At 38.4% G+C, this 47,714-nt stretch carries 42 protein-coding genes; 29 read left to right on the top strand and 13 right to left on the bottom strand.

Annotated features, from left to right (window positions below):
* Nucleotides 1-614 (top strand): transposase (locus LMC10_RS06015; RefSeq protein WP_229269204.1); only part of this gene is annotated, 614 nt, incomplete at its 5' end.
* Here the strand turns inward: LMC10_RS06015 and LMC10_RS06010 are convergent.
* Both LMC10_RS06010 and LMC10_RS06005 read right to left on the bottom strand, forming a co-directional pair.
* Nucleotides 576-1,331, bottom strand: a complete 756-nt coding sequence (locus LMC10_RS06010; RefSeq protein ID WP_019253259.1) for a glucose 1-dehydrogenase — start codon at nucleotides 1,329-1,331, stop codon at nucleotides 576-578. The genes LMC10_RS06015 and LMC10_RS06010 overlap by 39 nt on opposite strands.
* Nucleotides 1,332-1,614: 283 nt before the next feature.
* Nucleotides 1,615-2,577: a nucleoside hydrolase gene (locus LMC10_RS06005; RefSeq protein ID WP_003664874.1), complete on the bottom strand. Its 963-nt coding sequence runs from the start codon at nucleotides 2,575-2,577 to the stop codon at nucleotides 1,615-1,617.
* Between the two features lie 164 nt (nucleotides 2,578-2,741).
* Here LMC10_RS06005 and LMC10_RS06000 point away from each other — a divergent pair, with 164 nt between their 5' ends.
* Together LMC10_RS06000 and LMC10_RS05995 are read left to right on the top strand one after the other, a co-directional pair.
* Nucleotides 2,742-3,740: an NAD(P)/FAD-dependent oxidoreductase gene (locus tag LMC10_RS06000; protein WP_229269203.1), complete on the top strand. Its 999-nt coding sequence runs from the start codon at nucleotides 2,742-2,744 to the stop codon at nucleotides 3,738-3,740.
* Nucleotides 3,737-4,462 carry a zinc ribbon domain-containing protein gene (locus LMC10_RS05995; RefSeq protein WP_229269202.1) on the top strand — a complete coding sequence of 242 codons (726 nt, stop codon included), beginning with the start codon at nucleotides 3,737-3,739 and terminating at the stop codon, nucleotides 4,460-4,462. The genes LMC10_RS06000 and LMC10_RS05995 overlap by 4 nt, the downstream gene beginning before the upstream one ends.
* Before the next feature lie 55 nt (nucleotides 4,463-4,517).
* Here LMC10_RS05995 and LMC10_RS05990 read toward each other — a convergent pair whose 3' ends face one another.
* Nucleotides 4,518-5,870, bottom strand: coding sequence for a GHKL domain-containing protein (locus LMC10_RS05990; protein WP_216578427.1), 1,353 nt, complete (start codon nucleotides 5,868-5,870; stop codon nucleotides 4,518-4,520).
* Between the two features lie 94 nt (nucleotides 5,871-5,964).
* Nucleotides 5,965-6,696, bottom strand: coding sequence for a LytR/AlgR family response regulator transcription factor (locus LMC10_RS05985; RefSeq protein ID WP_216578426.1), 732 nt, complete (start codon nucleotides 6,694-6,696; stop codon nucleotides 5,965-5,967).
* 233 nt (nucleotides 6,697-6,929) lie between these two features.
* Between LMC10_RS05985 and LMC10_RS10550 the strand changes: the two genes are divergently transcribed.
* The 10 genes from LMC10_RS10550 to LMC10_RS05935 all read left to right on the top strand — a co-directional run bounded on the left by LMC10_RS10550 (nucleotide 6,930) and on the right by LMC10_RS05935 (nucleotide 20,289).
* Nucleotides 6,930-9,923, top strand: a complete 2,994-nt coding sequence (locus LMC10_RS10550) for a DUF4767 domain-containing protein (protein ID WP_229269201.1) — start codon at nucleotides 6,930-6,932, stop codon at nucleotides 9,921-9,923.
* A 230-nt stretch (nucleotides 9,924-10,153) separates the two neighbouring features.
* A complete protein-coding gene (locus LMC10_RS05975) occupies nucleotides 10,154-12,370 on the top strand; it encodes an LPXTG cell wall anchor domain-containing protein (RefSeq protein WP_229269200.1) in 2,217 nt (738 codons plus the stop codon).
* A 17-nt stretch (nucleotides 12,371-12,387) separates the two neighbouring features.
* On the top strand, nucleotides 12,388-15,054 hold the full coding sequence (locus tag LMC10_RS05970) for an SEC10/PgrA surface exclusion domain-containing protein (RefSeq protein WP_229269199.1): 2,667 nt from the start codon (nucleotides 12,388-12,390) through the stop codon (nucleotides 15,052-15,054).
* Between the two features lie 67 nt (nucleotides 15,055-15,121).
* Complete coding sequence (locus tag LMC10_RS05965; protein WP_229269198.1) at nucleotides 15,122-15,712, top strand: hypothetical protein; 591 nt, start codon at nucleotides 15,122-15,124, stop codon at nucleotides 15,710-15,712.
* 17 nt (nucleotides 15,713-15,729) lie between these two features.
* The gene (locus LMC10_RS05960) at nucleotides 15,730-16,200 is read left to right on the top strand and encodes a hypothetical protein (protein ID WP_229269197.1); all 471 of its coding nucleotides are present in this window, start codon (nucleotides 15,730-15,732) and stop codon (nucleotides 16,198-16,200) included.
* A gap of 78 nt (nucleotides 16,201-16,278) precedes the next feature.
* Nucleotides 16,279-16,863 (top strand): Lreu_0056 family protein, encoded by a 585-nt coding sequence (locus LMC10_RS05955; protein ID WP_229269196.1) that lies wholly within the window; start codon nucleotides 16,279-16,281, stop codon nucleotides 16,861-16,863.
* A 110-nt stretch (nucleotides 16,864-16,973) separates the two neighbouring features.
* Complete coding sequence (locus tag LMC10_RS05950) at nucleotides 16,974-17,834, top strand: Rpn family recombination-promoting nuclease/putative transposase (RefSeq protein ID WP_229269195.1); 861 nt, start codon at nucleotides 16,974-16,976, stop codon at nucleotides 17,832-17,834.
* Nucleotides 17,835-17,853: 19 nt separating this feature from the next.
* A complete protein-coding gene (locus LMC10_RS05945; protein ID WP_229269194.1) occupies nucleotides 17,854-18,255 on the top strand; it encodes a hypothetical protein in 402 nt (133 codons plus the stop codon).
* Between the two features lie 108 nt (nucleotides 18,256-18,363).
* On the top strand, nucleotides 18,364-19,236 hold the full coding sequence (locus tag LMC10_RS05940) for an Rpn family recombination-promoting nuclease/putative transposase (RefSeq protein ID WP_229269193.1): 873 nt from the start codon (nucleotides 18,364-18,366) through the stop codon (nucleotides 19,234-19,236).
* A gap of 126 nt (nucleotides 19,237-19,362) precedes the next feature.
* On the top strand, nucleotides 19,363-20,289 hold the full coding sequence (locus LMC10_RS05935) for an Rpn family recombination-promoting nuclease/putative transposase (RefSeq protein ID WP_229269192.1): 927 nt from the start codon (nucleotides 19,363-19,365) through the stop codon (nucleotides 20,287-20,289).
* Nucleotides 20,290-20,346: 57 nt separating this feature from the next.
* Here the strand turns inward: LMC10_RS05935 and LMC10_RS05930 are convergent, their stop codons facing one another.
* Nucleotides 20,347-21,003, bottom strand: a complete 657-nt coding sequence (locus LMC10_RS05930) for an HAD family hydrolase (protein WP_153703496.1) — start codon at nucleotides 21,001-21,003, stop codon at nucleotides 20,347-20,349.
* 131 nt (nucleotides 21,004-21,134) lie between these two features.
* On the opposite strand from LMC10_RS05930, the gene LMC10_RS05925 reads away from it, so the two are divergent.
* Nucleotides 21,135-22,553, top strand: a complete 1,419-nt coding sequence (locus LMC10_RS05925; RefSeq protein WP_229269191.1) for an APC family permease — start codon at nucleotides 21,135-21,137, stop codon at nucleotides 22,551-22,553.
* A 63-nt stretch (nucleotides 22,554-22,616) separates the two neighbouring features.
* On the opposite strand, the gene LMC10_RS05920 is transcribed toward LMC10_RS05925, so the two are convergent.
* The 4 genes from LMC10_RS05920 to LMC10_RS05905 form a co-directional block, all read right to left on the bottom strand.
* Complete coding sequence (locus LMC10_RS05920) at nucleotides 22,617-23,084, bottom strand: Dps family protein (RefSeq protein ID WP_003664851.1); 468 nt, start codon at nucleotides 23,082-23,084, stop codon at nucleotides 22,617-22,619.
* 144 nt (nucleotides 23,085-23,228) lie between these two features.
* Nucleotides 23,229-25,892, bottom strand: coding sequence for an HAD-IC family P-type ATPase (locus tag LMC10_RS05915; RefSeq protein WP_229269190.1), 2,664 nt, complete (start codon nucleotides 25,890-25,892; stop codon nucleotides 23,229-23,231).
* Nucleotides 25,893-26,127: 235 nt separating this feature from the next.
* Nucleotides 26,128-27,039, bottom strand: a complete 912-nt coding sequence (locus tag LMC10_RS05910; RefSeq protein ID WP_094503851.1) for a proline-specific peptidase family protein — start codon at nucleotides 27,037-27,039, stop codon at nucleotides 26,128-26,130.
* Between the two features lie 100 nt (nucleotides 27,040-27,139).
* The gene (locus tag LMC10_RS05905; protein WP_229269189.1) at nucleotides 27,140-29,542 is read right to left on the bottom strand and encodes a Xaa-Pro dipeptidyl-peptidase; all 2,403 of its coding nucleotides are present in this window, start codon (nucleotides 29,540-29,542) and stop codon (nucleotides 27,140-27,142) included.
* Between the two features lie 139 nt (nucleotides 29,543-29,681).
* Between LMC10_RS05905 and LMC10_RS05900 the strand changes: the two genes are divergently transcribed.
* The 5 genes from LMC10_RS05900 (at nucleotide 29,682) to LMC10_RS05880 (ending at nucleotide 34,878) form a co-directional block, all read left to right on the top strand.
* Entirely contained in the window at nucleotides 29,682-30,773 is a 1,092-nt protein-coding gene (locus LMC10_RS05900) for an ABC transporter ATP-binding protein (protein ID WP_003664847.1), read from the top strand.
* A complete protein-coding gene (locus tag LMC10_RS05895; RefSeq protein ID WP_003669044.1) occupies nucleotides 30,773-31,579 on the top strand; it encodes an ABC transporter permease in 807 nt (268 codons plus the stop codon). Before LMC10_RS05900 ends, LMC10_RS05895 begins: the two co-directional genes overlap by 1 nt.
* Nucleotides 31,579-32,397 carry an ABC transporter permease gene (locus tag LMC10_RS05890; protein WP_003669043.1) on the top strand — a complete coding sequence of 273 codons (819 nt, stop codon included), beginning with the start codon at nucleotides 31,579-31,581 and terminating at the stop codon, nucleotides 32,395-32,397. The genes LMC10_RS05895 and LMC10_RS05890 overlap by 1 nt, the downstream gene beginning before the upstream one ends.
* Nucleotides 32,394-33,467, top strand: a complete 1,074-nt coding sequence (locus LMC10_RS05885; RefSeq protein WP_003675047.1) for an ABC transporter substrate-binding protein — start codon at nucleotides 32,394-32,396, stop codon at nucleotides 33,465-33,467. The genes LMC10_RS05890 and LMC10_RS05885 overlap by 4 nt, the downstream gene beginning before the upstream one ends.
* 118 nt (nucleotides 33,468-33,585) lie before the next feature.
* The gene (locus LMC10_RS05880; protein ID WP_229269188.1) at nucleotides 33,586-34,878 is read left to right on the top strand and encodes a hypothetical protein; all 1,293 of its coding nucleotides are present in this window, start codon (nucleotides 33,586-33,588) and stop codon (nucleotides 34,876-34,878) included.
* A gap of 80 nt (nucleotides 34,879-34,958) precedes the next feature.
* On the opposite strand, the gene LMC10_RS05875 is transcribed toward LMC10_RS05880, so the two are convergent.
* Nucleotides 34,959-36,263 carry an MFS transporter gene (locus LMC10_RS05875; RefSeq protein ID WP_019254197.1) on the bottom strand — a complete coding sequence of 435 codons (1,305 nt, stop codon included), beginning with the start codon at nucleotides 36,261-36,263 and terminating at the stop codon, nucleotides 34,959-34,961.
* Between the two features lie 174 nt (nucleotides 36,264-36,437).
* The gene (locus LMC10_RS05870) at nucleotides 36,438-37,829 is read right to left on the bottom strand and encodes an APC family permease (protein WP_229269187.1); all 1,392 of its coding nucleotides are present in this window, start codon (nucleotides 37,827-37,829) and stop codon (nucleotides 36,438-36,440) included.
* Nucleotides 37,830-37,957: 128 nt separating this feature from the next.
* Between LMC10_RS05870 and LMC10_RS05865 the strand changes: the two genes are divergently transcribed.
* Genes LMC10_RS05865 through LMC10_RS05845 form a run of 5 tightly spaced genes read left to right on the top strand, consistent with a single transcriptional unit; the run spans nucleotide 37,958 to nucleotide 40,822 of the window.
* Nucleotides 37,958-38,368 carry a bis(5'-nucleosyl)-tetraphosphatase gene (locus LMC10_RS05865; RefSeq protein ID WP_229269186.1) on the top strand — a complete coding sequence of 137 codons (411 nt, stop codon included), beginning with the start codon at nucleotides 37,958-37,960 and terminating at the stop codon, nucleotides 38,366-38,368.
* 6 nt (nucleotides 38,369-38,374) lie between these two features.
* Complete coding sequence (locus tag LMC10_RS05860) at nucleotides 38,375-38,947, top strand: guanylate kinase (protein WP_229269185.1); 573 nt, start codon at nucleotides 38,375-38,377, stop codon at nucleotides 38,945-38,947.
* A 40-nt stretch (nucleotides 38,948-38,987) separates the two neighbouring features.
* Nucleotides 38,988-39,425: a Fur family transcriptional regulator gene (locus tag LMC10_RS05855; protein ID WP_003669033.1), complete on the top strand. Its 438-nt coding sequence runs from the start codon at nucleotides 38,988-38,990 to the stop codon at nucleotides 39,423-39,425.
* Between the two features lie 59 nt (nucleotides 39,426-39,484).
* Nucleotides 39,485-39,964 (top strand): hypothetical protein, encoded by a 480-nt coding sequence (locus tag LMC10_RS05850; RefSeq protein WP_229269184.1) that lies wholly within the window; start codon nucleotides 39,485-39,487, stop codon nucleotides 39,962-39,964.
* Nucleotides 39,965-39,982: 18 nt separating this feature from the next.
* Nucleotides 39,983-40,822, top strand: coding sequence for a DUF6681 family protein (locus tag LMC10_RS05845; RefSeq protein WP_229269183.1), 840 nt, complete (start codon nucleotides 39,983-39,985; stop codon nucleotides 40,820-40,822).
* 55 nt (nucleotides 40,823-40,877) lie between these two features.
* Here the strand turns inward: LMC10_RS05845 and LMC10_RS05840 are convergent, their stop codons facing one another.
* On the bottom strand, nucleotides 40,878-41,129 hold the full coding sequence (locus LMC10_RS05840) for a PspC domain-containing protein (RefSeq protein ID WP_003669028.1): 252 nt from the start codon (nucleotides 41,127-41,129) through the stop codon (nucleotides 40,878-40,880).
* 317 nt (nucleotides 41,130-41,446) lie between these two features.
* Between LMC10_RS05840 and LMC10_RS05835 the strand changes: the two genes are divergently transcribed.
* Nucleotides 41,447-41,983: a TetR/AcrR family transcriptional regulator gene (locus LMC10_RS05835; protein WP_003664827.1), complete on the top strand. Its 537-nt coding sequence runs from the start codon at nucleotides 41,447-41,449 to the stop codon at nucleotides 41,981-41,983.
* A 36-nt stretch (nucleotides 41,984-42,019) separates the two neighbouring features.
* A complete protein-coding gene (locus LMC10_RS05830; RefSeq protein WP_229269182.1) occupies nucleotides 42,020-44,908 on the top strand; it encodes a YhgE/Pip domain-containing protein in 2,889 nt (962 codons plus the stop codon).
* An 88-nt stretch (nucleotides 44,909-44,996) separates the two neighbouring features.
* On the opposite strand, the gene LMC10_RS05825 is transcribed toward LMC10_RS05830, so the two are convergent.
* On the bottom strand, nucleotides 44,997-45,590 hold the full coding sequence (locus tag LMC10_RS05825) for a sugar O-acetyltransferase (RefSeq protein ID WP_229269181.1): 594 nt from the start codon (nucleotides 45,588-45,590) through the stop codon (nucleotides 44,997-44,999).
* A 222-nt stretch (nucleotides 45,591-45,812) separates the two neighbouring features.
* Between LMC10_RS05825 and LMC10_RS05820 the strand changes: the two genes are divergently transcribed.
* The 3 genes from LMC10_RS05820 to LMC10_RS05810 all read left to right on the top strand — a co-directional run bounded on the left by LMC10_RS05820 (nucleotide 45,813) and on the right by LMC10_RS05810 (nucleotide 47,463).
* Nucleotides 45,813-46,805 carry a D-2-hydroxyacid dehydrogenase gene (locus LMC10_RS05820; RefSeq protein WP_267866723.1) on the top strand — a complete coding sequence of 331 codons (993 nt, stop codon included), beginning with the start codon at nucleotides 45,813-45,815 and terminating at the stop codon, nucleotides 46,803-46,805.
* Between the two features lie 221 nt (nucleotides 46,806-47,026).
* Complete coding sequence (locus LMC10_RS05815; protein ID WP_229269179.1) at nucleotides 47,027-47,209, top strand: CsbD family protein; 183 nt, start codon at nucleotides 47,027-47,029, stop codon at nucleotides 47,207-47,209.
* A 2-nt stretch (nucleotides 47,210-47,211) separates the two neighbouring features.
* Nucleotides 47,212-47,463 carry a GlsB/YeaQ/YmgE family stress response membrane protein gene (locus LMC10_RS05810; protein WP_229269178.1) on the top strand — a complete coding sequence of 84 codons (252 nt, stop codon included), beginning with the start codon at nucleotides 47,212-47,214 and terminating at the stop codon, nucleotides 47,461-47,463.
* Nucleotides 47,464-47,714 lie beyond the last annotated feature (251 nt).

The raw sequence follows: 47,714 nt of genomic DNA, 5'->3' as shown, positions 1-47,714 counted from the left end.
GGTCACAGAATTGGGAATATAACGCTAATGACGACTACTACATTGATCATCAAGGAGTTCGTTTTAGTTTTTATCGCTATAGTAAATCCACTGATAAGTATGGCTTTAAGCGTGACTTTAAAATCTATCGTGCTGATAAACATCAACTATCAGTTAAATTAGATGAACTAGCGAAGACACCGAGTGGTCGGCAACGCTATATGAAGGTTAACCCAACCTGGAATTATTATAAAGCTAAAGTTAAAGATACCCTCTCAAGTGACGAAGGCAAGGCAATTTATCGTCGACGGAAGTTCGACGTTGAGCCAGTCTTTGGTCATATGAAGAGGGATTTTGGCATACGCCGAACTCATCTCCGTGGCCAACGGGCTGTGGAAAATGACATTGGGCTAGCCCTGATGGCATTAAATCTAACGAAATTTGGCCAATCAATTAGTCGATTGGAGACTAATTTCATAAATAATTTAAAATCCGGACTACGATTTTTGAACCGATCAAAAATCATAGTCCGGATTTTACTGTTTGAGAGCCAAAAATTAATAGTTAATTCCCGGCCTCTCCTACTCGATTGTTTTTTATTGAGCCGTATAGCCACCATCAGCGACAAATTCTGAACCAGTACTAAAGCTTGATTCATCTGAAGCGAGGTATAAAGCGAGGTTAGCAATCTCTTCTGGCTTTCCAAGACGGCCAAGGGGATGAAGGCTTTCTAGGTGTCCTTCTGCTTTTGGATCATCCTTGACCAAATTATCAACTAGTGGAGTTGAGATATAACCAGGATGAATTGTATTTACACGGATGTCATAGCCTTTCCGGGCACAATCAAGCGCAGCGGACTTAGTTAAGAGGCGGACACCACCTTTAGAAGCATTGTATGCAAAGAGGTCAGGATCACCAATTAGTCCTTCAATGGATGACATATTGATGATTGAATTCTTTTCCCCGTTGTTCTTCATTGCTTCAATACCGAGCTTAGTTCCCCACATCGTACCAGTGAGGTTAACGGCAATTGTTTTATCCCAAATTTCAGCGTCCGTCTTTTCAACATCGGCGTATTCGGCGATTCCCGCGTTGTTAACCACAATATTGAGTTTCCCGAAGACTTGGACAGTTTGACGAATTACCCGGTCCCAGTCTCCTTTCCGAGCAACGTCTTGTTGGATAAAGATCGCATTGTCACCTAGTTGGTCAGCGACTTTTTGTCCTTCATCCATCTTACGAGCGGTTAAAACAACCTTTGCGCCTTCTTCGATAAACTTTTTTGCGACAGCAGCTCCAATTCCTTTAGAACCACCAGTAACAATTGCAACTTTATTATCTAAACGACCCATTGATAAGACACTTCCTTAGTAAAATCAAAAACAATCCTTTACAAATTTTATTATAACAACTATCGAAGAAAAACAGGAGAATAACGCCTTGTGAAATGAAAAGAGACTGGAGAATTATTTTCAACAGCCTCTTAATGCGAATATTTGTTAAGATATCGTGGAACTAGCTTCGCGTCGCCACAAGGCTCGAGGCTAAGTCCGAACGATAATCAGCCCGTGCCGTGCTAATCACCGTTCTATCCTTAGCCCACCGCCTTGTCGAGGAGGTTAATTCCCACTTACTTTAATTTTCTTTGAAAAGCTTGTTTAAGCGGTCCATGAAGGCCTTGAGGTAACGTTCTTTGTCAACGTTAACGGCAACCTTAACATTAGGGTTAGGATCGTTTAATTTAGCGTTGTCACCGATTGTCCGACCATAGTAAGGTCCTTCTTGGTAAACAACCTTCATGAATAAGCTAATAGTTGAAACAAATGATGGGTCAATACCAACACCAACAGCTAATGGATCGTGGAGGGCACAACCACGCTTATCAATATCAAGGTTGTAGTAAGCGTCGATGTAGAAGTCGGTAATATCAGCAAAAGCCTTACCGGAAGCAGTGCCTAATTCACGCCATTGCTTTGTTTCGTTCTTAGTAAGAAGAGTCCGAAGAGTAACATCAAGACCAACCATCGTAAGTGGCAAGTTGGACTTCATTACTTCATCGGCAGCCTTTGGATCTTGGTTAATGTTAGCTTCTGCGACAGGAGTAACATTACCTTCAACAGTTAAGGCACCACCCATGAATGTGACATTACCAATCAAGTCAGCAATTTCAGGATCCTTCTTCAAGGCAGCAGCTAAGTTAGTCATTGGACCAGTAGGGATGATGATTAAGTCCTTGCCATACTTGTGAGCGGCTTCGATGTAGAAATCAACACCGGATTGTTCTTCAAGAGCCCGACTTGGCGCAGGTAACTCAACATCACCGATACCGTTATCACCGTGGATGTCCTTTGAAACTTGCATTACATCAAAGTGGTCAGTAGTGCATGAATGTGGAAGACCCTTAAATACTGGAATATCAGTGTGACCTAATAATTCCAATAACTTAAGGCTGTTTTCGGCACAAACATCTAATAGGTTGTTACCGTATGAACTTACAATTCCGATTAGATCAACTTCTGGGTCAGCGAGCGCATAGGCAATAGCTAAAGCGTCATCAACACCAGTATCTAAATCAAGAATCATTTTACGTTTTGCCATAGTATTTATTCCTCCAATTTTAAGCAAAATCAATCTCTGTATATAATATGTTAATTTAAATTTTGAATAATTACAATTAAAATTTGAGACCGCTTACGAAATTTTAGAAAAAATAAAGATGATATAATACTTCTAGAGATGAAAATGAAAGGATCAGAGGAGAAATGGCAGAGAAAATTTATGATGTGACAATTATTGGTGGAGGTCCAGCGGGGATGTTTGCTTCATTTTATTGCGGCCTTCATGAATTAGATGCCCAGCTAATTGAAAGCCTTCCACAACTTGGGGGACAAGTAGGGGCACTCTATCCTGAAAAACAAGTTTGGGATGTAGCGGGAATGCCAGGTGTAACTGGGCATGACTTGATCGCTAAGCTAGAAGAGCAAATGGCAGTGGCACCGATTGACCAATTCCTCGGTGAAACTGTTGAGGACGTCATTAAAGAAGATGATGGAACCTTTACCATCAAATCAGCTAAGCGGGTATCCCGGTCACGAGCAGTAATCATTGCTCTTGGTAACGGAGCGTTTACTCCCCGTAAGCTCGCTTTAGAAGGGGCAGCCGAGATTGAAGGCAATCAGCTTTCCTACTTTGTTAATCATAAAGCTGATTATGCGGACAAGCGGGTTGCTATTCTTGGTGGGGGCGACTCTGCCATTGATATTGCCTTGATGCTTGAACCGGTTGCCAAGGAAGTTCACCTTGTCCATCGGCGGGACCAGTTCCGCGGTCTGGAGCATACTGTAACTCAGCTTAAACAGTCATCTGTGCAATTGGATACCCCATTCTTGCCACGTGCATTAACGGTGGAAGATGATGAAACGGTAACGCTCGATCTTAAGAAGATGCGTAGTGACGACGAAGCACAATTGAATGTGGATAAGATTGTGGTTAACTATGGCTTTACCTCTAATAATGCGGCCTTGAATCAATGGTCTCTTGACTTAGCAGCAGAGCGCAACTTGATCAAGGTTGATTCAATGATGGAAACTAGTATTGAAGGGGTATACGCGATCGGGGATGGTGTGACCTATTCGGGGAAAGTAGCATTGATTGCGGCCGGCTTTGGTGAAGCACCGACAGCGGTAACCGCCCTAGCTAAAAAACTCTATCCCGATAAGCGAATGGCAATGCATAGCTCTTCAATGGGGATTACTAAATGAAAAAATGTCCCTACTGTAACACATTAAATCCAGACGATGCCGAAATCTGTGAGAATTGTGGGAAACCACTTAAAGGGCGGATGCTTGCCTTGGTCTGTCCTAATTGTGGAAAAGTTAATGCATTAGGGTCACGAGAATGTTCGGTATGTCATACGAAGCTAAGTCAAAGTAATCATCAGCTAGTTTCACGCGAAATTACACCCAGAAAAAATAATAAGCGGTGGGGATATATCGCCCTCATCGCTTTTGGCCTTTTAATTGCTTTATTTACTTATTTAGGAACAAAAAACGCCAGTAATTCATTGACTCCAAATAAGACTGAAGCACTAGAATTAAGATACTTCGATAAAAATAAAAAAGTACTTTATAATGACTATTATATTTTAAATAACACAAACAATTTATTGCACCCACATTTCAGTATTGCATATATCGGAAGAGACTCGCAAGGAGCCCGACCACTTAAAGTAGTAAGCTTAAAGAAAGCCAAAAAATTATATCGTCAAAACAAACATTACTCGCTTTATGTTAGAAAAAGGGATGTAATAGTAAGTGGCCCGCAAAAGGTAACTATAAATGATGGTGCTAAGATGCTTTCTGTGAATCCTGGTAGACATGATAAGATTTACCAACGAGAAGGGAACTCTTGTGTGGTCAAAGGTAATAAACAAGTAAAATTCATCAAAATTCAGACGTTAATTTTGATTGATGACTATAATTGACGACTATTAAAAAGACTTAAGATTAAGCTCTCATAACTTAATCTTAAGTCTTTTCTTAATGAATAATTATTTCTTGTGTAACAGAATGATTTGCCGACTGGCTATTATGCTGAATGAAGGGATAGCTGGCGAGGATAATCCGTAAATTACGAAGGCCTAAAGAATGTTTTCCAGATGAAATCCCCTTGAAATTGCCATCAAGCATATGAAGGTCAACTTTTTCTTCAGTGGTTGAATTACGGATAACAATGTACTGTGCGTTTCCTTTAGTAAAGAGACTAAAGTTAATTTCCTTTGTCGGTGCCTTTTTAGCAGCATTAATAGCATTATCAAAGAGGATAGCGATGATCCGCACTACATCTGTTATCTTAACCTTAGGCGAAATCTTGAATGGCTCAACTACTTCAATCGAGACGTCAATGTGGTCGTTAATTGCTGTCATGACCTTGTTATAAACTAAGCTCTTGATTTCAATGTTCTCAATATTTTCAAGATGACTGAGGACCGCAGTTTGATCATCAAGGTTAGTATTAGTTGGTTTAACAACACGTTGGAAAATATCTTGAACTTCTTTAATGTCACCGCTAGAAACGGCTCCCTCAAGACTTAGTAACACATTTTTGTAATCATGGCGGAAACGACGAAGGTCATCATACATTGTTTCGATATGGCTAGTGTAGGATTGAAGGTTTGTTAGTTCTGCGCTTTGTGAAATCGTTAAATTCTTATAACGGTAAAATTTGGCGGTAACCTGAGTAAACAAGACGATAATGATGACATAAAGAAGGCCACTTAACATATGAACAGGGGCAGGAACCTTGATGATTGGATTTACATAGTTAATGCCGAAAAAAATGCGGAAAAAGAGGAAAAGATTAAATAACCATACTAGTACTGGGGCTTGGACCAGGACAGTTTTGGAATAGTAGTTTAACGCAGGCTGTATTTTTTTGATGATTGGCATTGTAATAATGATTTCAATCAGATAGGTGATTGGTTCGCCGTAATTTAAAATGGGGGTGGCGTAGGTTGGAGTAATAGATTGGACAGAAGCAACAATAATTAAACCAAGGACAGCTGTAACAGAATAAAAGATTCCAATATCAAATAGCATATTGGTTAAAATATATGAAAAGGAAATTTGTCGTTTAGTAACAAAAAAATAGATTAGTAGACTAAAAATTATTGGTAGGAGTAAAAACAAGTACGTACGACGAAAAGGGAAAATAAGATAGCTGGTGAGGTATATCCAGAATGGCATTTTAATTTTGGTGATCTTCTGAAATAGGTAGAGGATGCAGGCTCCAGATAAAAGCATTACTATCCAAAATCCATAAATATAAGCTAGAAGGTCAGTACCGTAAAACGTAGGCGTGAACATTTGAAGTTCTGTATATATAAATTGCATAGCGATAACTCCCTAATATAAATATTTAAAGCGTTATAATCATAGCATTATGTTGCGAATAAGAAAATATGAAAAGTCTTAAGAAATAATATTCCTAGGACTTTATTAGTTTAAATAGTTCTTTTTCGTGGCGTCGTGATACTGGACAGACGAGACCATTATAGAACACAGCCTGGTGATGAAGAAAATCGACATGTTTTACCTGTTGGGGATTAATTAAGTAGCTACGGTGACCACGGAAAAAGCGTTTTTCATTTTTTGCAAGAGTCCGTAGATTGTAGTTGAGCTGGATTCCCTGATTGTCGGTAGTATACATGATCGATGAATGCGTATTATTATGATTAGCTTCAAAATAGCAAATATTTTTATAGGGAATCTGAACTTCGTCGTAATAAGACTTATATGTAAATAATTCTTCGGTTGCAGCTGTTTGGACTTCTTTTTGAATATGGATAAGATCTTGCTTTAGTTCTTCTTGGATATTTCCTCGATCTTTAGCGATGAAGTCGAGCGCACTAACTCGATACTTATAGGTAGTATAGACAAATTCATCATGAACAGTGATGAAAATAATACTGGCGAGTTCATCATGTTTCCGAATCACGCGACTAATTTCAAGGCCCGCTGTTTTAATACCGCTGATTTCTAAGTCGAGAATAAAGACGTTTTCCTTACTAGCAACCGGTAATCCCATTTTTAATTGATCAGTTGAGGCAAAAAGATTAATCTTAAGTTCATTTACTGAAATTTCCCGGGAAATCTTTTCGACCATTGTTTTTAAATGTCGTTGCTGATTATGATCATCTTCAAGGATAAAAACGTTCAAGATGTACTCCCCCCCTTTTCCCGAATACTAATATATCATGGGGGGAGGTAGAGCCGTATACCTATCCGTCTATAAAAGTGAATTTCTTTCCCGAAACTGAAAAATAGTGAGATGAATTTCAGTTAAATTTGTAGAAATTAAAAAGTGGTTGGTAGATCGTTGAGAAACGCGAAAGATGAAGCATAAACTATAGACGTTTATAGTTAGAATCATAGTTTCGGGAGGAAATTATTGTGAAAGAACATAAGAAACTTTACAAATCTGGTAAGAATTGGGTTGTGGCAACTTTAGCAGTAGCTTCTCTGGGGGTAGTTGCCATGCAACAAGGTGTATCGGCGGATAGTACACCTGCTGTTACAACTAATACTAATGAACAAAATAATGTTCAAACCGCTCAACAAGAACAGTCAAAAGCCCAAGCAGATTATGATCATCAGCAACAAGTAGTAAACAAAGATCAACAAGCTGTGCGTACTGCGCAGGATAATGTGACGAATGCGGATGCAAACCTTGCCAAAACGCAACAATCAGCTAAAGATGCAACGGATAGTAACATTAATAAAACCAAAGCAGAAATTAACAACCAAGAAAATGAAGTTAAGACTGCTCAAACTCAATTAAAAGAAGCCCAAGATAAGTTAAATAATAATCAATCTCAATCAACAGATCATCATGATGATGCTGCAGTTACTACTAATGATGGGGATGTTAACAATGCTCAAGCTTTACAAGATAGTATTGAGCAGAATAACCTTAAGCTTCCAGATGGATATGTGGATGCCTTTAATAATTTCAATGATAATAGGGCAGATAATTTAGCAAAAGTTTCTAAAGATAGTATTTACAAATTGAATCCTTATCACCATAGCTCTAGTGATGCTAAGGTTCAAATTAAGGACATTAATAATTTAGATGATGATGTTACTGAGAACTTAGATCTTTGGTATGCCGGGATTATGAATGATCTCCTTCATAATTATGACTTGCGTAACAGTAAAGGTACTCTTTTACGAGATGATTTACATTTTAATGTTACGAATTATGGTATCAAGGCTGCTAAGTATATTAATAATTTAATTAATAAATATACAATTGACTCTCGACTTGACCAATTAGTTAACCCAGGAGCTGGTGCAGCAGAATGGTACTTAATTACATATGATGAGTACAATAATGGGGAACTTAATAATACTCAAAAAGATCTAGCGGAAGCTTTGAAGCAAAGCCAGCCTGACAAAGATACGATTAAGTATGACCAGGATAAAATTGCTTTGTTAAAAGAACAATTGCAAAAATCTGACAAATTGTTTATCCCAAATACTTTAAAGATTCGGGAAACATTAGAAGAAGAAAGAACTTCTCTCCCATCTGAAGAAAAAGATCTTAAGGGAAATTGGGAAGATCGTCCATCATTCTTAAAGGCAGTTGATCAAAGTAGTATTAATTGGGGAATGACAAAAACTACTTATGGCCAAAAGATTACCAATCTTGATCAACTTAAAGAAGCCTTATGGAATAATTTTATCTTATATAATTTAAGCAACAATACTGATATGGATGATGTAGCTTATGATGAAAGTGAAACTAAAGAAGCAAGCATGAAACGATTACAGTCTGAAGAAAGACCAAGTGTAGATGCATTGTTTGGTCTACTTGAATCTCCAGACTGGAGTATGATGCCTCAACTACAAGATGCTAAGAACTTTACCTTTAGTTTTACGGTAGATAAGGCTGGTCAAATTACTCCACACTGGTACCACATTGCCAAGGATCACCAAGGAGACGCTGATGCTCAACCACTAACCATCACTAAAGCAAATAATGTAGTTACACCGCATGCAGCTGATAACCAACTCGAACAAATGCAAGCTGATGTAAAAGCCAAACAAGCGGCTTATGATCAAGCTAAGACAAAGCTTGATAGTTTAAAGACTAAGCTCGCTGAATTACAACAGGCAGCTGCAAATCTTAAGGCAGCTCAGGATAAGGCTAATGATGCTCATCAACAATTAGCTACTGCTCAACAGCAATTAAAAGCTGCTCAAGCTAAATTAGCTACTCTCAAGCTTGCTTTGGATAAGGCAAACAAGAAGCTTAACGTTGCAAAGGCCCAAGCAAAAGTTGATACCACTCAAGCAGCTGCTGATAAAGCAGATAATGAATATCACGCACAAGAGGCCATTGTTAGCCAAGATCAACAAAAGGTTACTGATTTAGAAAATAAGGTTAATAACACTTCTCTTTGGGATAATGATAAAGCTCAACAATTACAAAAAGTGATGGACCAATATGCTGCAGAAAATGATTTGAAGATCCTTAAATTTGATGGTACTCATTCATTGAATACTGCTGGTCCTAATTATGCTGATTTGAATAAGTACTATGTAAATGGTCAAAAAGTAACTGTTGAAATGAGTAATGATGGTCAAGGCAACAGTGACTACAATATTGTGGCTCTTTATAACCATAATTTACGAAATGCTAATGCTAGTGAATTTCATGATACTTATATTTTTGCATTCCATAATGGTCAGCCGGTATTATTACTGGATCGTACAACCAACGGGGATAAGATTCAGACCCAAACAGCTGATAATCTAAACGCTGCTGAAAGAGAGCAATATAATATCCAAGTGCTCCAAGCAAGTTTTGCCAAAATTGCTGGTAATAATGATGAATTAGCAAATCAACTTCAACAAGCTAAGGATAAATTAGCAGCTGACCAAGCAAAACTAACTGAATTAAAGACTGCTAAGACCCAGGCGGATGAAAATTATCGTCAAGCTAAGGAATCTCTTGCCAATGCACAAGAGGTTAAAATTCCTGATACTACTGATCAAACAACACCTTCAGACACTGAAAATCAACATAAAGATGATAATAATCAAGGGACAGTTACGGATAATTCTCAAAGCCAGTCAACTACTGAAGTAACTCCAAATGAGCAAGCAGACAAGCAGGAAGTAACTTCGGCTACAAGCCAAGGTGAACACGCGCAAAAGCCAGTTACCGGGGTAGTTAAAGGTGCAGAAGGTCAAACTGTTGTTAATTTAACTGCCCAAAAGAATGATGCTAAGAAAACTGATAGCAGCTCAGTGGTTAATGCTACTAAGAATGTTAATAATGCATTGCCACAAACAGGTAATCGAGAATCAATCGCTGCAATAGCTCTTGGTGCAGTTGCTGCAATGTTTGGTTTGAGTTTAGCTAAGAAACGGGAATACTAGCAGTGTAGTTCATATTTAATAAAAAAGTGTTAACGAATTTTCTATCGTTAACGCTTTTTTATTATGAGTAGATTTAACCTTAACTGAAAAATAACAAAGTAAATTTCAGCTAAAACAGTCAAATCTGATAAGTCCTAGAAATTATATTTATTTGTGAAAATTGTGTGATTAAACTGAGATTGTTAAGTTATTTTAGACTTTATGTATTTCGATTTGAGGGAGTTATTTATATGAATAAGAATATGCAAAAGACGGTTTTAACGACTTCAGCTGTTTTAGCTGGAATGGTATTGGGAGTAAATGTTAATCAAAATGGGGTTCACGCCGACACCACAACTAACGCTGCTACTACAGCTACTACTGATACTAATCAGCAATTAGCAAACTTAAAGAGCCAACAAACGGCTAATGAATCTGCTGTTGCTTCATCAAATGCTGCAACAATGAGTGCGGCAACAACTTCTGCTAATAGCCAAATAGCTGATTTGAATGATCAGATTAAAGAACGACAAGCTAGTGCTGCAGCTGAACAACAAAACAAAATCGATCAAGTAAATAAAGATGCCCAAGTTGCAACTAATAATGAAAATAGTGCCTATTCTAGTGCTACTACTAAGCAAAAAGCTGCTAATGATGCAGAATTAAAGGTAGCCCAAGCTAAAGTTGTAACTGAGCAACAGAAAGAAGATAAAAAAGCAGCGGCTACTTCTACTTATAAGCAATCCCAAGATAAATTGAACAGTGAACATCAAGCTAGTTTAAATGACATTAAATCAAAGTATTCTGAAAAAGTTCAAGATGTTACTAAACAAATCAACACACAAATTACACAGACACAAGATACTTTAAATAGTTTTAAAGTTAAGCTTAATCAAGATAACGAGAAATTGACTAATTTTAATGCAGCTAACTTTTTCAAATCTATTTTGGACAATAAGAATTCCTCAGAAGAAGAAAAGGAAGATGCCCAAGTTGCTTATAATATTGTAACGGGAACAGGAACGTTCAAAGATCCAAGTGGTAAAGTAAAAGAAGCTCCTAGTTGGTATTCTGCTGCAGTTCATATTGGTCAAAAAAATGATGCAACAAATCTAGATAATCTTAAAGCTTCCTTACTATTATATGACCAATTTGTAAAGATTAGACAAGATCGTAAATTATCTGTGCCAAAGATTTCTCTGACAAATATAGCAGTTGCAATGGTAGATGCTGATTTTCAGACTACTCTTGAAAAGGGTGGCTTAAAACATCCCGGTTATTATTATGCAGGAGAGAATTTAGCTGAAAGTAGTCTTGAAGGTGCAATGGATGCTTGGATGAATGAAGAGAGTGCATGGAAAGAAGCAGTTAAGCAACATCCAGATTTGGCTGATAAGTTAGGTAAATATTATGTTGTGAAGCATTATATGGATGTATATGGTAAGACTGGCCACTTTAGTAATTTAATGGCACCAGATACTGCTTCATATGGGTTTGCAGTAAATGGTGACTTAAATAAAGATTTTGTCTATACAGCTTTTGACTTTGGTGCTAGCAAAGATGGTATATATTCTTTAGGTGAATTTAAGGCTTTGGTAAATAATTATGTTGATTTATCGCAATCTGTTAAGAAGGCAGTAAAAGAAGATCAAGATCAAATTGACCAAGCCCAAGCAAGTTTAGATAAATTACAAAATGAGAAAACAGACCTTATTAATCAGGCTAACGATGAATATAACAAAAATGTTCAACAAGAAAATAATAATTTTAATACCAAATCAAATTCGTTAAAGTCCAATTATGAACAACAAGTTAAAGAAATTGACGCATTGCCAACTAATACTTATGCCTTACAAAGTCAATTACAAGCTAAGTTAGAAACTCTAAAGACTAACCACGATATTAAACTTAAGCAAATCAATGATGAGGCTAACGCTAAGATTACTACTATCAAGAGTCAAAAGGTCAACGATCCAGAAATTGACAAGCTTAACGCCCAAATTGACCAAATCAAGAGTGATTTAACCAAGAAGCAGCAAGAACTCGATAGTCAATACCAAGCTCTTAAGACTAAGGACCAAGCAGAATATAATGCATTAGCTGAAAAGTTGAAGAATTCAAGTTCTGAAACGGCTAAGGATAATAACAATCGTTACACTACTGATGATGGGTCTACTACGGTGAAGTTACCTGAAAACAAGGCTAATTCACATAAGAGAAGTATTGTGAGTGAATTAAATAATTCTGTATTACGTGGTACCTCAACTACTACTACGGCCGCAACATCAAATAGTCATGCCAATGTATCTTCTGCTGATGCTTCAACAAGTACGCCTACTACGCGGGAAGAAGTAAAGCAACAAGCTAAGTTACCACAAACTGGTAATAGTAATTCGCTAGCCTTACTTGCTTTAGGTGCTATTGCTTCAATGTTTGGATTTGGTTTAATTACTAAGAAACGTTACTAATTTTGGGGGAAATTAAGATGTCGATGAAAAAGAGTTCACATAAAATTTTAAAATCTGTTGCTTTGGCTGGTGCATTAACTGCTACAGGAGCAGTTGCTACGACAGCACATGCTGATACTGCTAAGGCTTCTGCACCAGTTCAAGGTGTTGCAAGTACTGATCAACAATTGACTAATCTCAAGAGTCAACAAACAGCTAATGAATCTGCTGTTGCTTCATCAAATGCTGCAACAATGAGTGCTGCAACGACTTCTGCTAGTAGCCAAATTGCTGATTTGAATAATAAGATTAAGGAACGACAAGCTAGTGATGCAGCGGTTCAACAAGCTTCTCAAGCTAGTGCTATTGCACAAGTTAACCAAGTAGCCACTAGCGCTACAAATGCGGAAAACGCTAGCTACTCACAAGCTGTCGCTAGTCAAACTGCTGCTAATAATGTTGCTTTAAAGTCAGCTCAAGCAATCATTGTAACTGAACAGCAAAAGGTTCAACAAACTGCTCAGGAAAATGCTGATTATCAAAATCAAACTGATAACTTATCTTCAGAACACAATTCAAACTTAAGTAAGATTAATACAGATTATCAAAATCAAACTGATCTAATAAGTCAAAAACTTACGGAAGCTAAGAAAGCAGATCAAGATCATTATAATCAAAAAGTTGCTAATGCTACTAAGCAGGTAGATGATCAAATTGACGATGCTAATAATACTATTAACCAGGCTCAGAAGATGGTTAATGACGATCAATCAGATGTTAATAATAAACAAAATGCTGATAAGACAGCTCAAAGTGATGTTCAGAATAAGCAGTCTACATTAAATAATGATCAAAATACTTTGAAGCAAGTGCAACAAGAGTTTGATGATCTTAAAGAAACAACAGATCATATTATTGTGCCACAAGATTATATTGATGTATGGAAAGAATATATTAGTGTAAAGAAAGCAAATGATTGTCTTCTAACTAAAGAAGAGTTTCCAGAATTACATGCTAAAAATAGTAAAGCTTGTACTGAAGCTAAAAAACTAAATAAAAATGCGGGATTCCATGCAAGTACTCTTGATGAAAACACACCAATTACTTTAACGCCCAAAGGAACTCTTTCGCGAGAAGATACAATTAAGGCGACACAATATGCCGCAGAATTAATTAATCCAGTTAGAGTAGCAATAGGAATGGAGCCATATCGTATTACCAACGCTTCAATTGACGTTGCAATGCAAGTAGGTCAAGTCAATAAGGCAGATAATAATTGGGGACACGATATGAATGCCCATCAAAAGGCTAAGGATAAGTGGCAACTTGATACGATTGGAGAAAGTGTTTTTGGTAGTAGTCAAAAAACATCCTATAAGACTTTAGCAGATTTAAAACATGGAGTTTATTCTGCAGTAATTTGTTTATTATTTGAAGGAAATTCAACAGGTAAAGATAAAAATGGTAAAGAAACCTTTTCTGATAGTGGACATACAACTGATTTATTAAATGTTCGATATGCTAAGCCTGAATGTGCACTAGCTGGTGGTGATGACCTCTTGGGAATTTCCTATGAGAATAATCCAAATATAGGATGTTCTACTGCAATTAGGTTTATATCGATTGCAGATGGAAAATCAAGCCGAATTCAAGAAATGATCAAAAAAGGCTACCCTTATAAGGCAGGTACTTTAGTAGATAAGAGTGTTCAAGGCTCCAACTATGATCAAATAGCAGTTTCTAATCCAAATGAAAATGCTAAAAAGTTACAAGACCAAATTAGTCAGCTACAAGCTAAAGTAGATGGTGATATTCAAAGTCTTACTACTTCTAAGAGTAAAGCAAGCGAAATAGCTAATGCTCTTAAATCTGCTCAAGATAAGCTTTCTAATGACCAAAAGGCTTTAACTCAAGCTCAAGATAAGCTAAACAATCTTAAAACTAACCGTGACAAGATGATCCATAATATTGCTGGTGATCCTACTCAATCAAAAGATATTAAGAATTTTCAAGCACAACTTAATCAAATTAAATCTGCTCATGATGATGCTGTTAAGACTGAGAATGATCGTTACGAAACTAAGTTAAATGATTTGAAGAAGAATCATGAAGCTAAGTTAGTCGAGATTGCTGCACAACCAACTAACTTGGCTGAGCTTCAAAGTCAATTGCAAGCTAAATTAGACACTCTAAAGGCAAACCACGATGCTAAGCTTAAGCAAATCACTGATGATGCGAATGCTAAGATTGAAGCAATTAGGAATCAAAAAGTAGACGATTCAGAAATTGATAAGCTTCAAGCACAAATTGACCAAATCAAGAGTGATTTAGCTAAGAAGCAACAAGAACTTGATAGTCAATATGAAGTCCTTAAGATAAAGAACCAAGCAGAATACAATGCATTAGCTAATAAATTAAATCCAAGTACCAAAGCGGTGACTAATGGTTCGACTCAGCAAGTATTTACTAGCCGTTCCGGCAAAGTAGCTTATGTTGTTCCTAGCCACCAATCAATAGCAACTAGTGGCGTTGTTAAGACAGTTTCAGAACAAAATAACAGTGATTCTCTTTCAAAAGAATTTCAATCTCAAAATAATAATCGTTTACCACAAACTGGTAACCGATCCTCATTAGCAATGGTTCTTTTGGGAGCAGCTGCTGCAATGTTTGGTGTTGGTTTAGCAGGTAAGAAAAAGGAATATTAAGAGATAAGTAATAAAAAGGTGCTGCATAAGTGGCACTTTTTTGTTGTCAGGGAGCGAATGAAAAAGCATGATAAAAAAGAAATTATTGATTACATCCATCGCACTAATAATGATGACTTTAGCAGGTTGTAGACATAAAACGCAGAGTACTGCTACAGGTTCCAGTTCATCAACGGCTACTTCTGCTAAAGTTAGTAGTCAATCACAAGCCAGTTCAGCAAATAGTAGTTCAGTAAGTGAAAAGCAAGCCGAGTCTAATGCTAGTCTTGAGAGCGTTGATCCTAAGAATGTTGCTGGGGCTGTTCTTACAGTTGGTGCGCAAAGTGACGAGGCGTGGCAAAGTTTATTAGACAGTGCTTCTAATGGCGATGGAGATCTTAAAGTTAATGTAGTTAAGGCGACAGGAATGGTAACTGAAACAGGAACAGGGATGTTTTATTCTTTTACACTAGATGATAATGATTATGGAGAAATTAATGGTTATACCATCAGCCAGGATGAAAAGACCATCTACCTTTACCGCGAGCAATCTCGTGGATCTGCTGATCGAATCATTCAACCATTTAAGACCATTTCTGTTCAGCAAGTAGTCAAGGCTACGCAGCAAAGTAAAGTTCAAGAGATTGCCAATAATACAACCATTGATGTAGATAATTAAATAGGGGAGATTTTAGTATGAAAAAGTTAACATTAATTTGTGCCAGTATTTTGGCGTGCGGAACTCTAGCAGCTTGTGGAAATAATGCAGCCCAACATTCAAGTAAAACGGCTAGCAGTTCAAGTAAGACAATAAAGAAGCAATCATCGAAAAAGCAAAGTGCCTCTAGCAAAAAGAGTAGTGTAGCAGAATCTAATTCTAGTCAGAGTAATAATTCATCACAACAAACTGAAGTATCCTCAAATCAGCAATCACAGCAATCATCACAACAAGCTACCGAAGCTAGTTCGGATAATGGACATGTTACAATTGCGGGGCATAGTTACCACCATGAAGACTTTTATGGGAATGACATTCTGGTAGGTGATAACGGTGAAGGTGAAGCACAAGAATACATTGCTAATGATCCATCATTAAATCAAGACCAACGTGATGCTGCCTTAAGCCAAACAATGCAAAATGCAACTTACGGCCAGGACAAAGAATAACTTTTAATGGGGATATCATATTTAAGTTTAACCTAATAGATTTAGTGCTAGAATTTGATTAGGGAGGAGACTAAAAATATGATAAAAAAGAAAATATTAATTGCGGCTATGTCATTAACCGCATTAGCTTTAGCAGGTTGTGGAAATTCACAAAGTAATAGCCAAGCAAAGTCAAGTACGTCTTCATCGCAAAGTTCGGTGACGGCACAGCAGAGTTCTTCGAGTAATAAGGCTCAAGAACAGAGTAGTTCTACAAGTACAGCTAGCGAAAGTAACCTATCACCACAGCAATTGGGAACCTTGGTAGCTTTGTATCAAGATCCAGATTGGTTTAAGGAATATCTTAAAGATGGGATTATGTATTACGGCACAGAAGATGGCTCTGGAAAAGAGATTGCCGGTTATAATTATGTAACGGCTAATGGTGACCCAACAAGCTATATTTATTTCAAACAAAACGGGGATGATGTTACTATTAAGCAAGTCATTCCAGAGGGAGATGAAAGTGTGGCTGAAGCGTCTCTTCACACAAAGCACATTACGGTCTCTCGGCTATTAAGTGACTATTATGTAAATCAATCTCAAAAAGATGAAGTAAATGGTTATGCGGATCAATTAAAACCAGAATCACAATATCAAAGTGATATGGAGAATAAGAATTAGTAATGTGATAAAAATCCTATGTTTAGTAAGGCTATGCATAGGATTTTTTAGTACAAACTTCAACTTTTTACGTATATATCTTTATAGAGAGGTACGGAAGGGTTGAAAATATGTGTAATAATCTGTTAGAAAGTTATGCAAAGGTGCTAGAAAAGTGGGAAAGGATGACTATTACAAGTGATCCAATGTTTGGGATGGTCATGCAGAATAAAGAAATCTGTTTAGAGCTGATTAATCGTGCGTTGCCCCAACTTAAAGCTACCCAGATAGTGCAATTGGAGACACAAAAAGATATTAATGTGGTTGCTAGTCGGCGGGTACGATACGATGTCTATGTACAAGACGAAAAAGGGAATATTATTGTGGTTGAGATGCAGGTTACTGATCATCAGAACTTGCCTTATCGTTTACGTTACTATCAAGAACAAATCGATCATGGATTACTTTTACCGGGTGAAAGCTATCAGAGTCTGCGTCAGCATCCCACTTATGTAATTATATTCTGTGATTTTGACTATTTTGGTTATGGTTGGGCTCGTTATATGTTTGAAATGTCATGTACCCGCAATTCTCAACTAAAATTAGGCGACCAACGAACAATCGTAGTTTTTAATGCTTTGGCAAAAGAATTTACAAATGACGAGCAACCGATCAAAAATTTTCTTGCTTTAATGCGCAATCGAGTAGACAATGAAAGTAAGTTTATAACTAAGATTCAAAATGAAATTGTTAAGGTTAAGGAGGATCCAGAGAGGAGACGAGGCTTTATGAAGTTTGAACTTGATTTGATGGACGCACGTCAGGAAGGGAAAGAAGAAGGAATTAAAGAATCAAAGCAAAAACTAGTCCAGTTTTTAAGTAGTCAAAATACGGATCCAGCTGAGATTGTAGCAGCCTTAGTTAATGTATACCAAGTACCAGAAAAAGCAGCTCAGGAATATGTCGAGGAGTATCTCGAAGCTAACAAATAATCTATTGGGGGAGTAGTCAATGAAACTAAAGAAACTGCGCGTTGTTTTTGAAAATATTGATAGTTATGATGTTCCGCTTGCGGCTGTTAAGGAGTTTCATGTAAGTGGAGTAGAAAAGACCATTGATTATTCGAGCTATAGTCTAACTGTTGAGCAGGTTTGTCGTAAATTTACTGCAACGTTTTTCGTTGATGAACTCCAAAAGATTGATACTGTCGAGGACGTAACGCTTGATGAACGTTTAGATAGTCATAATTTCGCTGACCTTTGTATGATTGATTTGGTTACGGATAACGGTGAGAAAACTACAATCCGGTTGCCATGGGAAGAAATGACGTATCCCGATCATAACGATGTAATGAAGACATGGGTCGAAGAAGATTTCGAAGGTCGGCAATTAATGTATATTTCAGTTGGATAGTTGAAGTCCCTAAGTTGGTAATAATACTGACTTAGGGATTTTTAGTGCAAAAGGCAATTTTTTACGTATATATCTTTATAGTGAGGTAGAAGTGAAAGGATTGAAGAAATGTGTAAGAAATTGTCAGAGAACTATGAAAAGGCCCTCGAAAAGTGGGAAAAGATGACTATTACGAGTGATCCGATGTTCGGGATGGTTATGCAGAATAAAGAAATTTGTTTAGAATTGATTAATCGTGCATTACCCCATTTAAAAGCAACCCAGATCGTCCAGTTAACAACTCAAAAAGATATTAATGTCGTAGTTGGCCGACGCGTCCGTTATGATGTTTATGTGCAGGATGAAGATGGCAACATTATTGTTATTGAGATGCAAGTAGCTGACCGACAGAATTTGCCTTATCGCTTGCGGTATTATCAAGAGCAAATAGATCATGGATTACTCTTGCCGGGCAAGGATTATCGCGATTTAAGTCTTCATCCGACCTATGTGATCATGTTTTGTGATTTTGATTATTTTGGCTATGGTTGGGCCCGTTATGTGTTTGAAATGGCGTGTACCCGTAATCATCAGTTGAAACTAGGCGACCAACGGACAGTTGTGATCTTTAATGCCTTGGCTAAAGAATTCACTAAAGATGAGCAACCGATCAAGAACTTCCTTGCGTTAATGCGTAATCAAGTAGACAATAAGAGTAAGTTTATTACTAGGATTCAAGATGAGATTGTTAAGATTAAGCAAGAGCCAGAGAGGAGACGAGGCTTTATGAAGTTCGAGCTTGATTTAATGGACGCACGGCGAGAAGGCCGGGAAGAAGGAGAGTTAAAAGCAGAAGAAAAAGGAAAACAAAAATTAGTCAAGTTCTTAACCAGTCAAGATACAGCACCGTCAGAAATAGTGGCCGCCCTCGTTAATGTTTACCAAATGACGGAAAAAGCAGCTCAAGAATATGTTGCAGAGCATGTGAAAGTTAGAAAGTAGTCTTGTCATAGAAGTATTAATAAAGTCCCTAAGATTGGTAGTAATGCTGGCTTAGGGATTTTTAGTGCAAAAGGCAATTTTTTACGTATATATCTTTATAGAATCTATTGAAAGGAGTCTATAAAGATGAATGAGTTCCTTCAGAAAAAGTGGGAAGCGGCAGATTTAACAGATGACTATATCTTTAATAAGGTGATGCTTGATTACGATATTTGTTTGGAAGTCTTACGGCGAATACTACCTGATCTACATATTAAAAAGATTGATTTACCAAATAATCAACAGGAAATTGCCTTAGCCCCAGATGCCAAAGCGGTGCGTTTTGATATTTATACGACGGATGAGCAAGGTAACCACTACGATATTGAAATGCAAGTAGCAGATCATCACAATATTGCTAAGCGAATTCGTTATTATCAAACCGCTAGTTCAATGGAAGCCTATGATAAAGGGCAACCATACGAAAAAGCTGATGATTCTTATGTGATTTTCTTCTGTAATTTCGATCCGTTCCAGCTTGGAGAGCAACGTTATATATTGCATAAACATATTGATGGAGTTCCGGAGTATGTTGTTAAGGATGGCCAGACAGATATTTTATTTAATGTTCCTTCATTAAAGCATGATGTTAATCCTAAAATGCAAGCATTTTTAGATATGATTGCCCAACGGAAAGTTGAAGAGAGCGATCCGCTTGTCGTAAAATTAAGGAAGAGAATGGCTGTTGTAAAACGGAATCGGAAATGGAGGTCGGAATATATGCGACGGTCAGTATATGAAATGGATCAAGAAATGCGGGAGCAAAGGATTAAAGAAGACGAAGAGCAAATAAAAAAAGATCAAGAACAAATAAAAAAGGAAAAACAAGAATTAAAAGAAGCAAATCAAAGATTAGTTGAAGGCAATCAAAGGTTAGTGAATAATAGGAATGCTGTAATAAAAAGCTTGATTTGTACTTTGCGTAACCTAGATTTAGATAACCATCTAATCAAAAAAGAGATAAAAAAGAATTTTGATCTCAAAGACGAAGAAATAGATAAGTATCTAAAATAGTAATTAAAAGAAGTCTCTAACGTTTGAATTCTAAACATCAGAGACTCCTTATTTGTTTTAAATTTCTAAGAGATCAGCGGGCTTCATTAATGGGAAGTCCGCATCTTTAATACTATCGGGATTTGCAGAAGAGTAAAGGGCGCCTGCAAACTTGGCACCAGCTGCATGGGCGGCTTTCATATCATTGATCGTGTCTCCAACATAAACAGTAGTGGCGGGATCTGCTCCCATTTTATCCATTGCAGCTAAAATAGGATCTGGAGCTGGCTTATGCTTTTTAGTGTCCGCAGACGTAATGGCAACCTTAAATAACTTCGCAAAGTCATATTTGTTAACGAAGTATTCTTGGTATTCGTCAGCGAGTTTTGAAGTTGCGATGGCGATCTTTGCATCTTCACGATTGGCAAGGGTATTAAGCATTTCCGGAATTCCTTCAATCACTTTTACTTGATCAGCACGTTGATAAGCTAGCTTAAACCAGTCTTGTTGGATTGCTGGAATTTCATCCTCACTAATTCCAGCAAGACGGAGGGCATCTTGTCCCGTAATACCAAATAAGTCATGCTTGGTTTGTTCTACTTTGTCGGGTGCAACTGGGTGACCGTGTTGCGCTAACGTATCAATCATTGCTGGCATATACATATCAATAGTATCAATTAAAGTGCCATCAATATCAAAAATAAAATTCTCAATCTTCTGTGCCATTTTATTCATCCTTTATAAAATATAAGTACGTTCTTAATTGTATAACAATTTCAGAAAAGATTGAGATTAGAATAGCTGATAATTTACCTTTTTATTTGAAAAAGACTACAATATAAATGGAATTATAAATTTTATGTGGGGTGGTCATTATCAGTAATCAAAAATCAGTACCTAAAAAGCTGTCTTTCATCTCAATTTACTTTTTAGGAATTAATGGAGTAATTGGCTCAGGAACATTTTTACTGCCATCTGTTATTTATCGGTACATGAACTTATCGGCTGTAGCAGTTTTGCTATGTACAGCAATAACTGTTTCATTGATCGCCCTATGTTATGCCGATCTTTCTAGTCGTTTTACCGGCTCAGGGGCAGCATGGCTTTATTCTTATCATGCATTTGGACGATTCACCGGTTATGAACTGGGAATTTTTACCTGGTTCTTAGGTTGCTGTACTCTTTCAGCGGAAATTGTTGCCTTATTAACTACCCTCAAGAGCTTTTTGCCAATCTTTAATCGGCCGCTTATCTATGGGGCCGCTGCTTTTGGCTTAATTGTGCTCTTTGCGGTTATTAATTTCTTCGGCCGCGGCCTTGTTAAACTGGTTAATAATGTATCAGCGGCTGCGAAGATCCTTACGCTGATCATCTTTATTGTCGTTGGGGTCTTCTTCATCCATAAAGCTAACTTCTCACCAGTGATTCCCCAAGCAGCTTTAAAGGGACCAATGCCATTTATTCATCATTTTGGTGAAGCCTTTACCCCGATCTTTTATCTTTTTACTGGTTTTTCATTTTTACCAATTGCTGCTAAGCAAATGAAGAATCCAGAAAAGAATATTCCTCGGGTATTAATTGCAGTCATGGTTAGTGTAACTATTTTGGATGCATTGATGATGACCGTTGCCGTTGGACTTTCTGGGACTAAATTAGGCGGGTACTCGACACCACTAGCTAATGCTTTGGGAGGTGCCCTTGCGAAGGGACTCGGAACCACTATTGGTAAGTGGGGATATGCCTTTATTATTTTCGGGATGCTTGTAAGTATCTTTGGGGTTGCCTTTTCAGCTTCGTTTAACACGCCATCTTTAATTGCTTCAATGGCCAATGAGCATGGCATGTTGCCAAAGTTTATTGGGAAGAAGAATAAGCATGATGCCCCATGGGTTGGAATTTTATTAACATCCATCCTTTCTGCGTTATTCGCTACCCAGAGTTACCTCTTCTTGGTTAGCTGTACAGTCTTAGCCTCATTCATTCAATATGTTCCCTCGATTCTTGCCGTTATTAAATTTGAACATAGTAACGAATATCCAACACATGGTTTCAAATTACCCGGGAAATATCTTATCCCCATTTTTGCATTGTTAGTTTCTTGTTACATGGTTACTAATTTTACGGCTAAGACCTTGCTTGTCGGAACTGTTATCGCCATTCTTGCCGCGGCAGCATACTTCTTTATCAAGAAAGATCGTAGTTACGAAGAAAAGCATGTAAAATGGCTTGATGACTTGCGATTAAAAGATGAAAAAGAAGGACTCCTAGATAACCAGAAAAAATAATTTTTAGACAATAAATCGGCACCAAACGTTCGAATCTCGATTAGTTTGGTGCCGATTTCATTATTAGTTGTCAATTTCTGGTGCCTGATCTAATTCTGCTTGCAGCATCCAGATCTTCTTTTCGATTGCAGTCTTGAAACCAATGAAGATATCTTGGGTAGAATAATCTTTTTCAATATCAGTCACTTCAATTCCGTGCTGATAAAGGTCCTCAAGATAACGATAACCAGCGACTAAATGTGCAAGTCGTTCTGGCGTTGTTTTATCAAAGTTTCCTGGCCAGTCTTTAATTTTTGTATGGGTTGCGATTTCTTTAAGGGTCGAATAAGGTTCACCGTCGAGAGTTAATAATCGTTCAGATATTACATCTAGTTGATCGTTGATTTCATCCATAAATTGGTCCATTAATGGGTGAAGCTTTAGAAAGTTAGTGCCACGCATATACCAGTGAGTTTGATGAATTATCATTGCCATTTGACTCAGATCAGCAACTAATTGATTAAGTGTTTCTTTGGTTTCTTGATATTTCATGATAAGACTCCTTTTCTATGTGTTAGGTGTATCATATCAGATTTTGGAATGCGCTTACACAAGTTTGATCAAAACATTACGAAAGCTTACGAATTAAAAAACGCCACTGAAGAAGATGAAAAATCTCATTCAGTGGCGTTAAGTTTACCGTCGATTTAGACGGAAACGAATCATTTTATCGGATTCAGTACATAAGAAGATCAAGCAAGAGAAGACAATTACTGCTAGCCATTCCAGTAAACTTATTCCGGTCACATGGAAGGCCGCCTGCATAAATGGAACGTAGGTGAAGATCAATTGGAAAAGAATCATCAATCCAATAACGCCCCAGGCTTTCTTGCCAATATTTCCAACTTCTTTTAGTCCATATCGTTCAGTTCGAATGCTGAAGAAGTAGAAGGCCTTACTAATAACAATGGTATTAACCATCATTGTTGTAGCGTTGACAACGTCTGCCCCAGCACTGATGAACCATTCGTAACCAATTAAGGCGAACAGTGCCATTAAGGCTGAGACATAACCCATCTGGATTAAATCATGCCGATTCATTAAACGTTGGGTCACTGGGCGAGGATTGCGATCCATGATGCCCTTTTCTGCTTTTTCAAAGACGAATGCGAACTGGATAGTGATTGCGGCGATTAAGTTAATCCACAATAACTGCGCCGGTTGGAGGGGAACTTGCTGACCAGTAAGAATGGAGAAGGCAACCACCAATCCTTCAGCAAAGGAGGTTGGTAATAAGAATAAGATACTCTTTTTGATATTGTCGTAAATTCGTCGACCTTCTTTGATAACAGCAGCCATTACCGCAAAGTTATCATTTCCTAAGATCATGTCAGCAGCATCTTTAGCGACGTCTGTTCCCTTAATCCCCATTGAAATCCCAATATCGGCTTTCTTTAAGGCGGGGGCATCGTTAACTCCATCCCCAACCATTGCGGTGATCTTTTGCCGGTTTTGGAGCGCTTCAATAATTTCAAGCTTGTTCTGTGGAGTCGTCCGCGCAAAGACTTGGTTGTTTAAAGCAGCCTCTTCTCGTTCACTGGCAGAAAGTTTATCCCATTCTGCACCTGTGATTGCGTTGATTGGGCCCGTTGATAAGCCTAGTTGCTTACCGATTGCACGGGCGGTTTGCGGGTCATCCCCCGTAATCATTTTAACGGAAACACCAGCACGGTTCATTTGCTTTAACGCAACGATCACTTCTTCGCGTGGTGCGTCTTGAAGAGCAGCTAAGCCAAGTAAGTGAATTCCCTTGTAGAGGTGGTCATGTTCGACTTCCATTAGGTTTTCGCCATTAACTGGTTGATAGCCGACTGCAATAACTCGTTTTCCGGCTTTGGACCAGTCATCTACCCGTTGTTGCCACTTGGCAGTATCAAATTGTGGATCTTCTTTTGCGGCCATTTCAAAGAGTTTGTCTGGAGATCCCTTAACAAAGATAACTTGCTGTTTATCTTCCGGATCACGAGTTAATTCAGCGATATAACGGTAATCAGAATCAAATGGAAGAAGGTCAACTGCTTTATATGGCGATTGATATTTAGCCCCAAACGCTTTGTGGTAAAGAGTTAAGAAGGCTCCATCAGTTGGTTCACCATTAATATGCCAGGTGCCGTCTTCATCAGTTAAAACCGTGTCATTTGCTTGGTATCCAGCCTCTAAGAAAAGTTTGAGCTGATCTGTCAGTTGAGCTGGTTTGCCATTTAAGAGAATCTCACCATTAGGAGCATAACCAGTTCCGGTAACCGTGTAGTGTTTATCGCCGACCCATAACTCAATGGCGGTCATTTCGTTTTTAGTAAGAGTTCCTGTTTTATCCGTAGCAATAACATCGACCGAGCCTAATGTTTCAACAGCAGGCATTGATTTGATAATCGTCTGATGCTCTTTGGCCATTTTGCTAATACCAAAGGCTAAGATAACAGAGGTAATTGCAGGCAAACCTTCTGGGATCGCACCAACCAACATTGCCACGACTGCAAGCGCAAGGGCAGGCAAGGAATAAATTTCGAGGAAGAAACCGACAACGAAAACAATCACTGAAGCAGTAATTGTAATGTAAGAAACGACCTTTCCAACATGGTCAATTTCTTTAGTTAATGGGGTCTTCTTTGGCTTAATTTGCGCAACTTCTTGTGAAATCTTACCAATTTCGGTTTGTTCACCAGTTGCGACTACAACTCCTAGTCCACTTCCGCTTGTAACTGAAGTCGAAGCATATGCCATATCAACACGATCAGCGAGAGGAACGTCTTGGTCGGTAATTGCTTCATCAGTTTTGATAACCGAATTGGTTTCACCGGTTAAAGCTGATTCCTCAATTCGTAAGTTGTCAGCTGAGACGATCCGTAAGTCAGCTGGTACATTATCACCGGCTTCGAGGAAAACAACATCCCCACGGACAAGATCCGCGGCATCAATATCTTGTCGTTTACCATCCCGGTAGACGGTGGCATGTTGCGCCATCATCTCTTTAATTTTGGCGAGGGCATTCGCTGCGCTTGATTCTTGGAAATAACCAATGAGCGCGTTTAGAATGACAACCGCCCCGATAACAATCGCATCAGTATAGTGACCGATTAAAATGGTCAGTAAAGTAGCGGTTAATAAAATGTAGATAACAATATTGTTAAACTGGCGTAAGAAGAGTTTCCACTTGGGCGTTGGTTTTACTTCAATGATATTATGCCCTTCATCAGCAAGCCGTTTTTCGACAGCTTGGGTTGATAGGCCGTGAGTAAAATCAGTTAATTGGTATTCTTTCTTTATTTCGTCAGTTGTTAGTTGATAATTTTCTTTCATTTTTCCCCTTAAATATATAAATTGAGTAAAGTAACTAATGCTTAAAGGTCCCACACCTTAAGCGAACAACATCAGTGAAGCCGTATTAAGTTTTTGCTTTAATCATTCCTTCGTATTTATCGTATAAATATCGTACCATATTCATTTAATATTTTAGTTCTAGTTAAGATATTTTTAAAATATGATTCATGAATTATTAATAAAAAGACCGAGAAACGTTTCCTCGGTCTTTTTATTAATTATTAAATGTATTATTTTCAACATTCCGAATAAAGTCAGCGAGGTGCTTGTAATAAATATCGGGATTATCTACCATGTGGTGGTGACCACCATCGGGAGTAGTAACTAGCTGTGAATTTGGAATGAGACTATTCATTGTCTTAGCAGTTTCGATTGGCATCGTTTCGTGTTCACCAAATGTAATTAAAGTTGGTACCTTAATATTCTTCAATTGGTCACGGAAATGCCAGTCTTTAAGCTTACCGGTAATCACAAATTCGTTATCGCCTTGGAAGACGTTGTAAACCGCCGTACCACCAAGGTCTTTAAGATGATAAAGCTTGGATGGTTGCTTCCGGTCAACGTATTGTTCATTCATTACTTGAACGTATTCTTGATACTTAGGATTACTGTAATCGTTCTTGGCTTCGCATTCTTTCATAAAGGCAACTGCTTCTGGAGAAAGAGTCTTTTCCCGTAATTCATTAACCCGGTCGACATATTCGTCAATCTCGTCAACCATTGAAGAAATAATTGCGCCTTTAAGATGTTGACCATACTTAACAGCGTATTCTTGAACTAAAAGGCCACCCCAACTTTGACCGATAAGATAGAAATTGTCTAAGCCGAGCTTTTCTCGTACTTCATCTACTTCATCAAGGAAATATTCGTAAGTAAGGTACTTCTTCGCAATCTCAGGGTCAGAAAAATCAGGTTGATCAGAATAGAGTGAACCTAATTGATCATACATTGTTACCTGAACGTTAAGACCTTGCTTCTTTAATTGTTCAGCAGCGTCTTCCCAGTATTCATGATTGCCACCAGGGCCCCCATGCAAAGCCAATAAATGAATATCACCTTCACCTTGGGTATTCGTCCACAGATGATAGCCGTTATCAAGGGTAATAATTTTAGTGCCTTGTTTCATTCTCGAATCTCTCCTTTTTATTGGTAATACTAACTATTTTACCGCAATTAGCTGAATTCTGCTAAAACTAGTTTTAATGCGTTGTCTTTTTAGTGAGCATTTAGTTCAAAATAGTAACACCTGGAATACTAAGATGACAGCCATTCAGCGCTAATTGATATTCAATCCGTTCGTTGCCACGAAGCGTGTATTCGTAATCAGTGCTATAAATAATGATCCCTAATTGATGACCAGCTACAATTCGGTGGAAAATTGGTTGAAGATCAAACTTAACAGTGACAAATTGATTAGCGGCTAATTCATCAACTTGTGCTGGATTGTTTCGATTTTGCAAATTGATATGCCCACTTGCGATTACCTTATAATTAGTTGCTTCTTTTGCTAATTTAAATTCACGAAGGTCATCTGTCTTCCAGTGATAACCTAGCTCAAGACCATTACGATTAAACAGAACAGGCGACATTGTAAGGCGTTTGCTGCTGCCCAGGTCAACAAGCCGGGCACTAATCATTCCATAGTTTTTCGAAGAAGCTACTTTTAATGTGACAGTCGGTGTTCCGCGGAGAAGCGTATCATCATTAAATACAGCAGTTACAAAGCGCCGACTAAATTGACCGTTATCATTAACGAGTGCCTTTGCCCATGCTTCGGGGTGTTTACACCATTGAAGGTACTTTTCTTCTGGTTGTTGGTCATTAAAGCTTTGGATTCCTAGTCCGGGCAAATTCGTTAGGCGATGGTCGTTAAATTGGTACTGTTTCTGTTCGCCTGCAGTCCATTGGTCATATGCGTTCCAAGTTTCAGGGGTGCTATTGTCTTGCACAAGAACACTTGGCAGGGTATCATCAGCATAATTTTCTTGACCCCAGAGCTTATTAGCAAGCCAGAGATTAACCATGTCAGAGAAATCTAATGAACGAAAGGCATTGATATAAATATGTTGTCCTTGGTGAAGGATGAGTTTGCTTGTAATTGGCAGACTTTGAATGCCGTCATAAAGTGCTTTAACGTTACTAGGACGGACATTGGTATCATTAAGGCCATGCACCAGCATCACGGCAGCTTTGATGTTTTCGAGATCATGCCGGTAATTGCGGTGGTCCCAGAACTCATTATAATTACCAGTCGTCCGATCCATTGCTCCTTGCATTTTAGCAATATATTTATCATTTACTTTTTCAATTCGGCGGTAGTCTGCGGGACGTTTGGTTCGACTGAATGTTTCGTCAGCTAAAACATCTGCGTCCTCCCCTTGAAAGCCACCCGGTGCCCGGACAAGGCCATTTTCTCGATAATAGTCATACCAGCTGGAAATGGCAGCTTCACTAATAATTGCTTCGAGGCCTGGTACACCAGTGGTTGCGACAGCGGTGGCTAGAGTGCCGAGATATGAGCGTCCTGTCATTGCGACTTTACCATTACACCAGGTCGCCTTGATTGTGGTACCGCTATGACGGTCAGTAAAGGCTTGTCGATCACCGTGAAGCCACTCGACGACAGCCTTCATCGCATCAGTCTGTTCTGGAGAACCACACGTTTGGAGGCCATCCGAATCTTTAGTACCAATTCCGGCTGAATAAACCACCGCATAACCACGAGTAGCGAGGTAATTATTTAGTGTGTATGCTGGCGTGGTACTAAATGTCTCAGTAGCTTGCCGGCTTTCTCCAGTAACTTTTTGGCGTGAAAAGTCACTCGGGAATGTTTCTTCAGTCGGGGCCTGATAATCAGGATCCTTATGCTTCAAAGGAAGATTGACGTTATGCGTTGCTTTTTCGCCCCATTCGTCGTTTGTTCCTTGATTATAAGGACTGGCAGTAAAGACAACGGGAACTTTTAAGCCATGGTCTGACTCAATTGGCCGCATAATTTCCACTTTAACTAAATCTGCTTTACCATCAAAATCGGTATCCATATCGGTCTCAATGTAAACAACCTCACGAATGAATTTAGTAGGATCAAAACTAGCAAGCGGCTTCCCATTGAAAAAGAGCGGTTTTTGTTCAGCTGGAAGTTGGTAACTCCAAGCCATAAAGCCCTCTGCCGTTAAATGATCAATAAGCGATTGACCGTTTTTGTTGTGAGTATTTAAAAGAAGATAAAAAGCATCGATAACGTTTGCGGTTGTCCATTTTTGATGTGCTTCGACAGGCAAGCCAATTTTCTTAACTGTAGCAAGAGGATTGGTAATATCAAAATCAACTGCCGCCTCAAAATCGAGTAGTTGGAGGGCGACGAGATAAAATACTTCATCGGTTAATGTTTGATTCTGGTCAAACCAATCATCAAGAGCAAGGTCAGGAGTAGCTAGAAGATCATGAAACCACTGCTTAGTGACGATCGGCTGGGCACTTGCCATATGAATGCGTGCTAAGAAGGTTTCAAACATTGCGTTCGGTGTCAAAGTTTGTTCTTCGTTTTTCCGAAGCAAGTGAATCTGCATTAATTCTTGGCACCGTGCTTGTGGTGTAGTTGAAGTAATACTAAATTGATTGATTTTCATCTGGAACACCTCGTATAAAATTTGATATATTAATTATCGCACTTTTATAATAATTTGCTTAGGATAAACAGTGTTGCGATTTAAGGCGTATACTTTATACTAAGACTTAGTTTAAAAAATGATGATTGGGGAAACGCTGATGGTAAAAAACATAATGGAATTTCAGCATGTAAGCAAACAGTATGATGATAACGTTGTGTTGCGTGATATAAGCTTTGAAATTGAGGCCGGTAAATTCTATACCTTATTAGGACCATCGGGATCAGGAAAGACAACGATTTTGCGCTTAATTGCTGGTTTTGATCATCCTAGTAGTGGAAAAATTTATTTTGATGGAAAGCAAATCAATGATATTCCAGCCAATCAACGGCAAGTCAATACCGTCTTTCAAGATTACGCCCTTTTCCCTCATATGAATGTGGCAGAAAACGTTGCCTTTGGATTACAAATTAAGGGTGTCAAAAAAGCAGAAATTAAACAACGCGTAAAAGAAGCTTTACACCTGGTTCAATTAGATGGCTATGATGATCGGGAAATTACCGCAATGTCTGGTGGACAAAGACAGCGAGTTGCCATCGCCCGGGCAATAGTTAATAAGCCAAAAGTACTATTATTAGATGAAGCCTTATCTGCGTTGGACCATAAGTTACGGGTTCAAATGCAGACCGAATTGCGGCAGTTGCAACGGCGGCTGGGGATTACTTTTATCTTTGTTACCCATGACCAAGAAGAAGCATTAGCCATGAGTGACCAGATTATGATTATTAATGATGGTAAGATTCAGCAGAGTGGAACCCCTGTTGATATTTACGATGAACCGCTTAACCATTTTGTGGCTGATTTTATCGGCGAAAGCAACATTGTCCCGGGCATTATGAAAAAAGACTATGTAGTTTCAATCAATGGTCAAGACTTTGATTGTGTTGATGCGGGGATGAAACCAAACGAAAAGGTTGAAGTTGTCATCCGGCCAGAAGACCTTGACATTACGACGGTTGAAAAAGGAAAATTAGTCGGTACTGTTGAAACCCAGCTTTTCCGTGGCGTTGATTATCAAATTACGGTGATTGATCAACGTAACCATAAGTGGAAGATCAATTCTATTCATAAAACAAAGGTCGGAGCTAAAGTAGGGATTACATTTGATCCCGAAGATATTCACGTTATGCGGTATAACGAAAGTGAAGAAGATTTTGATGCTCGCCTTGATAGCTATGAGGAGGGGGACTAATGCGGCAAAAAGCGATGTTTATCGTCCCATATGCATTGTGGATTATCCTATTTGTGATTGCTCCATTGGTATTGATCCTTTATCAATCATTTTTTAATATCAATGGTCAGCTGACCCTTAATAACTATGCTGAATATCTGACATCAGGTGTTTATCTTAAGATGACGCTTAATTCTGTTTGGTATGCCTTTTTGATTACTCTTGTGACATTAGTGATTAGTTATCCCACTGCTTATGTTTTGAATAGATTGCCTAACAAGCAGTTTTGGCTATTACTGGTGATTTTACCAACATGGATCAACTTACTATTGAAGACGTATGCGTTTATCGGCTTGTTTAGTCGAACGGGGACAATTAACGGTTTCCTCCAGTTTATGGGGCTTGGAAGCCATCAGCTATTGTTCACGGATGCCAGTTTTATGTTTGTAGCTGCTTATATTGAAATTCCGTTTATGGTTTTGCCAATTTTTAATAATCTTGCCGAAATTAACCCGTCACTAATAAATGCCAGCTATGACTTGGGCGCTACTCATTGGCAAACCTTTCGTCGGGTGATTTGGCCTCTTTCTATGCCGGGCGTAAAAGCTGGAATTCAAGCGGTCTTTATCCCATCGCTCTCACTCTTTATGATTACCCGTTTGATTGGTGGAAATCGTGTAATTACTTTAGGGACTGCGATTGAAGAACATTTCCTCACAACGCAAAATTGGGGAATGGGTTCAACGATTGGGGTTGTGCTGATTATCGCAATGTTTATTATTATGTTTATGACTGGTGATAAGAAACAGAAAGGAGGACGCCATTAATGAAAAAGCAGCGATGGTCATGGGGAAAGGCATACCTGGCGTTAGTTTTTGTGATCTTATATGCGCCAATTTTGTATCTAGTTGTTTTTTCCTTTAGCAGTGGTCAAACAATGGAAAAATACCATGGCTTTTCTTGGCAACACTATGCAGATTTGCTTGCGGATACGCGAATGATTACCATTGTTATCAATACCTTGTTAGTAGCATTTTTGGCGTCACTATTAGCAACGATTATCGGTACATTAGGGGCCTTAGCAATTAAGGATGCACGGCGCCCGTGGAAGAATAGTTTATTATCCTTGAATAATGTTTTAATGGTTTCGCCCGATGTAATTATTGGGGCAAGTTTTTTAATCTTTTTCACCATGCTGGGGGTAAGACTAGGTTTTGTCTCAGTCCTCTTAAGCCATATTGCCTTTTGTATCCCGATTGTTGTTTTAATGGTTTTGCCAAAATTAAATGAAATGTCCCCAACATTAGTAGATGCTGCCTATGATTTAGGGGCCAGTCGCTGGCAAGTTCTTTCCCGGGTAATACTTCCATCAATTGCCCCGGGTATTTTTGCGGGCTATTTTATGGCTTTTACGTATTCGCTTGATGACTTTGCTGTGACCTTCTTTGTTACTGGAAATGGCTTCTCAACGTTATCGGTGGAAATATATTCGCGGGCGCGGCAAGGAATTAACCTTGAAATCAATGCCCTCTCTACGTTGATGTTTATTGTTTCGCTTCTGTTAGTAATTGGCTATTACCTTATTAGTAAACGAGGCGGTCGACGGACACGGATTGTGGCTGTTAAAGAGGGGGATGCTCAATGAAAAAGATATTTACTGCATTCCTCGCAATTGTCGTTATTTGTATCTTGCTAGCGCTTGGGGATGTTGCTCTCAACCAGCAAAAAACTGGTGGTGGAAAACAAACTCTGACAATTTACAATTGGGGAGACTATATTGATCCAGCATTGATAACGAAATTTGAACATCAAACTGGCTATCATGTAGATTATGAAACCTTTGATAGCAACGAATCAATGTTAACCAAGATTCGGCAAGGCGGAACTAATTATGATGTCGTTGTGCCGAGTGAATACACCGTTCAACGGATGAAAAAGGAGCATTTAATTGCACCCCTTAACCATCGGAAATTACCTAACCTTAAGTATATTGATCCGCAATTCTTAAATCGTTCTTTTGACCCCGACAATCGTTATTCTGTGCCATACTTTTGGGGAACGTTAGGTATTATCTATAATGATCAAAAAGTAAATGGCAAAGACGTCCAACATTGGGAACAACTTTGGAATCCGCGCTTAAAGAATAATGTCATGTTGATTGACAGTGCGCGGGATGTGTTTGCGGTTGCCCTTATTACTCAGCATCATTCTGTTAATACGACTAACTACCATCAATTGAAGCTTGCGCAGGCCCATTTAAAGCAGTTGACGCCCAATGTAAAAGCGATTATTGCTGATGAGATGAAGATGTACATGGAGCAAAATGAAGCAGCCGTGGGGGTGACCTATTCTGGTGACGCGCGCGAAATGATGAATATTAATCCGCACCTTCACTATGTTGTACCAAGCGAAGGAAGCAATATATGGTTTGATAACATGGTGATTCCTAAAGCAGCGCGTAATAAAAAGGCGGCTTACGAATTTATTAACTTTATGTTAGATCCCCAAAACGCGGCTCAAAATGCTCAATACGTTGGATACGCGACACCGAATAAAGCGGCTAAAAAAGAATTACCCAAAAAAATTACCGATGATAAAGCTTTCTACCCTCCTGAAACAACGATGAAGCATTTACAAGTATATCGTGATTTGCCATTACGCGTTTTAGGTGAATACAATGATTTGTTTTTAGAATTTAAGATGTTTGCTAAATAGTTATAAAAAAAGAATCGGACTCTTGGCATTAAAAATCATGTTAGGAGTCCTATTCTTTTTCTTTTATAAGGGGATGTGGTTTACTAAAAATAAAAGGCAAAGTGATCGGAGGCTGCTTATGAAGAAAATTTTAGCAATTAACCATGAATTTGTTGCTCGAAGCTATATTCTATTTCCAACGTTGCTATTTGCATTCTCTATCATTGCCCGTGCAAATATAATCACATTTGTTTGGCCGTTCATTTTTGTTTACACCGTTGAAAAAGTAATGCCCTTTATTCTCGATGGACGCCTAAATTTAGCTTCTTGGTCTGGTGTTACTAAGTTTTGTTCAGTTATTGCTTTTATTGGGGGAATCCTTGCTTCTATTGGAATTTATTTTCGCTTTGAGTGGCTTGCTAGCTTGGCGGCGATCTTGATCGGTTTTGGCGTGACGGGGTTAAAATTGCTGGGCGATCCCAATAAGGAAATTTCCGGGATTGATTTGAAGCGAGTAAATGTTATCGCGGGTTTTAGTGTAATTATCGGGCTGATCACTCTCGGAATTTTGCTGATGAAGATGCCGTTAGTTGTTGGCTTTGTTTTTTATACTTTTTTTCTGGGGCTTGAAGTTATTTACGCTTATGTTGTTGTTAAACGAGATAAGACACCACTGGATTTAAAATTCTCTTTTAATTTAAAAACGGCTTTTCCTGCCATCGCCGTGCTTACCGTTGTTTTTATTATTAGTTTCTTTAAGAAGACGGGGCGAATTTCTGATTTTAGCTGGGCCCTAATCGTGCTAGCAATTATTGGGATTATTCTTGAACTACGAAATATTCTGGGGCAACCTTTTAAACTATTTCGTATTTGGCTCGGAGCGATCAAGAATTATGTCATTATCTATACTTTACTATTTGCTTTTCAACAGAATAAAGCTTATTGGATTTTCATTGTGTTTATCGAATTGATGCTTTCGGGAATGTTAGTGGGCGCATTGAGTCCTAAATTACAAAAGCTTCCATTAACTACTCGCTATAAAACCGCCCTTATCTGTCTTACTCTTGGCTTATTCTTAACGTATACCGATTACCTATATTTGCTTGGGACAGCTATAACAGTCTTTTGTGCCATCTTATTAGGAAAGTGGGCACGAAAACAAGTTCCCGATAAATATAGCAGTATTGATCAAAAACTATCCGTATTTGGTTCGCTTTGTAATCAAATTATCTTATTTGGTGCTTTAGAATTAATTTCATATTTTAAACTTGATAATAAGAGTGCGCTCCTTATCCCGTATATCGATCACCAACAGGAACTACAATATAGTCGCGAAATGTTTTACTTGCGAGTTAGCATGATTACTTTATTTGTTATTACTGGTATCTTTGTGATTTATCATGATCGTAAGTATTTATTTGTTAAAAATTGATTAGTCTATTGGATTGATGTTTAAAACTAAAAATGGTCGGTAAAAAATTTAAAATTTTCCCGGCCATTCTATTATTAATGTTAAATATATTTTGGTGAAGTTTCAGGTGCCCATAAAAGACAGATAGTACCACCTATAAGTAAAACAAGAGTACAAATTAGCATTGCTAAAATTGGACCGCCGAGATGAGTTAAGATTGGTAATAAGAATGTTCCGCTAGCAGCTCCAAAACGACTGATGGTGATACAAGTACCAACCCCACTAGCTCGAACCTTAACATCAAATAGTTCTGTTGGATATGGATAATCAAGGACAAGTCCTGAGGATAAGACTATCGCAAAGATCGCAAAAACGCTAATTTGGAAGAAAGGTGAAAAGTTATTGCCAATTATTAATAAAATAAGGGCGGCTGCGGAAAGGAAAAATGTTCTTACCAAAAACATCCGCCTACTAAGAATCTTGAAGATTAAACTACCGAAAATTACACCGATAAGGACGCAACTATTATAGATAATCCCAGAGAGGTTGTTATTACCAAGATTCATACTTTTTAGGAGAATTGGTAAGAAGATACTGATACCGAAAAATGAAAATGCCTGACAAGCATAGAATAACCCACCAACAATGGTTTTTCGGCGATAAGGGGGATTAAAGAGGGTTTTAAGAGAGACAGCTTTTGGTTTTTTACTACGAATTTGTTTTAATGATAATCCCCATTTTTTCCCAAGGTGTTTTTGAATTAGTTTTTGAGCAGTTTTATTCTTACCTTGACTTGCTAACCAACTCGGGGATGCCGGAATCCGGAAGATTGACCGATAGATTGCAGCCATCAGTCCTGGAACGACACTTGATGCAAGGATAACTTGCCAATTATGAGCGCCAAATCCCGTTATTAGAATTCCAGCAATATATGAAGTAATAAAGCCAATTGTCCAGTAAACGATTAGTTGGCTCTGTAGACGTCCGCTTTCTTTTGCTGGTAACCATTCTACCAATAGAGCATTCCCGACAGTATAGTCAATAGCAATCATTAAACCGATTAAAATCCGTAAGCTAAACAGGATAACAAGATTCATTGTTGCTAATTGCAAAAGAGAAAATATAGAAAAAAGATACATATCGAGCATCAACATTCTTCGCCGGCCAAATTGGTCAGCGATTTTACCCATTAAAGCACTCCCAGCAAGTCCAATTAAACTCCCAGCACCAATTAGGCCAACCCAAAAGTCGGGAATATTGATATAATCAGTTGCTTGGGAAAGTGCGGTTCCACTAATTCCAAGAGCAAAACCACAAGCAATTTGTCCAAGAGCGAGGGCAAAATATATTCGAAAGTGAATTGATGATAAAGGTGCTTTTTTGTAATTCTTCTTTGTATATTCCATAAAAAATTAGGCATATGTGATCAAAATTTAGCCTAACTAATTGATTCCTCCTTGTGAATAAAAAAGTAAGTAATACTACCTTAACAAAAAAATGGTATTTAATGCAAATTGCTGTTTCAAATAAAAAAGAGAGTAAGAAAAAATCAATCTCACTCTCTGCTTAACTTTTTGCTATTAATTCTTATCTGCTAACTTACTGTGCCAGTAGCCGTAAGTGAAGTAGATGATAATTCCAATTCCAAACCAAATCGCTGCGCCAATGTACGTTTCTTTTTGCAACTGAGTCATCATGCCAAGGCAGGCAAAACCAGAAAGAATTGGAAGAACAGGGTAGAGGGGAACCTTAAAGCCCCCACGATTACCGATATCCTTTCGCTTACGAAGCGGAATAATTCCAAATGAAACGAGCATGAAAGCAAACAAGGTTCCGATGTTAACTAAACTTGTAAGTTGATCAAGAGAAACAAGTCCGCCCATGATAGCGATAATAATCGCCACGATCCATAATGCAATTTGTGGCGAGTGGCCCTTTTTATCAAGCTTTCCTAAGAATGAAGGAAGCAGACCGTCACGACCAATTGCATAGATCAAACGGGAACTAGAATAGATCATCGAAACCATCATTGTGAACATTCCGATCAAAGCCCCAATTGACAATAATTCTGCCAACCAGTCTTGATGAACCATCTGTAAGGCGAATGCTACCGGATTAGCAACATCAAGCTTGGTGTACTTAACCATCCCAGTTAGGACTATGGCAACACCAGTATATAAAATTGTTGCAACAGCAAGTGTCCCAATAATTCCCAAAGGCATATTTCGTTTAGGATTCTTAACTTCAGCGGCTGAACTAGAAACACAGTCGAAACCAAGGTAAGCAAAGAAACCGATTGTTGCCCCGTGAATCACACCCTTCATGTGGTATGGAAGGAATGGATGGTAATTTTTTGGCTTAATGAAGAAGAAACCAACAATAATAAAGATCAAGATAATTGCAATTTTAAGGAAAACAGCAATGTTATTGATACGCAGTGAGGATTGCATTCCCCGTGAAAGCATTACTGTAATTAAAAGAACAATTACAACCGCCACGATATTTATGTAGGTACCATGGGCTGGATCAAATGGACCTGAGAGTGCTTTAGGAAGATGAATACCGAATCCTTCAAGCAATGTATTGAAGTAGGCTGCCCAACCTGTAGAAACAGATGCAACAGCTAACATGTATTCAAGAACTAATGCCCATCCAAGCAACCAGCCAAGGAATTCACCAAACACTACATTTCCGTACGAGTATGCACTCCCAGCAACTGGTAATGCAGAAGCAAACTCAGCATAACACATTGCAGCTAGCGCACAGACAATCGCTGAAAACAGAAATGACAATGACACTCCTGGTCCAGCTGAATTTGCGGCAATTGTTCCAGGGAGAATGAAAATCCCAGTACCAATAACAGTACCGATCCCAATTGCCATGAGATCACGAGCATTCATTGATTTAACGAAAAGCTTGTCTTCACCAAGATACCGATCAAGACTTTCTTTTCGCATAATGTTTAAGCTCATCTTTAACCCACCTTTGCTATAATAAATTGTACGTGCCGAAATGGTTCGTCACGTTTATAATTAATAATGATACCTTAGTTAATATTAAAAGTAAATTAGAGAAATTTAATTACAAAAGAGGGATAAAAATGGCAATAGAAGTTACTAGTGGAGCAGTTGTATATCGTCAAGGCGAAAACGGGATCGAGTATTTACTCTTAGAAAGTCAAAATAAGGGACACTTCTGGGGCTTCCCCAAAGGTCACGTTGAAGGCAATGAATCACTAGAAGAAACAGCAATTCGTGAAATAAAAGAAGAAACGCAATTAGAATTACCGATTGATACCAGATTTAAGGTGTATACCGAATACGACTTACCAAATGGCAATCATAAACAAATGACCCTTTATACTGCCGAGTTAGATAATAAGGAAGACATTCACCTGCAAGCAGAAGAGATTAAGAACTGTGGATGGTTCAATTATCAAGATGCTCGTGAACGGTTAACCTACGAGAATTTAAAAGAACTGTTAGATCAAGTTAACGATCATTTAAAATAAACAATTATGAAAAATAATAAGTATGTGTTTATTGTGACAGGGGCAGCGGGGTCCGGCAAAACAACGGTCGCTAACTACCTGCAAGATCATTATGATATGCACAGGGTAATTACCCATACGACCCGGCTGCCACGTCCGGGAGAACAAGATGGGGTAGACTATCATTTTGAAACACCATCTTCCCTGAAGAAACTCCATTTGCTTGAGCAAGTCACGTATGACCAATTTCAATACGGTTCTTCATTAGAAGGTTTAGAAGAAGGATGGGAACAAGGAAAAAATGACGTGATTGTTCTTGACACAGCTGGCGCGATTACTTACCATCAACAACTTGGTGCTCAAGCAGTGATTATTTTCTTGACCGTTACCCATATGGCTTCTTTAGCTAAGAGAATGACGCTGCGGGGCGATAAATTGAGTGCGATTCATTCTCGTTTACATAGCAAAGAGTATCACCGTGATCTTGCATTACCAGCGGCTTTAAAAGGGATCGCTCATGTTGTAGTTAATGATCAATGGAAAAATACTAAACAACAAATAGATATAATTGTTAGGCAGATATTATCCAAAAAGAATTAAAATATGATACAATATCATCTTTAATCGGGAGGGAAAAAGATTGGAGAAATTAATTGATCAAGCACAGACCATTATTAAAGACCATCATTTGCGGTGGACTAAGCAACGTAAAATGATGATTGAATCAGTTGCGCGACACCCTGATCGTTACTTTAATATTGTAGAAATTGACCAATATCTTCGAGAACAATTCCCTGGATTAAGTCACGATACTATTTATCGGAATTTTAAAGAATTTGAGAAATTGGGCATTGTCGAATTGCGTCAACATCATGATCAGATGCAGGTTAAATATTCGTGTGATTTTACCCATCACCATCACTTTATTTGTGATATTTGTGGACGAGTTCAAGAAATTCAAATGCCACCAATTGATAAGAAATTCTTTGAGAAGCAGTTGCCAGGAGTTAAAATCACTGGGCATCGGTTTGAATTGCACGGGATATGTGCCCAATGCCAGAAAAAATCTTTACAATAAATTCATATTTATTGGGCCAGTTTTCGTGTATTATATACTCTGGAAAAGGAGAATGAGACATGGGAGCAAAGATACCGCCATTAGTAACCCCATTTGCACTTGTATCATTGGTACTTGCGTTGGGTGCCACCAATGTAGTGGTTAATAAAGCAACGCATACTTCTGAGGGTGCAAAAGTAACATCAGTATCAACAAGTCGCCAATTTCAGCAATCGGGTGATGAGGAAAGCAATCAATCAAGTCGGAATTCACAAAGCGATCGTGATGATGATAATGATGAGAGTGCAAGTAGTTCATCAACTACCCGGACAAGTAATAGCAACAATACAACGGACGATACTGGGGATACTAATCAACCTACACGGTCAGCAGGAAAAACTGGCACAGAAACATCGACAAATCGATCAGCAAATACAAACGAAAGTACGAGTGCTAATCGAAACAGTACCTCACAATCGACTGGTACAACAACTAACAATAATACAACGACACAAGACACGACTGGTGGTAATACTACCGGAACAACTACGACTGAATAATAAGGAGGCGGGTTATTAATGTTTAGTTTTCTTGATATGATTAACTCGTCATTGAGTTACTTTAACCTTGACGTAAAGTTAAAGAGTCGTATTTATATCATTATTGCTTCACTGGGCGATATTTATTTAGTTTATGTTACTTTCCGACTCTTTATGAACCATGTTTGGCTGCGGGCATTGTTATATTGCTTAGCAGTAATTGGATTAACATATTTTATCTATCTTAATTTCGTCTTTTACTTTCTTGAAAAGACTTCGCAATTTGATTTTATTTCACCTCGTGTCGCAAAGATTACTGGTCAAAAATTTGAGGACGGCAAAGCTAAGACTCCTCTTGATGCACAACAACGGCTAGCAGCAGAATTGGCAAACCGGTCAAACGGCTTGTTTGCTAATGCCGACACGATTCCAGCAGCTGTAGCGATTGACGAACATGAACAACACAATTTACAACGTGTTGTTGACCAACTATTAATGGAAGGCGTGTTTGTTAATGGCTATGATGGTCTAAGTGAAAAAGAAATCGTTGAACAGTATCAAGCAACTGAAAAACCAGTTACGGCTTTGAATTCACAATCTGTTCCGCCATACTTTGAATTAGTTCATGATGAGTTGCGACACCGTCTTGAAATTTATATCGGGATGAATCAAATGGAACGACGCCCGGTTGGTCATATTACCAAAATCGGCCTAACCGATGTCCATACTGCTCATGATAAGTATCAATTGTATCTTGCAGCAGTAGTTGTTACTGGGGGCCCGAACAAGATTGCTGGGCGAAGCGGCTCAACAATTTTAACGGAAGAAGATTATGGACTACAAGTTCAAGTAGCTTATAAACAACGAAATAATGCTTAATAAAAAGCTGAGATTGGAATTTCTCCCAACCTCAGCTTTTTTGTTGCAATCAATATTATTTTTCTCTGAATTCACCGTCGACGATATTGTCGTCATTGTTTGTCTTATTACCATTATATTCGGGCATTACGAGGGCAGCTAAGAGATAGAAGACTCCTAGCGGGAAAAAGCCAGTAAAGACGAAAATGAGAATTCCGATTATCCGAACGAGGGTTTCATCAAGACCAAAGTAGTCAGCGATACCCCCAAAGACACCAAGAAATACTTTATCTTTGGATTTAGTTAAATGTTTTTTAGTTTTTGCCATTATGAAGCCTCCAATCGCATAGCTTTGATACTTTTATTATACCGTATTTCAGAGTAGAGATTTAGCAAGTTAATAATTATTTAATACGTTTTACTTATAAAAGAGCGATAAAGTTATTACTGCCGTGCTTGACCATTTAAATTTAGGAGCATATTATAGTTTTCGTTTGATTAAGGTACAAACAAAAGTCTTTTTATGGACAAATAGGCATTTTCGTCTCATTATGAAATGATTATCTTTAATTACCCCTGTTGTGCTGAATTGCAACAAGTTAGAATAATCATGTTAAATTTGTATCATTTGGGGAGGGAAGAGTTATGCGTGTTACGAGAACTATTCGTGACTTTGAAAATGCATTGATAACGTTATTAGAGAAAAATTCTTTTGAAAGTTTGACGGTTGATCAAATTTGTAAAGAAGCATTGATGCACCGGAGTAGTTTTTATCGCTATTTTAGTGATAAATATGACCTCTTAGAGCAAACGTTAAATGCACAAATTAATAAATTGACGGAGAATACAGATTCTGAAGATGACATTATTAAGCAATTATTATCATACATTGATAAAAATAAGGATGTTATCCGTCATTTAGCACCTAATAGTGCACGAAGCTCTTTGTATACCGAAATTTTAAATATTTTAAGTCAGGTTCTTTTAGAGCGGCGTAATCTTGAGACTAATGATCCAATTGTAACGGCGCTGCAAAAGTCTGATAATCCCGAGATGCTTGCTTATGTATTGAGTGGCGCTATTATCGGGACCTTTTACTGGTGGCAAGGCAATAATTATGATGTACCAACTGAGGACGTTATTAAGTTTGCGAGAGCAGCTACCAAGTCATTAACAAACTAAAATTATGAAAGGATAAATTTTGAGGTGAAGTATTAAATGTGGAGCATGATTAAAGGCGAATTTCGTCATATTATTCATAACCGTTTACTGCTTCTATCAGTAACGGTTATTTGCTTCATACCTTTCCTATATAGTATTTTCTTCTTAAAATCAGTATGGGACCCGTATGGAAGTACACGAAACTTACCGGTTGCGGTGGTAAATAAGGACATTCCGGTTGAGTACCAAGGCCGGAAAATGGATGTCGGGAAACAGACCGTTGATGAATTGAAGAAAAATCATCAATTAAAGTGGGAATTCGTATCCGCTAAAGAAGCAAAGTATGGTATGAGCCATCGTAAGTACTATGCTGTTGTTACGATTCCTAAAGATTTCTCTGAAAATGCAACGACTGTTTTACAAAAACATCCTAAGACGATGAAGTTACATTATCAAACTAATGGTTCCTTAAACTACATTGGACAGGTAATTGCTCAAACTGGGATGACACGGCTAAATGAAAAAATTCGTGCCCAAGTTACTAACGCTTACGCAACGGTAATGTTTAAGCAATTGCATGTTGTAGGTAAAGGGATGAACAAGGCCGCTGATGGTGCCCAACAAATTGGTACTGGAATGGTGACCTTAAGTGATGGTGTAAATCGTTATGTTGCAGGGGTTTCCCAAGTAAATAACGGGGTTCAAACCTTGCGTGTTAGTGTTGCCCCATTAGCTTCTGGTGCTCAACAACTTGCTACCGGGAGCCAAACCTTAGCAAATGGTATCATGCAATATACTGGTGGGGTTAGTCTCCTCGGCAATGGTGTTGGTCAATTAATGGCTAATTCCGGTGCACTAAATTCCGGTGCCAACCAGTTGAGCAGTGGCTTAAACACTTTAATGGCTAACTCTGGTGCGTTAAATTCTGGTGCTAGTCAGTTGAATGCTGGGTTAGGAACTCTTGATAGCAGAAGTGGTGAATTACAATCGGGTGCTAACCAATTGGCAAGTGGAAGTCAGGCATTAGCTAATGGAACAAATAGTTTAGCTAATGGTACTAGTGCTTTGGCTAATGGTAGTAAGGATTTAAACGCTCAGATTACTAATATGATTCCTACTCTCCAGAATTCGATGACTGCTATGTCTGGTGATGTTCAACAAAATGCAACGGCCTTACGAAATTCATTAACACCGTTAGCTGGTACTAGCAGTTCATTGAATGAATTAGCTAGCCAATTAGGTGGTATTTCTAGTCAATTAGGAAAATTACAACAAGCTGCTCAATCAGGTAGTACTCAAACAACGACATCATCTAATAGTAATAGCAATATCGATGCTGCTAAGAATGCTCTAAGCGGAATTGATACTTCTAAACTGGATGATGCATCAAAGGCAAAATTAGCAGAGGCTGAGAATGCTCTTAATGGTGCAAATAGTAGTAACTCAACGACTACTACCAATAATGGTAATAAGGAATTAGCTAGTCAAATTGGTCAACTTAAAGGCGCAGTAGACCAATTGCAATCAGCAGTTTCTAAATCAGCTGCAACGGCAGGGCAGAATACTCAACAAGTTATGACAGCTGCACAAGGCCTTGAGAATAGTCTCAACTCATTGCAAGGAAATAGTAATGCCGCAATTAGTAATATTAGTGGACAGCTAACTTCAGCAACTAAACAATTAGCTGATGGTGCAAATACAGTTAATGCAGGTGCTACCATATTAAATAATAATGCTGGTCGGTTAGCTACCGGTGCACAAACTGCTCAAGCTGGAATTGGTGCTTATACTACTGGTGTTCATAGCGCTGCATCCGGTGCTAATCAACTAGCTAGCGGAATCGGTCAATACACAGCTGGTGTCGCCCAAGCTGGAGCTGGTGCTGGTCAATTGGCTAGTGGAATCGGTCAATATACATCCGGTGTTGGTCAACTAGGTAGCGGAATTGCCCAACTTAATGCTAATAGTGGAGCCTTAAACTCTGGCGCAGCTCAATTAGCTGGTGCGCTTGGTCAACTAAACGGTCAAGTTCCTGCTCTTGTTGCTGGTGTAAATCAATTAGCTGCCGGAACTCAACAACTTCAAGATAATTCTCCTGCTCTTATTTCAGGAATTGCGCGGTTGAATGCTGGTGCTTCTCAACTGGCTACATCGCTTGCAGGTGGTGCAAAGCAAATCAACGGTATTAAGACTTCACCACGGACTGCCAAGATGTTTGCAGAACCAACTGCTCTTAAGCACACAGATTACAGTTATGTACCAAACTATGGTCACGCCTTAGCACCATATGTTCTATCATTAGCAATCTATGTTGGGGCACTTGTATTTAACTTTGTTTACCCAATTCGCCGGGTTGCTGAATTTGGTAAAGCTCCAATCGCTTGGTGGGCAAGTAAGGTAACAGTTGGATCACTGGTAGTAACTGCAATGGCAATCGCCGAAGACGCAATTATGATGGCTTGTGGTCTGACAGTTATTCACCCAGTCGCATTCTTTGTGACGACGATATGCTTCGGGTTAGCATCAATGGCAATTGTTATGTTCCTTTCAATGCTCTTTGATAACCCTGGTCGATTCTTTGCCATGGTCCTCTTGATGCTTCAATTAGGTGGATCTGGTGGTACCTTCCCAATGGAAATTACGATGAAGTTCTATAATGTAATTCACTGGTACTTACCGATGACTTACTCAATCTTAGGGCTCCGTGATTCAATTTCTGGTGGTTTAGGAGCACATTACACGATGTTCTGTAACACTGTTCTGATCGTAATCGCAATTGTCTTCTATGCATTGTTATTAGTCGGCATGATTTGGTTACAACACCATCACTATGCTGGACGCTCAGAATTGGATAATAACCAAGAACTACTTGGACCAGAAGGCGATTATGATGGTATGCACCTTCAAGAACGTCGCCCAAACCAAGAAAAAAACGGTGAACAATAGATATAGCTATTTAGATCTTATCTTGAAAAAAAGCCGCGGTTGAAAGAAAGTAAAAGCTTTCTCTCAACCGCGGTTTTTAATGTTCAGATTAATTTTTAGAAAGTTCAGGCAATCTCTTAATTACCTTTGCTGGTACACCTGCTACAACCGAATTATCTGGAACATCATTTACAACTATCGCGCCTGCTCCAATGATGACGTTATTTCCAATATGAACGTCGCCAATTATAGTTACATTTCCACCAATCCAAACATCATTTCCAACCGTAATTGGTTTTGTGTATGAAATTAAATATGAGTCGCCATTTTTGCGAGTTCCATAGCGTTTATTAGCATCGATCGCATGATTTCCACAATAGAACTTGCAATCTGGAGCAATCACTACTCTATCGCCCAAAGTAATCAAATTAGCATCTTGGAAGCGACAGCCATCATTTATAAAGTCATCATCACCTAACGATATATGGTTACCATAAAGAACTTTAATTTGTCCATTGATTGCTACACGTTTTCCAATATGATGAAAAAGTTCTTTCATGGCGTGTTGACGCTTATTAGGATCTATTTCAGTATTGACAATTTGTAGATATTTCCTGGCATGAGCTAACATGTTTTGGATTTCGGGATCACGATAATCATATTCTTCACCAGCTAGTAATTTCTCGTGTTCTGTTTTACTCATTTTATCCGCTCCTTTAATTGAATAGTATATATTGTAGGTAACTATTTTTATTATTTAAAATGCTTATTTTCATCATTACTTTATGCTTAAAAGGAATGATCATTGTTGATTTTTGACATATGTTAAATGTCTATTAGATCTATAGCTAAAATACTGAGGTTTGGCTAAAAGAGTGCTAAGCTATTAATGTAAGCAGTTTTTATGAAAGGAATGGGAAAACTGATGAAATTAATTATGTATAGCGTTCGTGACGCTGAAAAGCCTTATGTTGAGGCATGGGCAAAGAAGACAGGTAATGACGTCAAAATGGTTACTGAACCATTAAATGCTGATACAGTTAAGTTTGCAAAAGGATATGATGGAATTTCCTTACAGCAAACAACAAAACTTGGGGATGAAAAACTGTATGAGAAATTAGCTTCAATGGGGATTAAGCAATTGGCTGCTCGAATGGTAGGAGTTGATATCTTCGACTTAGCAGCATGCAAGGCTAATGGAATTGTAGTCACCAATGTTCCTGTCTACTCGCCACGGGCAATTGCGGAAATGGGCGTTACTCAGGCGATGTACTTATTACGACGGATTGGTGAATTCGAACAACGCATGAGCCATGGCGACTTTCGGTGGAGCGATGACTTGATCAGTAATGAAATTTACAATCTAACCGTGGGAATTGTTGGCCTTGGTAATATTGGTGGGGCCACTGCTCAGATTTATAAAGCATTAGGCGCAAAAGTTCTTGCCTATGACCCATCGTACAATGTCGAATATGAACCATACGTTGAATACACCGATTTCGATACTGTTGTTAAGAATGCGGATATTTTATCATTACATACACCGTTGTTACCAAGTACCGAAAACATGATTGCAGCACCACAATTTAAGATGATGAAAGACAATGCTTACTTGATCAACATGGCTCGTGGAAAACTGGTAAATACTGCGGACTTAATTTCAGCATTGGAAAATAAAGAAATTGCGGGTGCTGGACTAGATACATTAGCTGACGAAACTTCTTTCTTTGGGAAGCAAGTAACACCAGATCAAATTCCAGATGATTACAAGAAGCTTGCTGCAATGCCGAATGTCCTTGTTACACCGCATGTTGCGTTCCTCACCGAAACCTCTATTCGTAATATGGTTGAAATTAGTTTGAATGATGCTGTAACAATTCTAGAAGGTAAGCATTCACGTAATGAAATTAGGATGTAATTAAAAAGCTCTACCAATTTTTGACGGTAGAGTTTCTTTTTTTTGATTAAGATATAAATAAAGTTATTAAAGAAGACGTAAATAAATCGAAAGGATATCGCTTTCTAGGATGATAACTGTTAAGCTTAGAACTATCAAATACCACTAGTCGATTTAGGAAGGAGGAACATCCCAAATGTTGTCAGCCACTAATAGCCATATATAAGGAAGGACTGATGATAATGGCTAGCGATAAACACGGAATGAAAGACAAGATAGCAGGGAAACTAAAAGAAACTGAAGGAAAAATAACTAATGATAAGACTCGTGAAGGGGAAGGAAAACTTCAGAAACTTAAAGGAAAAGTAAAAGATGAGGTTAACGATCTTAAAGAGTCAATAAAAAGAAATAAAAAGGAGGGATGATTATGTACTGGATTTGGGTTTTAATTGTTGGTGGATTAATTGGTTTAGCCGCTGGTGCATTAACTCATCGTGGTGGATCGATGGGCGTTATCAGTAATATTATTGCTGGATTAGTAGGATCGGCAATTGGTGAAGCAGTATTAGGGGCATGGGGACCGCAAGTAGCTGGGATGGCAATTGTTCCATCAATTATTGGGGCAGTAATCTTAGTAATGATCGTCTCCTTGATTTTCGGAGTAAAAGCAGAGAGGTAGACAATATAAAAGGGACCGTGACATAAGTTAAGTTACTTTCATAAAAAGCAAATACGCAGTACAACAATGGCCTCTAACGTCCGGCAAAATCGAACGTTAGAGGCCTATTGTTGCTTGCGGGGGCTCGAAAACGGGGTATACACTTTCTGGTATGGATGGAGATTCCATGCCAGATTTTTTGTATAAAAAAGAGACATTTGCTGTCCCCTCGTTATACAATCAATTCACCACAAAAATCATGAAAGAAGGTT

Source organism: Limosilactobacillus reuteri subsp. simiae (assembly GCF_020784875.1).
GTDB lineage: Bacteria > Bacillota > Bacilli > Lactobacillales > Lactobacillaceae > Limosilactobacillus > Limosilactobacillus reuteri_H.
The sequence above is the reverse complement of the archived record's forward strand: the minus strand, read 5'-3'. Positions and strand labels throughout refer to the sequence as shown.

Coding starts and splice junctions, on each gene's coding strand:
- LMC10_RS06010 (WP_019253259.1), bottom strand. CDS start 1,331: ATGGGTCGTTTAGATAATAAAGTTGCAATTGTTACTGGTGGTTCTAAA.
- LMC10_RS06005 (WP_003664874.1), bottom strand. CDS start 2,577: ATGGCAAAACGTAAAATGATTCTTGATTTAGATACTGGTGTTGATGAC.
- LMC10_RS06000 (WP_229269203.1), top strand. CDS start 2,742: ATGGCAGAGAAAATTTATGATGTGACAATTATTGGTGGAGGTCCAGCG.
- LMC10_RS05995 (WP_229269202.1), top strand. CDS start 3,737: ATGAAAAAATGTCCCTACTGTAACACATTAAATCCAGACGATGCCGAA.
- LMC10_RS05990 (WP_216578427.1), bottom strand. CDS start 5,870: ATGCAATTTATATATACAGAACTTCAAATGTTCACGCCTACGTTTTAC.
- LMC10_RS05975 (WP_229269200.1), top strand. CDS start 10,154: ATGAATAAGAATATGCAAAAGACGGTTTTAACGACTTCAGCTGTTTTA.
- LMC10_RS05970 (WP_229269199.1), top strand. CDS start 12,388: ATGTCGATGAAAAAGAGTTCACATAAAATTTTAAAATCTGTTGCTTTG.
- LMC10_RS05965 (WP_229269198.1), top strand. CDS start 15,122: ATGATAAAAAAGAAATTATTGATTACATCCATCGCACTAATAATGATG.
- LMC10_RS05960 (WP_229269197.1), top strand. CDS start 15,730: ATGAAAAAGTTAACATTAATTTGTGCCAGTATTTTGGCGTGCGGAACT.
- LMC10_RS05955 (WP_229269196.1), top strand. CDS start 16,279: ATGATAAAAAAGAAAATATTAATTGCGGCTATGTCATTAACCGCATTA.
- LMC10_RS05950 (WP_229269195.1), top strand. CDS start 16,974: ATGTGTAATAATCTGTTAGAAAGTTATGCAAAGGTGCTAGAAAAGTGG.
- LMC10_RS05945 (WP_229269194.1), top strand. CDS start 17,854: ATGAAACTAAAGAAACTGCGCGTTGTTTTTGAAAATATTGATAGTTAT.
- LMC10_RS05940 (WP_229269193.1), top strand. CDS start 18,364: ATGTGTAAGAAATTGTCAGAGAACTATGAAAAGGCCCTCGAAAAGTGG.
- LMC10_RS05935 (WP_229269192.1), top strand. CDS start 19,363: ATGAATGAGTTCCTTCAGAAAAAGTGGGAAGCGGCAGATTTAACAGAT.
- LMC10_RS05930 (WP_153703496.1), bottom strand. CDS start 21,003: ATGAATAAAATGGCACAGAAGATTGAGAATTTTATTTTTGATATTGAT.
- LMC10_RS05920 (WP_003664851.1), bottom strand. CDS start 23,084: ATGAAATATCAAGAAACCAAAGAAACACTTAATCAATTAGTTGCTGAT.
- LMC10_RS05915 (WP_229269190.1), bottom strand. CDS start 25,892: ATGAAAGAAAATTATCAACTAACAACTGACGAAATAAAGAAAGAATAC.
- LMC10_RS05910 (WP_094503851.1), bottom strand. CDS start 27,039: ATGAAACAAGGCACTAAAATTATTACCCTTGATAACGGCTATCATCTG.
- LMC10_RS05905 (WP_229269189.1), bottom strand. CDS start 29,542: ATGAAAATCAATCAATTTAGTATTACTTCAACTACACCACAAGCACGG.
- LMC10_RS05900 (WP_003664847.1), top strand. CDS start 29,682: ATGGTAAAAAACATAATGGAATTTCAGCATGTAAGCAAACAGTATGAT.
- LMC10_RS05895 (WP_003669044.1), top strand. CDS start 30,773: ATGCGGCAAAAAGCGATGTTTATCGTCCCATATGCATTGTGGATTATC.
- LMC10_RS05890 (WP_003669043.1), top strand. CDS start 31,579: ATGAAAAAGCAGCGATGGTCATGGGGAAAGGCATACCTGGCGTTAGTT.
- LMC10_RS05885 (WP_003675047.1), top strand. CDS start 32,394: ATGAAAAAGATATTTACTGCATTCCTCGCAATTGTCGTTATTTGTATC.
- LMC10_RS05880 (WP_229269188.1), top strand. CDS start 33,586: ATGAAGAAAATTTTAGCAATTAACCATGAATTTGTTGCTCGAAGCTAT.
- LMC10_RS05875 (WP_019254197.1), bottom strand. CDS start 36,263: ATGGAATATACAAAGAAGAATTACAAAAAAGCACCTTTATCATCAATT.
- LMC10_RS05870 (WP_229269187.1), bottom strand. CDS start 37,829: ATGAGCTTAAACATTATGCGAAAAGAAAGTCTTGATCGGTATCTTGGT.
- LMC10_RS05865 (WP_229269186.1), top strand. CDS start 37,958: ATGGCAATAGAAGTTACTAGTGGAGCAGTTGTATATCGTCAAGGCGAA.
- LMC10_RS05860 (WP_229269185.1), top strand. CDS start 38,375: ATGAAAAATAATAAGTATGTGTTTATTGTGACAGGGGCAGCGGGGTCC.
- LMC10_RS05850 (WP_229269184.1), top strand. CDS start 39,485: ATGGGAGCAAAGATACCGCCATTAGTAACCCCATTTGCACTTGTATCA.
- LMC10_RS05845 (WP_229269183.1), top strand. CDS start 39,983: ATGTTTAGTTTTCTTGATATGATTAACTCGTCATTGAGTTACTTTAAC.
- LMC10_RS05840 (WP_003669028.1), bottom strand. CDS start 41,129: ATGGCAAAAACTAAAAAACATTTAACTAAATCCAAAGATAAAGTATTT.
- LMC10_RS05835 (WP_003664827.1), top strand. CDS start 41,447: ATGCGTGTTACGAGAACTATTCGTGACTTTGAAAATGCATTGATAACG.
- LMC10_RS05830 (WP_229269182.1), top strand. CDS start 42,020: ATGTGGAGCATGATTAAAGGCGAATTTCGTCATATTATTCATAACCGT.
- LMC10_RS05825 (WP_229269181.1), bottom strand. CDS start 45,590: ATGAGTAAAACAGAACACGAGAAATTACTAGCTGGTGAAGAATATGAT.
- LMC10_RS05820 (WP_267866723.1), top strand. CDS start 45,813: ATGAAATTAATTATGTATAGCGTTCGTGACGCTGAAAAGCCTTATGTT.
- LMC10_RS05815 (WP_229269179.1), top strand. CDS start 47,027: ATGGCTAGCGATAAACACGGAATGAAAGACAAGATAGCAGGGAAACTA.
- LMC10_RS05810 (WP_229269178.1), top strand. CDS start 47,212: ATGTACTGGATTTGGGTTTTAATTGTTGGTGGATTAATTGGTTTAGCC.